Source organism: Streptomyces rishiriensis, assembly GCF_003112535.1.
In the GTDB taxonomy this organism is placed as follows: Bacteria; Actinomycetota; Actinomycetes; order Streptomycetales; family Streptomycetaceae; genus Streptomyces; species Streptomyces rishiriensis.
This window is the reverse complement of the sequence record NZ_BEWA01000016.1, coordinates 1-56,486: the sequence shown is the minus strand read 5'-3', so window position 1 is coordinate 56,486 and position 56,486 is coordinate 1. Positions and strand designations below refer to the sequence as shown.

General features: G+C 70.6%; 50 protein-coding genes and 3 pseudogenes (1 of these 53 running past the window's edge). 30 read left to right on the top strand and 23 right to left on the bottom strand.

The window, feature by feature from the left end; all coding sequences use genetic code 11:
- Positions 1-514, top strand: the 3' portion of a protein-coding gene (locus Sri02f_RS26585; RefSeq protein WP_109003848.1) for a DUF2889 domain-containing protein. 71 nt of this gene lie to the left of the window's left edge; the window shows 514 of its 585 coding nt (coding positions 72-585); the start codon falls outside the window, past its left edge; it ends in the stop codon at positions 512-514.
- A gap of 185 nt (positions 515-699) precedes the next feature.
- Here Sri02f_RS26585 and Sri02f_RS26580 read toward each other — a convergent pair whose 3' ends face one another.
- Complete coding sequence (locus Sri02f_RS26580; protein WP_109003847.1) at positions 700-1,950, bottom strand: acyl-CoA dehydrogenase family protein; 1,251 nt, start codon at positions 1,948-1,950, stop codon at positions 700-702.
- 113 nt (positions 1,951-2,063) lie between these two features.
- Here Sri02f_RS26580 and fabG point away from each other — a divergent pair, with 113 nt between their 5' ends.
- The 5 genes from fabG to Sri02f_RS26555 are packed head-to-tail and all read left to right on the top strand — an operon-like array spanning position 2,064 to position 7,545.
- Entirely contained in the window at positions 2,064-2,810 is a 747-nt protein-coding gene (gene fabG, locus Sri02f_RS26575) for a 3-oxoacyl-ACP reductase FabG (protein ID WP_109003846.1), read from the top strand.
- A 35-nt stretch (positions 2,811-2,845) separates the two neighbouring features.
- Positions 2,846-4,090 (top strand): acetyl-CoA C-acetyltransferase, encoded by a 1,245-nt coding sequence (locus Sri02f_RS26570; protein WP_109003845.1) that lies wholly within the window; start codon positions 2,846-2,848, stop codon positions 4,088-4,090.
- Positions 4,090-5,529, top strand: coding sequence for an OB-fold domain-containing protein (locus Sri02f_RS26565; RefSeq protein ID WP_109003844.1), 1,440 nt, complete (start codon positions 4,090-4,092; stop codon positions 5,527-5,529). Before Sri02f_RS26570 ends, Sri02f_RS26565 begins: the two co-directional genes overlap by 1 nt.
- Entirely contained in the window at positions 5,526-6,734 is a 1,209-nt protein-coding gene (locus Sri02f_RS26560; RefSeq protein WP_109003843.1) for an acetyl-CoA acetyltransferase, read from the top strand. Before Sri02f_RS26565 ends, Sri02f_RS26560 begins: the two co-directional genes overlap by 4 nt.
- A gap of 16 nt (positions 6,735-6,750) precedes the next feature.
- Positions 6,751-7,545 (top strand): SDR family NAD(P)-dependent oxidoreductase, encoded by a 795-nt coding sequence (locus Sri02f_RS26555; protein ID WP_109003842.1) that lies wholly within the window; start codon positions 6,751-6,753, stop codon positions 7,543-7,545.
- Positions 7,546-7,596: 51 nt separating this feature from the next.
- Here Sri02f_RS26555 and Sri02f_RS26550 read toward each other — a convergent pair whose 3' ends face one another.
- Positions 7,597-10,479 (bottom strand): branched-chain amino acid ABC transporter permease/ATP-binding protein, encoded by a 2,883-nt coding sequence (locus Sri02f_RS26550; protein WP_245970811.1) that lies wholly within the window; start codon positions 10,477-10,479, stop codon positions 7,597-7,599.
- Positions 10,480-10,504: 25 nt separating this feature from the next.
- Between Sri02f_RS26550 and Sri02f_RS26545 the strand changes: the two genes are divergently transcribed.
- From Sri02f_RS26545 to Sri02f_RS26530, 4 genes are read left to right on the top strand one after another with little or no spacing between them, the layout of a single operon-like run.
- A complete protein-coding gene (locus Sri02f_RS26545) occupies positions 10,505-11,743 on the top strand; it encodes an ABC transporter substrate-binding protein (protein WP_109004071.1) in 1,239 nt (412 codons plus the stop codon).
- 39 nt (positions 11,744-11,782) lie between these two features.
- Positions 11,783-12,496, top strand: coding sequence for an ABC transporter ATP-binding protein (locus Sri02f_RS26540; protein ID WP_109003840.1), 714 nt, complete (start codon positions 11,783-11,785; stop codon positions 12,494-12,496).
- A 10-nt stretch (positions 12,497-12,506) separates the two neighbouring features.
- A complete protein-coding gene (locus Sri02f_RS26535; protein ID WP_109003839.1) occupies positions 12,507-13,850 on the top strand; it encodes a phenylacetate--CoA ligase family protein in 1,344 nt (447 codons plus the stop codon).
- Positions 13,847-15,238, top strand: a complete 1,392-nt coding sequence (locus Sri02f_RS26530; RefSeq protein ID WP_109003838.1) for an acyl-CoA reductase — start codon at positions 13,847-13,849, stop codon at positions 15,236-15,238. The genes Sri02f_RS26535 and Sri02f_RS26530 overlap by 4 nt, the downstream gene beginning before the upstream one ends.
- A gap of 275 nt (positions 15,239-15,513) precedes the next feature.
- Here the strand turns inward: Sri02f_RS26530 and Sri02f_RS26525 are convergent, their stop codons facing one another.
- Positions 15,514-16,242: a TetR/AcrR family transcriptional regulator gene (locus Sri02f_RS26525; RefSeq protein WP_109003837.1), complete on the bottom strand. Its 729-nt coding sequence runs from the start codon at positions 16,240-16,242 to the stop codon at positions 15,514-15,516.
- A gap of 142 nt (positions 16,243-16,384) precedes the next feature.
- Here Sri02f_RS26525 and Sri02f_RS26520 point away from each other — a divergent pair, with 142 nt between their 5' ends.
- Complete coding sequence (locus tag Sri02f_RS26520; protein ID WP_109003836.1) at positions 16,385-17,338, top strand: NAD-dependent epimerase/dehydratase family protein; 954 nt, start codon at positions 16,385-16,387, stop codon at positions 17,336-17,338.
- 322 nt (positions 17,339-17,660) lie between these two features.
- Here the strand turns inward: Sri02f_RS26520 and Sri02f_RS26515 are convergent, their stop codons facing one another.
- The gene (locus Sri02f_RS26515; protein WP_109003835.1) at positions 17,661-18,071 is read right to left on the bottom strand and encodes a hypothetical protein; all 411 of its coding nucleotides are present in this window, start codon (positions 18,069-18,071) and stop codon (positions 17,661-17,663) included.
- 308 nt (positions 18,072-18,379) lie between these two features.
- Between Sri02f_RS26515 and Sri02f_RS26510 the strand changes: the two genes are divergently transcribed.
- The 3 genes and pseudogenes from Sri02f_RS26510 to Sri02f_RS43680 all read left to right on the top strand — a co-directional run.
- A complete protein-coding gene (locus Sri02f_RS26510; RefSeq protein WP_109003834.1) occupies positions 18,380-21,931 on the top strand; it encodes an ATP-binding protein in 3,552 nt (1,183 codons plus the stop codon).
- Positions 21,932-22,313: 382 nt separating this feature from the next.
- Entirely contained in the window at positions 22,314-23,252 is a 939-nt protein-coding gene (locus tag Sri02f_RS26505) for a polyphosphate kinase 2 family protein (RefSeq protein ID WP_109003833.1), read from the top strand.
- Positions 23,253-23,316: 64 nt separating this feature from the next.
- Positions 23,317-23,421, top strand: a pseudogene (locus Sri02f_RS43680) (hypothetical protein); the annotation flags it as partial.
- Between the two features lie 35 nt (positions 23,422-23,456).
- On the opposite strand, the gene Sri02f_RS26495 reads toward Sri02f_RS43680, so the two are convergent.
- The 4 genes from Sri02f_RS26495 to Sri02f_RS26480 form a co-directional block, all read right to left on the bottom strand.
- Entirely contained in the window at positions 23,457-24,512 is a 1,056-nt protein-coding gene (locus Sri02f_RS26495) for a hypothetical protein (RefSeq protein WP_245970810.1), read from the bottom strand.
- 180 nt (positions 24,513-24,692) lie between these two features.
- On the bottom strand, positions 24,693-25,745 hold the full coding sequence (locus tag Sri02f_RS26490) for a hypothetical protein (RefSeq protein ID WP_245970809.1): 1,053 nt from the start codon (positions 25,743-25,745) through the stop codon (positions 24,693-24,695).
- A gap of 34 nt (positions 25,746-25,779) precedes the next feature.
- On the bottom strand, positions 25,780-26,397 hold the full coding sequence (locus Sri02f_RS26485) for a zinc-dependent metalloprotease family protein (protein ID WP_245970808.1): 618 nt from the start codon (positions 26,395-26,397) through the stop codon (positions 25,780-25,782).
- Between the two features lie 815 nt (positions 26,398-27,212).
- Complete coding sequence (locus Sri02f_RS26480) at positions 27,213-28,232, bottom strand: sporulation protein (RefSeq protein WP_109003831.1); 1,020 nt, start codon at positions 28,230-28,232, stop codon at positions 27,213-27,215.
- A gap of 333 nt (positions 28,233-28,565) precedes the next feature.
- Here Sri02f_RS26480 and Sri02f_RS26475 point away from each other — a divergent pair, with 333 nt between their 5' ends.
- A complete protein-coding gene (locus tag Sri02f_RS26475; RefSeq protein ID WP_245970807.1) occupies positions 28,566-29,555 on the top strand; it encodes a Rieske 2Fe-2S domain-containing protein in 990 nt (329 codons plus the stop codon).
- 477 nt (positions 29,556-30,032) lie between these two features.
- Entirely contained in the window at positions 30,033-30,647 is a 615-nt protein-coding gene (locus Sri02f_RS26470; protein ID WP_109003830.1) for a hypothetical protein, read from the top strand.
- A 353-nt stretch (positions 30,648-31,000) separates the two neighbouring features.
- Here Sri02f_RS26470 and Sri02f_RS26465 read toward each other — a convergent pair whose 3' ends face one another.
- The 4 genes from Sri02f_RS26465 to Sri02f_RS26450 all read right to left on the bottom strand — a co-directional run bounded on the left by Sri02f_RS26465 (position 31,001) and on the right by Sri02f_RS26450 (position 34,314).
- Positions 31,001-31,699, bottom strand: coding sequence for an SDR family oxidoreductase (locus Sri02f_RS26465; RefSeq protein ID WP_245970839.1), 699 nt, complete (start codon positions 31,697-31,699; stop codon positions 31,001-31,003).
- Between the two features lie 18 nt (positions 31,700-31,717).
- A complete protein-coding gene (locus Sri02f_RS26460; RefSeq protein ID WP_109003828.1) occupies positions 31,718-32,605 on the bottom strand; it encodes an SCO6745 family protein in 888 nt (295 codons plus the stop codon).
- A gap of 161 nt (positions 32,606-32,766) precedes the next feature.
- On the bottom strand, positions 32,767-33,558 hold the full coding sequence (locus Sri02f_RS26455) for a maleylpyruvate isomerase family mycothiol-dependent enzyme (protein ID WP_109003827.1): 792 nt from the start codon (positions 33,556-33,558) through the stop codon (positions 32,767-32,769).
- A gap of 369 nt (positions 33,559-33,927) precedes the next feature.
- Positions 33,928-34,314, bottom strand: coding sequence for a nuclear transport factor 2 family protein (locus tag Sri02f_RS26450; protein WP_109003826.1), 387 nt, complete (start codon positions 34,312-34,314; stop codon positions 33,928-33,930).
- A 261-nt stretch (positions 34,315-34,575) separates the two neighbouring features.
- Here Sri02f_RS26450 and Sri02f_RS26440 point away from each other — a divergent pair, with 261 nt between their 5' ends.
- Both Sri02f_RS26440 and Sri02f_RS26435 read left to right on the top strand, forming a co-directional pair.
- Positions 34,576-34,773, top strand: a complete 198-nt coding sequence (locus tag Sri02f_RS26440) for a hypothetical protein (protein ID WP_245970843.1) — start codon at positions 34,576-34,578, stop codon at positions 34,771-34,773.
- Positions 34,774-34,888: 115 nt separating this feature from the next.
- The gene (locus Sri02f_RS26435) at positions 34,889-35,179 is read left to right on the top strand and encodes a DUF8636 domain-containing protein (protein ID WP_245970806.1); all 291 of its coding nucleotides are present in this window, start codon (positions 34,889-34,891) and stop codon (positions 35,177-35,179) included.
- Positions 35,180-35,335: 156 nt separating this feature from the next.
- On the opposite strand, the gene Sri02f_RS26430 is transcribed toward Sri02f_RS26435, so the two are convergent.
- Together Sri02f_RS26430 and Sri02f_RS26425 are read right to left on the bottom strand one after the other, a co-directional pair.
- Complete coding sequence (locus Sri02f_RS26430) at positions 35,336-35,815, bottom strand: MarR family winged helix-turn-helix transcriptional regulator (protein ID WP_109003825.1); 480 nt, start codon at positions 35,813-35,815, stop codon at positions 35,336-35,338.
- A gap of 37 nt (positions 35,816-35,852) precedes the next feature.
- A complete protein-coding gene (locus Sri02f_RS26425) occupies positions 35,853-36,767 on the bottom strand; it encodes an NADP-dependent oxidoreductase (RefSeq protein ID WP_109003824.1) in 915 nt (304 codons plus the stop codon).
- A 368-nt stretch (positions 36,768-37,135) separates the two neighbouring features.
- Here Sri02f_RS26425 and Sri02f_RS26420 point away from each other — a divergent pair, with 368 nt between their 5' ends.
- Both Sri02f_RS26420 and Sri02f_RS26410 read left to right on the top strand, forming a co-directional pair.
- A complete protein-coding gene (locus tag Sri02f_RS26420; RefSeq protein WP_109003823.1) occupies positions 37,136-37,531 on the top strand; it encodes a hypothetical protein in 396 nt (131 codons plus the stop codon).
- Positions 37,532-37,978: 447 nt separating this feature from the next.
- Positions 37,979-38,380 (top strand): hypothetical protein, encoded by a 402-nt coding sequence (locus tag Sri02f_RS26410; RefSeq protein ID WP_109003822.1) that lies wholly within the window; start codon positions 37,979-37,981, stop codon positions 38,378-38,380.
- Positions 38,381-38,635: 255 nt separating this feature from the next.
- Here the strand turns inward: Sri02f_RS26410 and Sri02f_RS26405 are convergent, their stop codons facing one another.
- The gene (locus Sri02f_RS26405) at positions 38,636-39,754 is read right to left on the bottom strand and encodes a fatty acid desaturase family protein (RefSeq protein WP_109003821.1); all 1,119 of its coding nucleotides are present in this window, start codon (positions 39,752-39,754) and stop codon (positions 38,636-38,638) included.
- A 7-nt stretch (positions 39,755-39,761) separates the two neighbouring features.
- On the bottom strand, positions 39,762-40,817 hold the full coding sequence (locus tag Sri02f_RS26400) for a ferredoxin reductase (RefSeq protein WP_109003820.1): 1,056 nt from the start codon (positions 40,815-40,817) through the stop codon (positions 39,762-39,764).
- 87 nt (positions 40,818-40,904) lie between these two features.
- Between Sri02f_RS26400 and Sri02f_RS26395 the strand changes: the two genes are divergently transcribed.
- Entirely contained in the window at positions 40,905-42,044 is a 1,140-nt protein-coding gene (locus Sri02f_RS26395) for a PucR-like N-terminal domain-containing protein (RefSeq protein WP_109003819.1), read from the top strand.
- Between the two features lie 182 nt (positions 42,045-42,226).
- On the opposite strand, the gene Sri02f_RS26390 is transcribed toward Sri02f_RS26395, so the two are convergent.
- Together Sri02f_RS26390 and Sri02f_RS26380 are read right to left on the bottom strand one after the other, a co-directional pair.
- Positions 42,227-42,565 carry a thioredoxin family protein gene (locus Sri02f_RS26390; RefSeq protein ID WP_109003818.1) on the bottom strand — a complete coding sequence of 113 codons (339 nt, stop codon included), beginning with the start codon at positions 42,563-42,565 and terminating at the stop codon, positions 42,227-42,229.
- A gap of 329 nt (positions 42,566-42,894) precedes the next feature.
- Entirely contained in the window at positions 42,895-43,800 is a 906-nt protein-coding gene (locus Sri02f_RS26380) for an oxidoreductase (protein ID WP_109003816.1), read from the bottom strand.
- Between the two features lie 402 nt (positions 43,801-44,202).
- Here Sri02f_RS26380 and Sri02f_RS26375 point away from each other — a divergent pair, with 402 nt between their 5' ends.
- Positions 44,203-45,045 (top strand): class I SAM-dependent methyltransferase, encoded by an 843-nt coding sequence (locus Sri02f_RS26375; protein ID WP_109003815.1) that lies wholly within the window; start codon positions 44,203-44,205, stop codon positions 45,043-45,045.
- Here the strand turns inward: Sri02f_RS26375 and Sri02f_RS43055 are convergent.
- From Sri02f_RS43055 to Sri02f_RS44140, 3 genes and pseudogenes are all read right to left on the bottom strand, one after another.
- Positions 45,025-45,453 (bottom strand): hypothetical protein, encoded by a 429-nt coding sequence (locus Sri02f_RS43055; protein WP_245970805.1) that lies wholly within the window; start codon positions 45,451-45,453, stop codon positions 45,025-45,027. The genes Sri02f_RS26375 and Sri02f_RS43055 overlap by 21 nt on opposite strands.
- The gene (locus Sri02f_RS43050; protein WP_245970804.1) at positions 45,450-45,770 is read right to left on the bottom strand and encodes a hypothetical protein; all 321 of its coding nucleotides are present in this window, start codon (positions 45,768-45,770) and stop codon (positions 45,450-45,452) included. Before Sri02f_RS43050 ends, Sri02f_RS43055 begins: the two co-directional genes overlap by 4 nt.
- 49 nt (positions 45,771-45,819) lie before the next feature.
- Positions 45,820-45,930: pseudogene (locus Sri02f_RS44140) on the bottom strand (transposase); the annotation flags it as partial.
- A gap of 212 nt (positions 45,931-46,142) precedes the next feature.
- Between Sri02f_RS44140 and Sri02f_RS26365 the strand changes: the two are divergent.
- The 7 genes from Sri02f_RS26365 (at position 46,143) to Sri02f_RS26335 (ending at position 53,537) form a co-directional block, all read left to right on the top strand.
- Complete coding sequence (locus tag Sri02f_RS26365; RefSeq protein ID WP_109003813.1) at positions 46,143-46,964, top strand: helix-turn-helix transcriptional regulator; 822 nt, start codon at positions 46,143-46,145, stop codon at positions 46,962-46,964.
- Positions 46,965-47,077: 113 nt separating this feature from the next.
- A complete protein-coding gene (locus Sri02f_RS26360; protein ID WP_109003812.1) occupies positions 47,078-48,019 on the top strand; it encodes an NADP-dependent oxidoreductase in 942 nt (313 codons plus the stop codon).
- A 341-nt stretch (positions 48,020-48,360) separates the two neighbouring features.
- Positions 48,361-48,648: a hypothetical protein gene (locus Sri02f_RS26355; protein ID WP_109003811.1), complete on the top strand. Its 288-nt coding sequence runs from the start codon at positions 48,361-48,363 to the stop codon at positions 48,646-48,648.
- 423 nt (positions 48,649-49,071) lie between these two features.
- Positions 49,072-50,157, top strand: a complete 1,086-nt coding sequence (locus Sri02f_RS26350; RefSeq protein ID WP_109003810.1) for an S-(hydroxymethyl)mycothiol dehydrogenase — start codon at positions 49,072-49,074, stop codon at positions 50,155-50,157.
- A 596-nt stretch (positions 50,158-50,753) separates the two neighbouring features.
- Positions 50,754-51,116, top strand: coding sequence for a bifunctional 3-phenylpropionate/cinnamic acid dioxygenase ferredoxin subunit (locus Sri02f_RS26345; protein ID WP_109003809.1), 363 nt, complete (start codon positions 50,754-50,756; stop codon positions 51,114-51,116).
- Positions 51,113-52,276, top strand: a complete 1,164-nt coding sequence (locus tag Sri02f_RS26340; RefSeq protein WP_109003808.1) for an NAD(P)/FAD-dependent oxidoreductase — start codon at positions 51,113-51,115, stop codon at positions 52,274-52,276. Before Sri02f_RS26345 ends, Sri02f_RS26340 begins: the two co-directional genes overlap by 4 nt.
- A gap of 130 nt (positions 52,277-52,406) precedes the next feature.
- Positions 52,407-53,537 (top strand): aromatic ring-hydroxylating oxygenase subunit alpha, encoded by a 1,131-nt coding sequence (locus Sri02f_RS26335; protein ID WP_109003807.1) that lies wholly within the window; start codon positions 52,407-52,409, stop codon positions 53,535-53,537.
- A 1-nt stretch (position 53,538) separates the two neighbouring features.
- Here the strand turns inward: Sri02f_RS26335 and Sri02f_RS26330 are convergent, their stop codons facing one another.
- Positions 53,539-54,336, bottom strand: coding sequence for an IclR family transcriptional regulator (locus Sri02f_RS26330; RefSeq protein WP_109003806.1), 798 nt, complete (start codon positions 54,334-54,336; stop codon positions 53,539-53,541).
- A 369-nt stretch (positions 54,337-54,705) separates the two neighbouring features.
- On the bottom strand, positions 54,706-55,578 hold the full coding sequence (gene purU, locus Sri02f_RS26325; protein WP_109003805.1) for a formyltetrahydrofolate deformylase: 873 nt from the start codon (positions 55,576-55,578) through the stop codon (positions 54,706-54,708).
- A 218-nt stretch (positions 55,579-55,796) separates the two neighbouring features.
- On the opposite strand from purU, the pseudogene Sri02f_RS26320 reads away from it, so the two are divergent.
- A pseudogene (locus Sri02f_RS26320) lies at positions 55,797-56,486 on the top strand (aldehyde dehydrogenase family protein); the annotation flags it as partial.

The window sequence follows — 56,486 nt, the reverse complement described above, 5'->3', positions numbered from 1 at the left end:
CGAGATCTCCGTCGAGGCGGAACTGCGCGACGAGCGCCCCTGGGAGGCGCCGTCGGGCGGGACCGTCCACCGGATGGCGCTGACCGTGCGGGTCCGCCTCGACGACATGGTGATCTCGGCCGCCCGTGCGGACATGCGGACGTTCCCGCACGCGGAGTGCCCGCGCGTCACTCCGGCCTTCGACGGCCTGGTCGGGCTCAGTGTCGGCGCCGGATACAACCGGGCGATCCAGGAGCGCTTCCGGGGCGTCTCCGGCTGTACGCACCTGTACGAGCTGACGCGCGCCCTCGGCCCGGCGGTCGTGCAGGCGGCGATCTCGGCGGGCGCGCTGCGCCGCGCGGCCGACGGCGAACCGGTGCACAACCCGCGCGCGACGGCGGGGGTGCTGAACAGCTGCCACGTCTGGGCGCCGGACGGGGTGGGCCTGCGCAAGCTCGACGCCGGCTGGCGTCCTGGCGCAGGGCCACGACCGGTCCCGGAGCTGGACACCTTCGACCGCCCCGGCCGTCCCTGACCACCCCCGACCGACCCTGACCGATCAGGCCGTCTCCGGCCGGTCGAGTTGCCCTGGGCCGCCCGCGCTGTCTCCGGCCGGTCCGGCGAACCCGGGCCGCCCAGCCGCCCCTGAGCGGCCCGGTCCTGACCGTCTCGGCCGTCCGGGCCGTCAGACCATCCGGGCCGGCAGACCGCCCATGCCGGTCAGGGCTGGGCCCTGACGGCCTCCTGGTCCGCGCTCGCGCGCGGTTCGCGGGGGAGTCCCAGGACCTTCTCCGCGAGGATGTTCCGCTGCACCTGGGACGTGCCCGCGTAGATCGTTCCGGAACGGGCGATCAGATACGTCGTCGACCAGGACGCCGAGGAGTTCGCGGCGCCGGGGTCGTCGGTGCGGTAGGTGCGCAGCGGCGGCCGCCCGACCGGCACCTGGCCGTGCAGACCCATGATGTCCATCGCCAGATCGGTGACCTCGGTGTGGTATTCGCTCCAGTACAGCTTGGCGATCGACGACTCGGGCCCCGGCTCCGCCCCCTTGAGCCAGCCGGTGAGGATCCGGTAGCCGAGGCAGCGCATGATCTCGACCTTGGACCAGCACCAGGCGATGCGCTGCCGGATGACGGGGTCCTGGTCCTTGCCGTACCGGCGGGCCAGTTCCACCAGGCGCTCCACCTCCGCCCGGAACAGGATCGGGTTGGTCGCCGCCTCCTCCCCGCGTTCGACGCCGAGCAGGCTCTGGGCGACCGTCCAGCCGTTGTCGACGCCTCCGACGACGAGATCGGCGCGGGTGCGGGCGCCGTCGAAGAAGACCTCGTTGAAGTGCAGTTGCCCGCTCATCATGCGGAACGGCCGGACCTCGACGCCGGGCTGGTCCAGCGGCACGAGGAGGAACGAGATCCCGCGGTGCCTGGACGCGTCCCGGTTCGTACGGGCCAGGACGAAGATCCAGTCACTGTGATGGGCGCCGGAGGTCCACACCTTCTGTCCGTCGATCACCCACTCGTCGCCCTCCAGGGCCGCGCGGGTCTTCAGGGAAGCCAGGTCGGATCCCGCGTCGGGCTCCGAGTACCCCTGGCACCAGGTGTCCTCGCCGCTGAGGATGCGGGGGAGGAAGCGGCTCTTCTGTTCCTCCGTGCCCCAGCGCAGCAGCGTGTTCGCCAGCATCTTCACGCCGAAGGTGTCCTGCGGCAGGCCGAACGGCACACCGGCCCGGGCGAGTTCCTCCATCAGGACGACCTGATGGAGCTTGGACAGGCCGTGGCCGCCGTAGCGCTCGGGCCAGGTGAGGGAGAGGTAGCCGCGCTCGACGAGCCGGCGGCGCCAGTCCCGGGCGAAGGCCCAGGCCGCGTCCTCGTCCAGTGCGCCGATGCCCCTCCAGCCCGGCGGCAGCGCATCAGCGAGGAACGCCCGCACCCCGGCGCGGAACGTCTCGGTCTCCGGGGGATAGCTGATGTCCACCTGGGATCTCTCCTCCTCGGCCCTGCCCGCGCAGCCGATCGCTGTATTGATTGTTTCAGCATAATAGGTTATCTATTTAACAGGAATGGTGTCGAGTCAGGGGCGGGCTGACAATGGGACTGCTGGACGGCCGGAACGCAGTGATCACCGGCGGCGCACAGGGCATCGGCTTCGAGATCGCCGGCGTCCTCGGCGCCGCGGGCGCACGCATCGTCCTCGGCGACATCGACGAGGACGCCGCGGCCCACGCCGTCGGACGCCTCGCCGGGAACGGCGTGGCCGCCGTCTCGCTGCGCTGCGACGTCACCGACGAGAACGAGGTGGCCGCCCTGGTCGCCCACTGCACCGACGCCTTCGGGCCGGTCGGCGTCATGGTCAACAACGCCGGCATCACCCGGGACGCGACCCTGAGCAAGATGCCCCTCGCCGACTTCCGCGCCGTGATCGACGTCCACCTCACCGGCGCCTGGAACGGCACTCGGTACGCCGCCGAGGCCATGCGGGCGCACGGACAGGGCGGCAGCATCGTCAACATCTCCTCCATCGCGGGCAAGGTCGGCAACTTCGGCCAGACGAACTACAGCGCCGCCAAGGCCGGACTCGTGGGCCTCACCAAGGCCTCCGCCAAGGAGCTCGCGAAGGCGGGCGTCCGCGTCAACGCCGTACAGCCCGGCCTGATCCGAACCGCCATGACCGAGGCCATGCCCCGGGCCGCCTGGGACGCCAAGCTCGCCGAGATCCCCCTGGGCCGCGCCGGCGAACCCGCCGAGGTCGCCCAGGTCGTCCTCTTCCTCGCCTCCGACATGGCGAGCTACGTCACCGGAGCCGTGGTCGAGGTGACCGGCGGCCGGTACATGTGACCTCCGCTTGCCCGCCGAGACGAAAGGCCTGCCCGATGCCCGCCCCCCTCCGTGACGCCGTGATCTGCGAACCCCTGCGTACTCCCGTCGGCGGCTACGGCGGCGTCCTGCGCGACGTGACGGCGGCCGCGCTCGCCGCCACGGTCGTGCGCGCCGTGCTGGAGCGCACCGGGATACCGCACGCCGCCGTGGACGACGTCCTGCTCGGCCAGTGCTACCCCAACGGCGAGGCGCCCGCCATCGGCCGCGTGGCCGCCCTGGACGCCGGTCTGCCCGTCGAGGTGCCGGGACTCCAGATCGACCGCCGCTGCGGCTCCGGACTCCAGGCGATCATCACGGCCGCGATGCAGGTGCAGACCGGCGCGAGCGACCTCGTCCTGGCGGGCGGCGTGGAGTCCATGAGCCAGGCCGAGTTCTACACCACCGACGTCCGCTGGGGCGTACGCGGCGCGGGCGCCACGCTGCACGACCGGCTGGCCCGCGGGCGCGTCACCTCGGGCGGCGTCCGCCATCCCGTCCCCGGGGGCATGCTGGAGACAGCCGAGAACCTGCGGCGCGCCTACGCCATCCCCCGCGAGGAGCAGGACCGACTCGCCCTGCGCTCGCACGAGAAGGCCGTCGCGGCCCAGCGGGAAGGCCGCTTCGCCGACGAGATCGTCCCCGTCACCGTACGGAGCCGCAAGGGCGAGGCGGTCGTCGACACCGACGAACACCCGCGCCCGGACTCGTCGTTGGACAAGCTCGCCGAACTCCGGCCCGTACTCGGCCGCCTGGACCCCGAGGCGACGGTCACCGCCGGCAACGCCAGCGGCCAGAACGACGGCGCGGCCGTCTGTGTCGTCACCCACCCCGAACGCGCTGCCGAACTCGGCCTGCGGCCGCTGGGCCGCCTGGTCTCCTGGGCCGTCGTCGGCGTGCCGCCCGAGACGATGGGCATCGGACCGGTGCCCGCCACGGCCAAGGCCCTGGAGCGCGCGGAGCTGAAGCTCGCCGACATGGACCTGATCGAACTCAACGAGGCCTTCGCCGCCCAGGTGCTGGCCTGCACTCGCGCATGGGCCCTGACCGAGACCGACTTCGAGCGGTTCAACGTCAACGGCTCGGGCATCTCGCTGGGCCACCCCGTCGGCGCCACCGGCGGCCGCATACTCGCCACCCTGCTGCGCGAACTGGACCGACGCCAGGCCCGCTACGGCCTGGAGACCATGTGCCTCGGCGGCGGACAAGGCCTGGCGGCCGTCTTCGAACGCACCGGCAACGAAGCTCCTGGAGGACGCTGATGCCCGGACTCATCGCCTACGGCGCCTACGTGCCGTACCACCGCCTCGCCCGAGCCGACGTCGCCGCGGCACTCGGAACCCCGCCGGCCAGGGGAACGAGGGCGGTCGCCGGCTACGACGAGGACACCACCTCCATGGCCGTCGAGGCGGCCCGCACCGCCCTGGCCCGCGACGGCCTGCGCCCCCGCGTCGGCCAGCTCTTCCTCGCCACCGCGGCGCCCGCCTATCTCGACAAGACGAACGCGACCGCGGTCCACGCCGCGCTCCGCCTCGACGAGCATGTGCTCGCCGCCGACATGGCCGGCTCCGTACGCTCCGGTCTCGGCGCGCTGGTCACCGCCGCCCGCTCCCCGATCCCGACCCTGACGGTCCTGTCCGACCTGCGCACCGGCCTGCCCGGCGGCAGCGACGAGCTCGCGGGCGGCGACGGCGCGGCGGCCTTCGTCTTCGGCGGCCACCGCAACGGAGCCCCCGTCCTCGCCGAACTCCTCGCCCACGACGCGGTCAGCGACGAGATCCTCGAACGCTGGCGGCTGCCCGGCGCCCCCGCCTCCCGCGTGTGGGAGGAGCGCTTCGCCGAGGAGATCTACGTCTCCCTCGCGGACAAGGCGCTCACCGCAGCCCTCGACCAGGCGGGCATCGACCGCGCGGCGATCGACCACCTCGTCGTCTCCGGCCTGCACGCACGCGCGTGCGCGGCGGTACGGCGAGCGGCGGGCGCCCGGCCCGAGGCGGTGACCCCGGATCTCGCCGCGGTGATCGGCAACGCCGGCGCCGCCCAGCCCGGCCTGCTCGTCGCCGACGTCCTCGACCGGGCCGCCCCCGGCGAGATCATCGCGCTCGTCGTGCTCGGCGACGGCGCCGGAGTCCTCCTGCTGCGCACCACCGAGGCGCTCCCCGCCCATCGCAGCGCCCGCCCGGTCGCCGCGCAGATCGCCGCGGGCAGTGCCCCGATGCCGTATGCCACGTACCTCTCCTGGCGCGGCCTCCTCGACCGCGAACCGCCCCGACGGCCGGATCCCGAGCCGCCCTACGCCCCGCCCGCCCACCGCCGCACCGCCTGGAAGTACGGCTTCGTCGCCTCGCGCTGCGAGAAGTGCGGCACCCGGCACCTGCCGCCGGACGGGGTGTGCGTCTCCTGCCGCAGCGTCGACACCATGGCCGACGAGCCGATGCAGCACGTGCGGGGCTCGGTCGCCACGTTCACCGTCGACCGGCTGGCCCACACCCCGAGTCCGCCGATGCTCGTCGTGGTCGTCGACTACGACGGCGGCGGCCGGTTCCGCTGCCAGCTGACCGACGCGACCGAGGCCGACGCGGCCATCGGCGCCCGGGTGGAGATGACGTTCCGGCGTACGGTGACCGCCGCCGGGGTCCACAACTACTTCTGGAAGGCCCGGCCGGTGCGCACGGGCGAGACCGAGGGGACACGCGGATGAGCTCGCACGGAATCCGGGACCGGGTCGCGATCGTCGGCATGGGCTGCACGCCCTTCGGCGAGCACTGGACCCGTTCGGCCGACGATCTGCTGGTGGACGCCGTGGGCGACGCGGTGACCTCGGCCGGCGTCACGCTCGACGACGTCGACGCGTTCTGGTTCGGCACACAGGCGTCCGGCGTGTCCGGACTGGCCCTGAGCCGGGCGCTGCGCCTGCCCCACAAGCCGGTCACCCGCGTGGAGAACATGTGCGCGACCGGCTCGGAGGCCCTGCGCAACGCCTGTTACGCCGTCGCGTCCGGCGCGTACGACATGGCGATGGCCGTCGGCGTGGAGAAGCTCAAGGACTCCGGCATGTCCGGGCTGTCCGGCACCGCCATTCCCGGCGCGGGCGACGACAGCCGGGGCGAGATCACGGCCCCGGCCAACTTCTCCCTCCTCGCCCCCGCCTACGCGGCCAAGTACGGGCTGTCCGGCGAGGAGATGAAGGACGTCATCACCCGCATCGCCTGGAAGAACCACGTCAACGGGGCCCGCAACCCCCGCGCCCAGTTCCGCAAGGAGGTCCCCCTGGAGCGCATCCGCTCGGCCCCGGTCATCGCCGGCATGCTCGGCGTGTTCGACTGCTCCGGGGTCTCCGACGGCTCGGCCGCCGCGATCGTCGTCCGCGCCGAGGACGCCTACCGGTACACCGACCGACCGGTCTTCGTGAAGGCGCTGTCCTTCGTCGCCGGCCCGGCGGACGGACTCCTCGACCCCGAGTACGACTTCACCACCTTCCCCGAGGTGGTCGCCTCCGCCCGCGAGGCCTACCGGCAGGCGGGCGTCACCGACCCGCGCGCCGAGCTCGCGCTCGCCGAGGTCCACGACTGCTTCACGCCCACGGAGCTGGTGCTGATGGAGGACCTCGGCTTCTCCGAGCGCGGCCAGGCCTGGAAGGACGTCACCAGCGGGGCGTTCGATCTGGACGGCTCGCTGCCGGTCAACCCCGACGGCGGACTGAAGGCCTTCGGCCACCCCATCGGCGCCTCGGGCCTGCGCATGATGTTCGAGGCGTGGCTGCAGCTGCGGGGCGAGGCGCCGCCGGAGCGGACGGTCACCTCGCTGGCCGAGGGGCGTTCGCTCGCCCTGACCCACAACCTCGGCGGCGGCCCCGGCGAATGCGTGTCGTTCGTCTCCGTCGTCGGCAGCCAACTGTCGGCCTGAGGAAGGCGGTTCGGCCATGGGACGGCTCCAGGACAAAATCGCGATCGTCACCGGAGCCGCCTCCGGCATCGGCGCGGCCACCGCACGCCGGGTCGCGGCGGAGGGAGCGCTCACCGTCGTCGCCGACCTGAACTCCGACGGCGCCGAGGCGGTCGCCGAGGAGTTGCGCGCCGCCGGAGGATCCGCCACGGCGGTCACGGTCGACCTGGGAGACGCCGACAGCGTACGAGCCATGGTGGCCGCCGCGGTGGACAGGTACGGCGGCCTCGACGTCCTGCACAACAACGCGGCGGCCACCCACCTCGCCGCCCGTCAGGACCTCGCCGTGGTCGAGGCCGACCCCGCGGTCTGGGACGACACGATGCGGATTAACCTGCGCGGCACGATGGTCGCCATCCAGGCCGCCGTCCCGCACCTGATCGCCCGCGGCGGCGGCTCGATCGTCAACACCTCGTCCGGCTCCGGCCTCACGGGCGACCTGCGCAATCCCGCGTACGGCGCCTCCAAGGCCGCGCTCATCAACCTCACGCAGTACGTCGCCACCCAGTACGGCAAGCAGGGCGTGCGCTGCAACGCCGTCGCACCCGGATTCATCGTCACGCCGGCGAGCTCCGGGTCGGCGCACGGGGCGATCCGGGAGGCGATGCTGCGTCACCACCTCACCCCGCGCCTCGGACGGCCGGAGGACGTCGCCGCGGCGGTCGTCTTCCTCGCCTCCGACGAGTCGGCCTTCATCACCGGGCACACGCTGCGCGTGGACGGCGGCCTGCTGTCCCACGCACCGTATGTCGCGGATCTGCGGAACGGCTGAGGAGAGGCCGGCCGGAGGCGCTTCCGTTCCGGGAAGCGCCTCCGAGCCCTTTCAGGACAGTGCCTCCGGCTCCAGGTCGCCCAGGTACGCCGCCCTCACGGCCGGGTCACGGCGCACCTCCTCCGGCGTCCCGGCGCAGATCCGGCGCCCGAAGTCCAGCACGACGACCTGGTCGCAGACGCTCATGACCATGTCGACGTCATGCTCGACGAGCAGCACCCCCATGCCCCAGTCCTTCGCGAGCCGCCGCACCAGACGGGCCAGCTCCCGCGTCTCGTCGTCGGACAGCCCCGCTGCCGGTTCGTCGAGGAGCAGCACGGACGGCGAGGCCGCCACGGCACGGGCGATGGCCAGCAGCCGCCGCTCTCCGTACGACAGATCGCCCACCGGCCGGTCCAGACTTTCCTGGAGGCCGAACTCCCTTACGGCGACGAGCACATGCGAGGGCAGCGGGCGGCTGCCGGGACGCACCAGGTCCGTGAGCCACGCCCACCGGCCGGGCCGGTCGCAGGCCGCGTACAGGTTGTCCAGCACGGTCATGTCCTCGAACAGCTCCAGCGACTGGAAGGACCGGCTCAGTCCGGCCGCCGCGCGCCGGTGCACCGGCAGCCGGGTCACCTCCCGGACGCCGAGGCGCACAGCGCCGGACGAGGCCCGGGTGAAGCCGGTGACGGCGTCTATGGCGGAGGTCTTGCCGGCGCCGTTGGGCCCGATGAGACCCACGACCCGGCCCGGCTCGACCTCCAGCGAGAGCCCGTCGACGGCCACGACACCGCCGTAGCGGACGGTCAGGTTCCGCACGTGGAGGGAGAGCGGCGCGGCGCGGGGCACGGTTGCCTCTTTCGCCGCAGCCGCCGGAGCGTTCGCGGCGGTCGAAGCCGCCGGAACCGCCGAAGCGGTCGGGGCCGCCGAGCCCGTCGGAGCCGCCGCGAGCGGGGCCCCGTTCGCGGTGCGCCGCCGCGCCATCCGGCGCCGGACGGTCTCCGCCGGCCTGCCGACCCCCTTCCCGATGCCGTCCTGGTTGCCCACCAGCGTCAGCACCAGGACGATCCCGCCGATCAGCGGCATCCACTCGCTCAGCCCGGGCAGCACCAGGTCCCCGAACCGGGCGCCCACCGTGCCCGCGGCGAAGGTCGCGCCGAACAGCGGGCCGACCAGGAAGCCGACGCCGCCGATGACCGCGAGTCCGAGCGCGGTGATGGAGTCGAAGGAGGCGAAGTCGGAGAAGACCACCGAGGTGGACCGGAAGCCGGTGAGCACCCCGGCGAGCGCGGCGATGGCCGCGGACAGACCGAACGCGTAGAGCTTGGCCGCGCGGACGTCGATGCCGAGGGAGGCCGCGGCCCGCTCGTTGGCCCGTACGGCGACGAGCCGCCGGCCGGTGCGGCTGCGCCGTACGTTGGCGACCACGAGCGCGGCGACGACGAACAGCGCGAGCACGACGGCGGCGTACCGCTGCGGATGGTCGACCCCGGAGACGTTGATCCCGAAGAGCGTCTGCCTGCCCACCGCGATGCCGTCGCTGCCCGGCGTCGTCGACAGGTCGGTGTTCTGGAAGACCATCGCCTCCAGGGTGGCGCCGAGCCCGAGCGTGATGATCGCGAGGTTGACGCCGCGGGTGCGGACCGCCGGGAGCGCGAACAGCAGCCCGATCGGAACCGTGCCCAATACGCCAGCCACGAGGGCGAGTTCGAAAGGCCACCCCCAGTCGGCCGAGGCGTGCCCCGCGATGAAGGCGCCCGTCCCGGCAAGGGCGTAGGCCGCCAGGGAGACCTGTCCCGCGTAACCGGTGACCACGACGAGCGACAGGATGATCAGCGCCAGCACCAGCGTGTTGGTGATCGCGTCGGCCCACAGCGGCGTCGACACGCTCACCAGCAGCAGCCCGGTCGCAACGGCCGCAGCCAGCGCTACGGGGCGCACCCTGCCGGAGCCCAGGGCGGGCAGCCGGTCCAGGAACGTGCCGCGCAGCGGCAGCGCCCTGCCCCGTACGACCAGCGCCAGGGCGATGAAGAGGAAGGGCACCGACGAGGCGAGGCCGGTGACGTCGGAGCCGAAGCGGGTCAGCTCGGACTGCACGATGCCGATGACGAGTCCGCCCGTCAGGGTGACGGGGAACGACGAGAACCTGCCGACCAGGGCGGCGGCCAGCGCGCTCAGCAGGAGGGTGGTCAGGCCGGTCACGGACAGACCGATGACCGGCACGATCAAGATGCCCGTCAGGCCCGCGAGAGCCGAGCCGAGCGCCCAGTTGCCGGCGGCGATCACGTCGGGGGACCAGCCGAGCGAGGCGGCGACGGCCTCGTTCTCCGCGACCGCGGTGGTGCCCAGGCCGAACAGGGTGTGCTTGTACAGGAGATGGAGGGCCACGGTCACGACGACCGCGATGCCGAGCAGCCACACACGGTCCTCGGAGAGCGTCGCCCCGGCGATCGTCAGCAGCCGGGTGGGCAGCCTGCCCGGCACCAGTTGCAGGCTGTCGCCGTAGCGTTTGACGGCGATAGCGGTGAGCACGATGAAGACCGCCAGCGTGCCGACCAGACGGGCCAGGGTGGACGCCCGGCGCAGTGGGCGCAGCACCAGCACATGCGTGAGGACGCCCAGCGCCGCGGAGGCGAGGACCGCGCACGCGGTGGCGGGCCAGTAGGGGACGCCGTAGTGGGAGGCGAGCTCCCACTGCACATAGGCGCCCGCCATCCCGATCGCGCCGTGCGCGAGGTTCAGGACACCGGAGCCCCGGTAGACCAGCACGATGCCGTGCGCGGTGAGTGCGTAAAGGGCTCCGAGCCCCAGGCCGAGCAGTGCAAAACGCAGGATGTCGTCCATCTGTGGCACCTCCAGACAGACAGAGTAATTATTTAAATAATTGTGTCCAGAGTACTTCACTAACGAATGTCCGGCCTCCATGCTGTTCGGCATCTCGACGTCGCCCATCGGGCGCGATCCTCGCGGAGGAACCATGAACGACTCACGCCGACGCAGAACTGCCGCAGCGAGCAGCCTCGCGGTGACCGCAGCCCTGCTCGCCGCAGGCTGCGGGGGAGAGGCGTCCGGCAGCGCGGCTCAGACCTCGGAGCTGAAGGGCACGCCGGTCAAGGTGATGGTCTGGAACCCGGAGGACACCCAGGGCAGCGCCCAGCCCGGGGTCCGGCTCACCGCCCAGGCCTACGAGAAGTGGATCAACGCCAACGGAGGCATCAAGGGCGGCCCGCTGAAGGTGCTCACCTGCAACGAGAAGAACGACCCGGACGAGGCCGAGAAGTGCGCCCAGCAGGCGGTCGCCGCGAAGGTCGTCGCCGTGGTGGGCTCGTACAGTCTGGCCGGCGAACGCTACATGCCCATCCTGCAGAAGGCCGGCATCCCGTACATCGGCGGCACCGGCGTCTCGGCGGCGGAGTTCTCCAACCCGCTGTCGTTCCCGGTCAACGGCGGCACCCCGGCCGTCTTCGCGGCACACGGGCAGCAGCTGGTGCAGGAGGGCTGCAAGAAGATCTCCGGCGTACGGTACGACCTCGCGGCCGCCGCCATCGTCTCGCAGTTCCTCACCCTCGGCGCGACCTCCGCCGGAGGGGCCGCGCCCAAGGACCTCAAGGTGCCGGTCACCGCCACCGACCTCGCCCCGCAGGTCGCCGCCGCCACCAAGGGCAGCGACTGCGTCAGCGTCATCCTGGGCACGCACTCGGACCTGTTCGTGAAGGCCTACGTGCAGTCCGGCGCGAAGACCAGGCTCGGCAGCGTCGTCGGCAACCTCACCCCGGAACTGGCCGCGTCCACGGGCGGCGGCGCCAGCCCGCTCGAGGGCGCCGCGATCACCGGCTACTACCCCCCGACCTCGGACGCCGTCTGGAAGGACTTCGTCGCGGCCGCCAAGGGCGCCGACATCGACACGAGCAACGGCGCGAACGAAACGACCTGGGTGGCCTTCAAGGTCCTCACCGAGGCTGCTGGGAAGCTGCCGACGATCTCGGCCGCGTCCCTGGTGCAGGAGCTGAACACCACCGCGGGCATCGACACCGGCGGTCTGACGCCGCCCCTGACCTGGCAGCCGTCGACCGCCCTGCCGATCAAGGGGCTCGACCGCATCCACAACACCACCGCCACCGAACTGACCATCCGCAACGGCAAGATCGACTGGGCGAAGGCGGGCTCGACCTTCGTCGACGTCCGCAAGGTGCTGACGGCCATGTCCGCAGGCTGACCGACCGGCGCACCGGAGTCCGAGCAAAGGAGAACGTCCGTGCACGACACCGGACCACCCCTGATCGAAGCCCGCGCCCTGTCCGCCGGATACGGCGCCCGACCCGTCGTACGCGACCTCGACCTGGAGGTCCGCCCCGGCGAGGTCGTCGCCCTGCTCGGACCCAACGGCGCCGGCAAGACCACGACGCTCCGGGTGCTCTCGGGCGACCTCACCCCGATGGGCGGTGAGGTGCGCTGGTTGGGCGACGACGGCCGCGCACCGCTGCACCGCCGGGCCCGCCAAGGCCTCGCGTACGTCGGCGAGCGGGCGGTCTTCACCCGGCTCGACACCGCGGACAACCTCCGCGTCGGCCGAGTGACGGCCCAGCAGGCCCTGGAGCTCTTCCCCGAGCTCGAGAAACGCCTCAAGACCGGCGCGGGCATGCTGTCCGGGGGCGAGCAGCAGATGCTGTCGCTGGCCCGCGCCCTGGGCCGCGCACCCCGGCTGCTCCTCGCGGACGAACTGTCCCTCGGCCTCGCCCCTCTCGTGGTCGACCGTCTCCTGCGCGCCGTACGCGAGGCGGCCGACCGCGGACTCGGCGCGCTGCTGGTCGAACAGCACGTGCGCAAGGTGCTGGACGTCGCGGACCGCGTGTACGTCCTGCGCCGCGGACGCGTCGCCATGGTCGGCACCCCGAAGGAACTGCGAGGCGACCTGGACGCGATCGAGTCGTCCTACCTCGCCGCGCAGACGACCGCCACGACCGATTGAGAGAGGCGCTGTGCCCAGCACACGCGAACAGATCCGAACCCTGGTCCTGTCCGGCGATCCCTTCGACCAACCCGCCGAAGATCTGAGGGAGTTGCAACTCGAAGCCGCCCGGGAGGCCTTCGCCGCCCACCGCGAGCGCATCCCCCTGCTGCGCACCCGGGCGCAGGAGTGCGGCGTGCACGAGATCACCGGTCTCGACGACCTCGTGCCGCTGCTGTTCTCCCACACCAGCTACAAGTCGTACCCCGTCTCCCTCATCACCTCCGGCCGGTGGGACCGGCTCCTGCGCTGGTACACGACCGTGTCCGCGGTCGAACCGGGCGACGTCGACGTGGAGGGCGTACGCGACGTCGACGAGTGGACCGACCGCATCACGGCCGCCGGACATCGCCCGTACTTCACCAGCGGCACCTCCGGAAAGGTCTCCTTCCTCAACTGCGACGCGAGCGACCTGAGTTTCCTCCGCGACATCCTGGAGCACCTCACCTGCTGGCCCGATCCGCTCTCGCCCGAGCCCACCCGCCGCGGCTACCTGCTCGCGCCGGCGAGTGGTCCGATGCGCTCCGTCGACGGCTTCCGGTGGCACGCGGAGGCCTTCGCCCGGCCCGGGGAGACCTGGCTGCTCACCGAGGATCCGATGCGGGTCTCCGAGCTGATGAGCAGCGCGCTGCTGCGTCGCCGTATGGCGGAGGGCGCGGCGACCCCGCAGGAGATCAGCTCCTTCGAGGCCGCGTCCGAGGCCCGCGAGGCGGAGATGGGCACGGCCGTCGCCCGCATCGTCGACGACATCGCCGCCCACCGCCACGAGCCCCTGCTGATCGCCGGGATGAACAACCAGCAGTTCACCCTGATCCAGGCCCTGAGGGCGCGCGGCGTGCCCGACGGGAGCCTGCACCCGGACACACTCGTCCTCAGCGGCGGCGGCAACAAGGGCCGAGTGCTGCCCGACGACTACCCGGCGCAGTTCGCCGCCTTCTACGACGGCGTGCGGCGCGTCCGCAGCTACGGCATGACGGAACTCCAGGGCTCCTGCCTCGCCTGCGAGAAGGGCGACTACCACGTGCCGCCGTGGGTGATCCCCTTGGTGCTCGACGAATCGGGCGAGACGCTCCTGAACCCCGAACACGGAGTGATGGAAGGCCGGTTCGCCTTCCTGGACGTCTCCCTCTCCGGCCGCTGGGGCGGATTGATCAGCGGCGACCGCGTCTTCGTGGACTTCTCGCCGTGCGACTGCGGCAGAGCGGGGCCGACGGTTCTGCCGGACATCAGGCGCTACGGCGAACTCGGCGGCGATGACAAGATCACCTGCGCCGCGACACTCGACTCCTATGTGCGGGGGATGATCCACGGATGAGGCCCACGACAACGGCAGTGAGCCCGGTGGCCGTCGCCCACGTCGTCCGCGGCGAGGTCGATACGGGCCCGCACACCCCGCACGACCGTCCGGACGCCGTCTTCACCGCACCGGCGCTCGACCTGGACCGCCTCGTGTGGCCGCGCACCGAACCCGGGCCCGCGTTCCACGTGCCCGTCGCGGAGATCGTCGACCTGCTGGTGGAGACCGGCGAGGCCCTCAGGGCGGACCGCGAGGGTCTGCTGGCCGAGGCCCTGGACCGCATGGTGTGGGTCAGCCCGCTCCCCGGGGAGGTGCTGGAGCGCGCCTACGCCGTGCTGTGGCGCAGCTTCCAGCGCCCCGGCCTGTACGCCCAGATCGACCACGAACTCGGCGGCGCGGACGTGCTCGACGGCTGGCGCGAGGTGCGGCTGCCCGAGGGCCGCACCGCGGCCACCCGCGCGTTCCCGCCCCGCCTGGTGCACATCATCGCCGGCAACGCCCCCGGCGTCGCCGCGATGTCCGTCGTGCGCGGAGCCCTCACCAAGGGCGTCAATCTGCTGAAGCTGCCCTCCAACGACCTTTTCACGGCGACCGCCATCCTGCGCACGATGGCCGGCGTGGCTCCCGGCCACCCGGTGGTCCGCTCCTTCTCGGCGGTGTACTGGCGCGGCGGCGACGAGGCGGTCGAGAGCGTCCTCTTCCGCCCGCAGTTCTTCGACAAGCTGGTCGCCTGGGGCGGCGAGGCCACGATCCGCGGGGCGCTGAGGTACGTCGGTCCGGGATTCGAGCTCGTCTCCTTCGATCCCAAGACGTCCATCTCCCTGATCGGCCGTGAGGCCTTCGACTCGCGGGAGTCGCTGGCACGGGCGGCCGACGCGGGCGCCGCGGATGCCACGTTCTTCAACCAGCAGGCGTGCGTGGCCAGCCGCTTCCAGTTCGTGGAGGGGACCGAGGAGGACACCGACCGCTACGCAGCGCTGCTGTGCGAACGCCTCGGAACGGCGAGGGAGTTCAGCTCTGCCGGCGGCCCGAGGATCGCCGGGGAACTGCGCGAGGAGATCGACGTCCTACGGTCGCTGGCGCCCGAGTACCGGGTGTGGGGCGGCTACGAGGGGCGAGGCCTGGTCATCCGCTCTCCGGAGCCGGTGGACTTCCACCCCGACGGAAAGATCGTCAACGTCGTCCCGGTCGCCGGACTCTCCGAAGCCGTGCGGCACGCCGGGGTGGCCACCCAGACGGCAGGCGTGTACCCCGACGCCCGCAAGGCGGAACTGCGCGACGCCCTCGCCTGCGCCGGGGTGCAGCGCGTGGTCTCCCTCGGCGGGGCGGGCGGCATGCCACCGGGCCTCTCCCACGACGGCTTCTATCCGCTGCAACGGCTCATGCGCTGGGTGAACGACGAATGAAGCTGCGCATCGCTCAGTCTGCGGCGTGCCCGCAGCGCTGGGGAAGACGGCGAAGATCGATGCGCGTCCGGCGAATCGCCCTGGCGTTCGCTTTCGGGCCGAGCGCTCCGGCGGTCCCACCTCGGGTGAGGGCCGGATACCCGGTCGACGCTCGGGGGCGCGGGCGTCTACATGCCGGTCCCGGTCCCGGTCCATGTGACGTCCGTCGTCCCGTCCCCGTCCCCGGCCACCGGTGCCACGCTCCTGGGACCGGGTGGCCGGCCCCCGTCGTCCCTTCAGGTGGCGAGGCCGAGGGCTGCGCCGAGGCGGCGGGCCTCGTGGTCGAAGAAGGCGCGGGGGTCGGCGATGATCTCGCGGCGGTGGCCGAAGAGCTCGAAGGAGAGGGCGCCGAGGAGGTAGGTCCAGCCCATCAGGCTGCTCATGACCAGGTCGGCCGGGGTGTCCGGGGGAAGTCCGGCGAGCAGCGGCGCCAGCGACTGCCGTGCGTCGTCGGGCATCGCGGGCCGGGTGTCGGAGGGGCGGTTGCCGTCCTTGCCGAGCCGGTCGGAGAAGAGGGCGCCGATCAGGTAGGGGAGCCGGGTCGCCTGCGCCACGGTGTCCTGGGGGGCGGCGTAGCCGGGTACCGGAGAACCGTAGATCAGCGCGTACTCGTGCGGATGCGCCAACGCCCAGTCCCGCACCGCGTGGCAGACGCCGACCCAGCGCTCCAGTACGTCCGCCGGCTCCGCTTCCGCCACGTCCAGTGCGGCGTAGGCGGCCTCGGCGGCGTCGCTCAGTGAGGTGTAGCCGTCCAGGATGAGCGCGGTGAGCAGGGCGTCGCGGCTCGGGAAGTAGCGGTAGAGCGCGGACGCGGAGGCCAGGCCGAGATCCCTGGCGACGGCGCGGAGCGAGAGCGCGGCGGCGCCGCTCTCGGCGAGCTGCCTGCGGGCCACCGCCTTGATCTCCGCGGTGAACTCGATCCGGGCCCGTTCCCGTGCGGTGCGGGGCTTCTGAGGGGTGGACATGCGTCCATCCTGACATGCTGCAGCAAAAGCGAGAACATCAGACGCAAACGAGAACACCGTTCTTGACAACTCACCGGCGCTGCGTCAGTCTCTCGACGTCAACCAAACGAGAACACTGTTCTCTGTCGCGTCGGAGGAAACCGTGAGCAAGCACCTGATCGTCGGCATGGGGCCCATCGGCTCGGCCACCGCCCGGCTCCTCGCCGCGCGCGACGAGGAGGTCGTTCTGGTCAGCCGCTCCGCAGCCGCGCCCGCCGCAGCCGGCCTGGCCGACCTGCCCGGCGTACGGTCCGTGCGGCTGGACGCCACCGACGCCGGAGCGCTCGGCGAGCTGGCCACGGGGGCGGCGGTGCTCTACAACTGCGCCAGTCCGGCCTACCACCGCTGGGCCACGGACTGGCCCCCGCTGGCAGCCGCCCTGCTGGTCGCCGCCGAGCGCTCCGGCGCCGTCCTGGCCACGGTCGGCAACCTCTACGGCTACGGCGCGGTCACCGCCCCGATGACCGAGGACACCCCGCTCGACCCCAACTCGGTGAAGGGACGGGTGCGCGCCCGGATGTGGGAGGACGCGCTCGCCCTGCACCGGGCCGGACGGATCCGGGCCACCGAGATCCGCAGCTCGAACTACATCGGCCCGCACGCCGAGAGCCCGCTCGGGGCCAGGGTGGTGCCGTGGCTGCTGGCCGGCCGCGGCGTCCAGGTGCTGCGCAGCGCCGACACCGCCCACAGCTGGACCTACACCGAGGACGCCGCCCGGCTGCTGGTCGCCGTGGGCGGCGAGGCACGGGCCTGGGGCCGGCCGTGGCACGTCCCCACCAACCCGCCCCGTACCCAGCGCGAGGCCGTCGCCGACCTGGCCGAGGCCGCGGGGGTCGCGCCGGTGCGGGTGGGCGAGATCCCGGCCGTCCTGCTGGCGGCGCTGGGTCTGGTCAACCCGACCGTGCGGGCTCTGCGCGAGGTCGCGTACCAGCTCGAACGGCCCTTCGTGATGGACTCAGGCGCGGCCACCGCCGCCTTCGGCCTCGATCCCACCCCCTGGACCGAGGTGCTCAGCGCCACCGCGGACTCCTACCGGACCCCGGCCGCTCACCGCTAGAGGTGGTTCGAGTGGAGATCACGCGATCGGCACGCCCCTCGGTAGGTTCCACAGCCAGACGGCATCCCACCCCTCGTGCGCAGTATCGGTGTGGGCTCAGCGGCGCCCTCAGCGGCGCCGATCCCGCCGCCCCCCCGACGCGTCCGGGCGCCACGCGGGACGCCGTGCACGACATCAGGGCCCGCCCGACGTGATGCCGGGCGAGCCCATCATGGTGCGGTGCGTCGGACAAGGGCACGCGGGCCCGCCCATCCCAGGCAGACGCGGACCGCGTAGCTGCGCGGCAGCCCAGCGGCGGGGGCGGGCGGCGTGTTCGTCAGCCCTACAGCATCACGCAGCTGTCGCCGTTTCCGACGTGGCAAATGTACAGTCGGACGTCGGCCACGTCCTGGGCGTGATCCGCAGGCTTGATTTTGTGGAAGTTGCCGTCGTTGACCCAGGCGGAACCGTTCCACTTCGAGTACTTGGTGTAGAGGCCTTCGCTCACCCCGTCGGTCGAACAGTGGTCGACGACCGCCATGTCCCAGTCGGTCTTGTAGGCCTGCTTGCCGTTGTACTGGGTGGTCTCGTACCAGTGGTAGGTGCCGGAGGCGGTTCCGCAACCGTTGGCGGTTCGGCCCGAGAAGGTTCCGCCCGAGGCGTGGGCGGCGCCGGTGAACGTGACCAGCAGGCCGGCTGCAGTGGCGGCCGTGGCCAGTAGCCGGAGCGTTCCCTTGATGGCGTCGTTTCGCATGATGGGTCCTTTTCTTCCGTGAGTGTTGCCGCTGCTTCTGTCTGTGCGTGTCCGGGGTGGCTTCTGTGGAGGCGCGGCTCCATCCCGGGTTCGCTGACTCCCCCTTGTCGTGCCCGTCGGACTCGTCGGGCTTCGTCCGTTCGCTGTGCTGCCGGACGCCTGCCGAGACGGGGCCTCCGGGGTGTCCGTCGCGTTGTTCTCTGTCGTGTACCAAGGTGCGCTCCCGGCCATCGGCGAACCTTGGACGAAGATTGAATTGGCTGGTCGAAGGCGCTGTGCCAGGGTGGTCGTGAGACTCGGGGGGCGCAGTGGGGGTTGAGTTCGCTGTCTTCGGCAGCGTCGAGGCGCGGGTGGACGGCCGAATCGTCGATCTGGGCCACGCACGGCAGCGGTGTGTGCTCGCCGTGCTGCTGGTCGACGCCAACCAGGTGGTTTCGGTGGACCAGCTCGTCGACCGCGTCTGGGCCGACCGTCTTCCGCAGCGGGCCCGGAACACGCTCTACGGCTATGTCTCCCGCCTGCGGCAGGCTCTGGCCGTCGCCGAGGGGGTGGACATCGTCCGGCGATCCGGTGGCTATGTCCTCGACGTCGAAGCGACAGCAGTGGACCTGCACCGTTTCCACGAACTTGTCGCGCGGGCCCGGGCAGCCGCGCGGAACGTGCAGGACGAGCAGGCGGCGGCCCTGTTCGGGCAGGCACTCGGCCTCTGGCGGGGACCCGCCTTCGCGGGTTTGGACACCCCTTGGATCAACGCCCTCCGCGATGCCGTGGACCGGGAGCGGGTCGCTGCCGAACTCGACCACACCGACGTTCGGCTCCGCCGCGGTCACCACAGCGGACTGCTGGGCGAGTTGTCCGCCCGGATCGAGAGGCACCCACTGGACGAAAGGCTGGCCGGCCAGTTCATCCTTGCCCTGTACCGCAGCGGCCGCCCCGCCGACGCCCTCGGCCAGTACCGGCGGATACGGCTGCTGCTGGCCGAAGAACTCGGCTGTGATCCCAGCGCCCCGTTGCGACGACTGCACCAGCAGATCCTCACCACCGACCCCGCACTGAACGTCCCGCCCGCCGGGCGCGCCACGGGCTCCGCACCCGCCGTCGTGCCGCGCCTGTTACCCGCGCCCCACCCGGTCCCCACGGCACGGTTCGACGGCGTCCTGCCCGGTCCGCAGACACCGCAGCGCCGCAGGACGGGGAACCGCCTGATCGGCCGGACAGCGGAGCTGGCGGTTCTCGACGGGGCGATCGAGGATGCCCTGGCCGGTGTGCCGGGGGTGGTCGAGGTGGTCGGGGAACCGGGTATCGGCAAGACGCGGCTGCTGGGCGCACTGGATGAGCGGGCGAGCCGGCGCGGTTTCGTGTCCCTGGCCGGCCGCAGTGTGGAGTTCGACCGGGCTCCGTACGGTGCGTTCGTGGACGCCCTGGACGACCACCTCGCCACCCTGGACTCCCGAAGGCTCCGGCAGGATGGCTCACCGTCCAGCGCGTTGGCCCTGCTGAGCACCGTCTTCCCCGCGCTCGGTGATCGTCTCCCGGCCGGGCCCGATCCGGTGACGGTCGAACGGTACTGGTTCCACCGCGCGGTGCGGACGCTGCTGGAGGCGCTGAGCGCCGACGGCGGGCTCGTGCTCAGCCTGGACGACCTGCAGTGGACCGACGACGGTACAGCCGAGCTGATCGACCATCTGGTACGGCACCCGCCGAGGACACCACTGCTGCTCGCTCTCGCCTACCGGCCCCGGCAGGCCCCGCCGCGACTGGCCGCAGCGCTGGCCCGGGCGGGAACGGAGCAAAGAGTGGCCAGGGTCGAGCTGGGGCCGCTGTCCCCAGCCGAGGGAGCGGAGCTGTGCGGGGCCAGGACGGATCACTGGCGTTTCCAACGGCTGTACGAGGCCAGTGGCGGCAACCCCTTCTACCTCGAGGCGCTGAACCGGAGCGTCGGCAACGCAAGCCCGTCGGCGGTCCCGGCCCCTGTCGCCGGCGATCTGCCACCGTCGGTGCGCGCCGCGCTGCTGGAAGAGCTGGGAGGTCTGTCGGCCGCTGCGAGGGTCTGCACACAGGCGGCCGCGGTGCTCGGCGACTCCTTCGAAGCCGACATGGTGGCAGTCGTCGCCCAGACCGGTGAGACGCAGGCCCTTGCCGCTCTGGACGAGGCCGCGGAGCGGGACCTCGTACGCCAGATCGGCTCCACGCGTCAGTTCCACTTCCGCCATCCGCTGGTGCGGGCAGCGGTGTACCAGGGAGCGGGCGGCGGTTGGCGGATCCAGGCGCATACCCGGGCCGCGGCCGGCCTGGCGCGGCGCGGCGCACCGCTGACCGCCCAGGCGTCGCATGTTCAGCGTTCGGCGCGCGTAGGAGACGAACACGCCGTCGACGTACTTGTACGGGCCGCCCGTCAGGTGATGACGATCGCACCGGCCACCGCCGCGCACTGGACACATGAAGCCTTGCGGTTGCTGGGTACACAGAGTCGACTACGGCCCGAACTGTGGATCCAGCAGGCCAATGCGCTGGTCATGGCGGGACGGCTGCTGGAAAGCCGCGACGTCCTGCGCACGGCCGCCTCTCTCCTGCCCGCGCCGGCCCGGGGCCAGCGGGCCCGCGTGACTGCCCTACGAGCCACCATGGAGTGGGCGCTTGGCCGGTACGAAGAGGCCACGGCCCTGCTGCTCAGGGAGTTGGCCGACCACGAGGGCCGGTTGACGCCCGAGACCGCCGCGTTGGAGCTGGGGGTCGCGGTGGTCGCGCTCCGTACGAACGACTTCTCCACCGCCGTCGACTGGGGCGAACGCGCGTTGCGCTCCTCGGAACGCATCGGCGACCCGCCGCGGGCCACCGCGGTCCGCGCTCTGCTGGCCCTGGCGCATACCTTCGCCGGCGACGCCCGGGCGACCGACTACCTCGACCTGGTGGTGGAAACCCTCGACGGCACCGACGACCAGCAGCTGGCCGGGCAGATGGACACCCTCGTCATGACGGGCTGGACGGAGGTGCTCCACGAACGGTACGACGCCGCACTGTGTCATCTCGACAGAGGCCTGGAAGTGTCACGCCGCACCGGCCAGAGCCTCGTGCTCGCGGATCTGTTCGCCGCCTCCGCATACGCCTACATGTGGCTCGGGCGGCTGGACGAGGCGGAGACGTATGCCGACGACGCGCTGGAGGCGGCCTCACTCGTGGGCAGCAGCGAGCCGCGCTCACTGGCCGAGGTGGTGAGCGCGGCGGTCGTGATGTGGCGGGGAGACTTCGCCGAGGCACTGAAGATCTGTGAGGAGTCGCTGTCGCCGGACGGCCCCGCACTGGGCGCGCACCGGTCGGCGATGGTCGGGATGCTCGGGCAGACGCTGCTGCTCAACGGCGATCCGGAGGGCTGTGTCGGCAAGGTGCTCGAAGCGGGCGGCGGCCCGCACCTGTTCGGGTTCGAAGCCCCGGTCCGCCCCATGTGGTTCCGGCTGCTGTCCGTCGCCCAACTGGCTCTGGGCGACGTGGCGGCTGCCGAAGGGTGGGCGGACCGCGCTGCCGCTGCCGCAGCCTCTGAGGGGCCGTCCGGTCGGCGCGGTTTCGCTTTGCTCGCCCGCGCCGAGGTGCAACTCGCCCGGCAGGATCCGGCAGCGGGCCCCACCGCGTGTGAGGCTGCTGCCGAGTTTCGCGCGGCTCGCATGCTCCTCAACGAGGGCATGGCCCGGCTGACGGCCGGTACCGCGCTGTCTGCCTTCGGCCGCCCGACCGAAGGACTCGCCCAGTTGAAACAAGCCAAATCCCTGTCCGTCACCTGCGGAGCCCGCGCCCTGTCCGACCTCGCCGATCAGGAACACCACCGAATCGCCGTCCAACTCCCGCCTGCGACGACCGGTGCCTGAGGTTCCCACGCCATGTACAGGTGCGTCACAACTTGTAGCCGCAGCACTCGGGACCAGGCTGTCCACCCCGAGCGCGATCCGCGCTGCCGGGGGAGGGAGAGGGATGGCCGAGGATCTGCCCGCTCTCGTCGTCGCGCCCTGATCCCGCCCCGACCGAGGCGCTCACCGTCGCCGCCCGCGGTGGCGACCTGTGCTCTCCCCGGCGGGCGTTCCGGAGGGAGCGGCCGGAGAATGTGGGTGGTGACTCGTTTGGGGCCGAGGGGTCTTGAGCCATGGGGTCGGTGCCCCTGGAGGACGAACTCGTCGACGTGCGGGACATGGTGGGACGTCGCAGAGCAGATCCGTCCAGGACTGTCGTGATCCGAAGAGAAAGGGGTCGGTCATGGCGCTCAGCACAGCCGAACGCATCGCACGGCTCATCGAACCTCTGCGCGTGAAACCAGGCTCCAGTGTCGACCTGGCCCGCGACTTCGACCCCCGCCACAAGGCGCACCTGAAGAAGAAGCACAGCGCCGAACTGCTCGCCGCCGGGGTCGGCCTGCTCTCCGACTACCAGCAGCGGCTGGCCGCGCAGGACACGTACGGCGTGCTGCTGTGTCTTCAGGCGCTGGACGCGGGCGGCAAGGACGGCACGATCCGGCACGTGATGAGCGGGGTGAACCCGCAGGGTGTGAAGGTCAGCAGCTTCAAGGTGCCTTCCGCCGAGGAGCTCGACCACGACTACCTGTGGCGCTACGCGGCCCGGTTGCCCGCCCGCGGTGACATCGCGATCTTCAACCGCTCGCACTACGAGGAGGTCCTCGTCGTACGGGTCCACACCGAGGTGCTCGCCCGGCAGCGGCTGCCCGGCGACGTACGGACGGCGAAGATCTGGGAGCGCCGGTACCGGGAGATCAACGACTGGGAGCGCTACCTGACCGACAACGGGTTCCAGGTCGTGAATGTGTTCCTCAACCTCTCCAAGGAGGAGCAGCGGATCCGCTTCATGAAGCGGCTCGACCTGCCGGAGAAGAACTGGAAGTTCTCCGCCGCCGACGTCCGCGAACGCCGCCACTGGGACGAGTACCAGGCCGCGTTCTCCGAGATGCTCTCCGCGACCAGCACCACCTGGGCGCCCTGGTACGTGGTACCGGCGGATCGCAAGTGGTTCGCGCGCATCTGCACGGCGGCCGTACTCGCCCACACACTGATCGCCATCGACCCCCAATACCCCGCGGTCTCGGACAAGGCGCGCAAGGACCTGCTCGCCGCCAGGCGGGAGCTGGAGGCCGAGGCGCCGGAAGGGGCCCCGGCGGACCCGTACGCCGCCCGGCACCGGTAGGCCAAGGGCCAGGACCATGAGGCAGGCGGCGCGCTCGGACTGATGCGGGCGATCCGCGCAGGACGTCGCGGCGGCCCTCGGAGTCGATCCGGCGGTCGGGCTCCCGGCGGCGAAGGCAGCTGAGCTGCCGGCCGCGCACGGTCCGAACCCGCTGCCCGAGGAACAGTGACGACTGCCGAAGTCGTCGCCTGTCGGCATCCGTCGTCAGTCGTCGGTCGGGCGCAGGAACCCCACATCGATCCCGCACGCACGCTCTATCGCGACGACCGAGGCCGCGCGGGCGGTGTCGTCCGGCTTGCCGGCGCCGGTTCCGGCACCGAGTGAGGTCGCGTAGCTGCGCAGGACGGAGGCGTCCGCCGGCTTCGACGCCATTGCGGCGAGGTCGGTGAGGACGGAGGCCAGCTCGTCAGGTGTGTGACGGCCGCTCTCGGACGTCGCGAGCGGCGACGCCACGGAGCAGAAGGTGTCCGTGGGCTCCATCGCGCGGGCGGGCCGGGTGGCTCGGGGATCGGGCTCGGCGCTCCGCAGGACCTTCTGGACGTCGTCGGCGGTCTTCCCGGCGGTCCGCAGGGCCACGGGCGCCTCCTCGCCGGGCACGCGCTGCCGCTCCAGTGCCGAACGGTAGGCGTCGACGGTGACGTCGTGGCCTGCGAACTCGCCCGAGCCGACGCGCCCGTGGTCGTAGGGCAGGGCGGCGCCCGACCCCAGCTGCGCCCACACACCGTCCTCGTACCGGGCGAACGAGATCACGTAGGTGTGGCCGACCTCCAGCCGCGCCGCGTCCTGAGAGGCCACGCGCTCTCGGACGCCGTCGTGCAGCTGCCATCCGTCGACGGTGACCGACACGACGCCGGGCAGGGCCGCCGCCGCGGGCCGCGCCCACAGGCGGTCGGTGACGCGCAGATCGACCGTGCGCGGCACGTAGGTCCCGGCGCCGGCTGCCTCGTCCTGCGTCTCCGGGTCGGGCCGCTCGTGCTCCGCCAGTACGCGCACGACCGCGACCTGGTCGCCGTAGGACACCCAGTCGGTCGCGGTGCGGGAGGGGATGCCCTCCTTCGTCCCGGGCAGGCTGACTCGTCCCGTGCCGCCTTGTCCGGAGCCGCGCTGCTCGGCGGCGGCCCGGCCGGCGCCGGTCCGGTCGTCGACGGTCCGGTCGTCGACGGTCCGGTCGTCGTGCGTCGACGACACCAGGGCGGCGGAACCGGCGAGGGCCGCGGCGAGCACGGCCCCCGTGACCTTCGTGTGGGTGGTCAGGGTCACGAGAATCCCCCTTGTTCGGCTCAACGGTCTTGATGGCGGCGCCCTTTCGCGCCGCCGCGACTATGACGCCGCGGGAACCCTGTTCGTTCATGCGGCTGCGGTGGATCCGAACGCCCGGACCCACCGCAGCCGCCGCCGTGCCCACCCCGCCGTGGTCACCGGGTTCTCACCGTGCCCGTGTCACTCCGCGTCCTCGACGTCGTTCGGCAGGAGGTCGACGTCGATGGAGCAGGCGCGTTCGACACGGACCGTCGCGGCCCCACGGCTGGTCCACGCCGCCGGGTCCGCACTCGCGTTGAGCTGCCCGGCGTACGCGATCAGGAGGGCCTTGTCGCCGAAGTTGTCCGTGAGCCCGGCGAGGTCCGAGACGACGTCGGAGAGCTCGCCACGGGTGTAGGTGCTCCCGGCATCGGTGGCGAGCGGGGCCGCCACCTTGCAGAACGTGTCGGCGGCCGCCGCTGCCGCCGCCGCGGCCTTGGCGACCCACTTGGCCCGGGCGGCCGCGTCCAGGTTGTAGTTCGCGGCGGCAGTGGCGTCCGGCGTCGCGCTCGTCAGGAAGGTCTTGACGCTGGACGCGGCGCTGGTGCTGGCCCGGTAGGCCAGAGGCTCTTCCGCGCCTGTGACCAGCTTCGCCCGCATCTTGGCGCGGTAGGCGGCCGCGGTCACCGTGGAACCCTCGTACTCGCCCTGTCCCACCTCGCCGCTGTCGTACGGCAGGATGGCGCCGGTGCCGATCGTCGCCCACTCGCCGTCGGCGTAGTGCGCGAACGAGACCAGGTAGTCGTGTCCGACCTCCAGCCGGGAGGCTTCGGCGGAGCCCACCCGCGTCTTGGCGTCGCCCTTGAACGACCAGCCGTCGGCGACGATCGTCAGGGTGGCGGGCAGCGCGGTTGCGCCGGAACGCGACCACACACGCTCCTTGACCTGCAGGTCGACCGTCCGGGACAGGTAACCTTCGCCGGCCGCGATCTCCTCGCTGTCCGCCTCGCCCTCGTGCTCGGCCGTCACGTGGACGACGGCCGCCTGGTCGCCGTAGGACACCCAGTCGGTGGCGGTGGCGGACGGGATGCCGTCCTTCGACTCGGCGATGATCAGGTCGCCGCGTCCGGCGGAGGCTGACGCGGCGTCGCCGTGCGAGGCGCCGCCGAACGGCCCGAGCAGGGCCGCGCCGGTCAGGGACGCGGCCACGGCGGCGCCGAGCACGGTCCCGGTGATTTTCCCTCTTGTGGACATTGCCACGGAATTCCCCCTGCGTTCCTGGTCGGTCTCAGTAAGTCGCGTTGATGTTCTCTTTGTTGTTCGCGCCGAGCCGGTAGACGTCGTTGTAGGACATGCAGCCCAGGCGGTCGTCGTACAGACCGAGGGCGGGACTCGCGTTGGGCCCGTGCGTCAGGCCGACCGCGTGGCCGGTCTCATGGCAGGCGTCCGACTTGTTCACGGAGCCGATTCCGGTGTGGTCCTTGTTGAAGGCGACGTAGTGCTGATCGCACTTGCGGGACGTGACCGCGTCGTCGCACCAGGTGATGCCGATCTTCCCGCGCGCCAGCGTCTTGGCCTTGTACACGATGTCCGTCTCGGAGTCGCCCCTGTACGTGCCCGACGACTCGATCTTCACCACCAGGTCGGTCGGACCGTAGTAGTCCTTCACGGCCCGGGAAATGGTGTTCTTCTCCGCGGAGCTCAGGCTGCCTTCGCGGTAGACCGTCAGCGTCCTGTTGTCGGTCTGGCAGAACGTGTCGCCCATGTCGCCGTCCCGGCAGGTGGGGCTGTAGTTGCCGGTCGGGTACATGTTGTCCGTCAACGCCGCCTGGACGACGGTGGTCCCCGCGACGAGAGCGGCGCTCGCAGCGCCTATGACGAAGATCGTCCTCCGTTTGATCGCCACGCCTGTGTTCCCCCTTTGACGGCCCGCCGCCTGTGCGGTTCCTCGGTGGTTCCCGGTGAACGCGGGGCGGATGAGGCGATCTAAGGGGAGTGATCACCTGTCAGGAATGGATCAGGTGTCCATTGGCGGGATGCGATCCCTGTACGTCCGGATGTGGATGTGCGGTGAAAGAGAAGTGAAGTGGCAGTGAAAGGGTGAGACCGAAAGTGAAAGGAAGGCGAAAGAAAAGCGAAGGCAGAAGGGACGGACACCCGGTGAAGACAGGAGGGCTCGCCGGGCGAATTCCGGCCGCTTCAACCTCGCTCGGAATCCGGTTCGCGCAGCGCCTGCTGCGCCGGCGGCGACCCCGTCGAACAGTGCCCCCGGCGACCCCCGTCGACCGGTCCGGCGGCGCGACGGTCCCGGCGCCGGCCGGGAGCCGCGCTGTGCCGGGCAGGTCTCCCGCTGGACGGAACCGTGGAGGACGGTCGCCCACAGCCAGCCGCCGAGGAAGGTGCTGAAGGCGACCGTCCCGCTGTGAAGCGAGTGAGCCGCGCCGTGGTCGGCGGCACGGCTCACGACGCGAGGTCGGAGGTCGGCTCGGCGGGGGGTGCCGTCGAAACGGCGGCGCAGGTCGTGGGCGTCGAAGTTGTGCGGCACCTCGTCGACCGCGATGAGCGGCCGGGCCACGCGCTCCCGCTCGGACGCGTCGATGGCACCGACTGCATCCGCGCCGAGCGCGCGCATCGCCGGGCCGGCGTGTCTCCCGGCCTCCCGATCATGTACAGGTGTGCAGAAGCCGGTGAGTGGCGGTCATGCCGCCTCAGACTTCCGCCTCAGTCTTCTCCCTCGTCCTCGTCCTCGTCTTCGTCGTCGAAGAAGTCGCCGACCTCGTCGACGACTTCGGCCGCGACGATGCCGCCGACGACACCGACCGCCAGGCCCGCGGCGCCGGCCGCGACGGCGGTGCCCATGCCCGACCCGGAGCGGTGGTGCGTGCCGTGATGGTCGTCGTGGCTGTGGTGGGCGTCGTGGCCGTGGTCCGCGTACGGGTCCCCGTGGCCGTAGGAGGCGTGCGCACCGTAGGAGGCGCGGCGTTCCACGAGCTGCCGGATCCAGCCGTCGACCAGCGTGTTCCAGTCCTCGGCGGCACCGTGGGGGACGGTGAAGCGGGTGAGCGCGTCATGGCCGGCCGTGAACATGCCGCCGCGCTTGTCGGCCTCCAGCACGACCTCCAGCCCGCCGGGGTGGGCGAGGAAGGTGACCTCCAGCTCGTTGAGTCGGTGCGCGTACGGCGGGGCGGGAGTGAGCTCGATCTCCTGGTAGAAAGGCAGTTGCTGGCCGGTGCCGCCGATGTGGCCGAGTTCCAGGTCGGCGGACCTGAACGCGAACCCCAACTGCCCCAGAGCCTCCAGGATCGCCTCCTGGGCGGGCAGCGGACCGATCGCGAGCGGATCCAGGTCGCCCTTGTCCTTCGCCCCGGCGACCGCCAGCTCGGTGCGGACGCCGAGCACGATGCCCAGCGGCTGCCCGTGCAGTTCGGTGACCGGGCTCTCCCACGGCAGGCTGATGCGGAACGGGACGCTGCGGTACTCGCCCTCGCCCAGGCGGAAGCCGCCGCCGACGGTGAACCTCTCGAAGACGACGTCGCCTTCGTTCTCCCCGTCCTCGTGCTCCGCTTCGACGCGGGCGACGAGTTCGAGGGTGATGAGGTCGATGTCGAAGTCGGCGTTGCCGCCCTTGAGGTGGACCTGTCCCGACAGGGCGCCACCGGGAAGGGCTGGGCCGAGGTCGAGGACCGTGTCCACCGTGGGCCCGCCCACACCGAGCGAGCCGAGCAGCCGTTTGAACACCATCGGGGCGTTCACTCCTTTACGTGCGTGTCACTTGTGGTGCCGGGCGGGGTGCGGCGCCGCACCCTGGGGAACGATGCCGGCCGCCGGCCCACTTCTACATTGCTGTAGAAGCATAGAGGTGGGGCGGCCCGGCACGGCCGCGCAACGGCGCGCTGGGGGCAAACGGCTGAAAAGGGCCCCCGGATGGCAGGAGCAGCCTGCTTGACGAGGGCGCTTGGTGCCCTCTTCGCGAGGGGCCCACCGTTCCCTGACCAGGCCTGTTGCGGACGTCCCGTGTCTGCCTGAGGGCCCTCGGGGCGACGAGGGGAATGATCGGACGGCTAGCATCTGCGCATGCCTTTACGTCGCAGTCATGACAACTTGGCCGCCCTGCCGCGCGATCCCCGGGCCGACCAGTATCCGATGCCGACCGTGCCCTACGGCTGGTACGCGGTGCTGCGCAGCCGTGAACTGCGACCGGGCAAGGTGGTCAGCCTGCACTACTTCGGGCGGGCGCTCATCGCCTTCCGGGGAGCCGACGGCCGGGCAGCCGTACGGGACGCGCACTGCCCGCACTACGGCGCTCATCTCGGCGCGGGCGGCAAGGTCGTGGACGGCACGGTGGAGTGCCCCTTCCACGGGTGGCGGTTCGGCCCCGACGGCCGGTGCGTGGAGGCCCCGTTCGCGGTGCACACCCCCAAGGTCTCCCTCGGCGGGTTCCCCGTCCGCGAGCACAGCGGGCTCGTCTTCGTGCACGCCGGGCCGGGCGAGCCGTCGTGGGAGGTGCCGGAGATCCCCGAGGCGGGGGCGAAGGAGTTCGCCGCGCCCATCGACGACACCTGCCGGGCACGCGTCCACATTCAGGAGATGCGCGAGAACATCGTCGACGAGTCCCATTTCCACTTCATCCACGGCCAGAGCGAACCCCCGGTCCAGGACTGGCGGACGGACGGTCCGTTCGCCGAGGCCCGCGGCCGCATCTCCCGCCGCGTCCTCGGCCGGGTCGTCGACAACACCTTCGACGCGTTCATGTACGGGCCCGGCGTCATGGTGGTGCGTACCCACGGTCCCGTCCTGTCCGTGACCGCCATCGCCCTCAGCACGCCTGTCGACGACCGCACCAGCGAACTGCGGATGCTGTACTACATCCGCAAACCGGCCCGGCTGCCGTTTCTGACGCCCCTCGCCAAAGTGGTCTTCCGCAGGGAGGCTTTGGGGGAGGTGCGCGAGGAGGTCGGGATCTGGGACCACAAGGTCCACCAGGCGCGCCCCGTCCTGCTGCCGCACGAGAAGGGCATCAAGGCGCTGCGCCGCTGGTACGCCCAGTTCTACCCGGCCGACTGACGGATCGGCGCGACGGATCGGCCCGTTCCGTACCACCAGCATCAAGGGACTGCCTCACTACTGGTGCCGCAGACCCGCCGGCTGGGTCCCCCATGACCACTGTCGACGACAGGGCGGAGACGGGCGGCTGACGAGTGATGCCGGCCGCGTCCGAGGACCGACCGACACGGCGCGAGTGGTCCACGCGTCCCGGAACGGCATCCCAGGGGCTCCTGTTTCCCCAGGTCAACAGGGGTGGGATGGTCCCGCCGTCCCGACTGCGGCGGCAACTGTTGGCGGGGACCCCCGGTCTCCTGGAGTCTGTGGATGTCGCACCGGCCGAGACGGCACGACCGCCGGGCCGGTGGACGGAACAACCACCCTGCGCCTGTTCACCGGCACACCTCTGTGCCCGGGTCGTGTTCGGCGCCTCGCACCACGCGCCGTCCCGCGACGCAGGGATCACCCGCGTTCGGATTCAGAGAAGGAAGTCACCCCATGAACAGCAGCACTCCCGCCCGCCGTCGTCCGGGCCGCAGCGTGGCCGTCGCCGCCGGCCTCGTCCTGGCTCTCGGGCTCGGTGCGGCGGCGCAGGCCTCAGCCGCCGAAGCGCGGACCGCCAACGCCGGGGCCAGGACCTCGTCCCCGTCCATCGCGCTCTCGGACTCGGACGCGTCGCTGTCCGGCCGACAGATGATCCGGGTGCTGAAGTCCCTGCTGCCCAAGGGCGGGAAGATCTACGACCAGCAGAGCCAGGACGGCTACGGCGCGCTGGTCTGGGACGACGGCCACGGAAAGAGCATGATCGGGGTGAACGCCCAGGACAACATGGGCGACGTCCTCGAAGGACGTATGGGCTGCGACGGCGAGTACATCGAATGCCAGGCCCTGACCCTGGCCGACGGCACCCAGGTGAAGCGGGCCAAGCGGGCATCGGAGAAGGGCGGCTCCGCCGTGGTGTGGCTGGTCGACACCCTCCACCCCGACGGCCGCCGGGTCATCGTGCAGGAAGTGAACTCCTACGCCGAGAGCGGCCCGGTGACGCGACCGCAGCCCCCGCTCACGCTCGACCGCCTGCAGGCCATCGCCCTCGACTCCCGGTGGGCCGGCTGACCGGATCGCTGCCCGGACGCACCGCTCGCATGACGTCATCGGATGAACGGATGACGACCCACTTCATGCAGCAGCTCCGCGGGATCCACCGTGCCCCGGTTCGCCGGCCGTCGCCCGGGCTTCGAGGAGCCTTCGACCGAAGCCCGGGTGTTCGAAGTCGGGCCCAGGCAGACCTCGGTCCGCCTCACCGTGTTCGGGCGGTCGCTGCGGTCCACGGCGGCACAAGCGTGCGGTCGGCCGGATGTCCGGCCGACCGCACGCCAGGATTCCGCCACTGTCAGGATGTGGGCGACGTCAGGGCAAATGTCCCCGTTGCGCCTTCGGCATGTTGCCTTTCTCGGCGTCGCGTCGGCTCAGCTGACGGAGAAGTCCGCAGCGTGGTCCGCAGCCCACACATCGAACCCCGAAGCCGGGCGGCCCAGGATCCCTTCGAGGGTGTCCGTCGCGGGCGAATTCCCTGCAGCGGCGTCATCGAGAAACTGCAAGACGGCTTCCGCCTCGACCGGTTGCATGAACCGAGCGAACCGCGCCAGAGCAGCCTCGCGCGTGAGCCCGTCGACCGCTATGTCCCGGCCGGTGGCATCGGCGATGGCGTGGGCCTGGTCGCGCTGGGAGATTCGTGCCGGGCGGTCAGGAGACCGGTGGCGTCGTCGTTGCCGAGCAGCGCTGCGACGGCAACCGCAGCGATGTCGCGTTCCCGAAGTCTTGATCGGAGATGCCCAACCGAGCGCGTTCGTCGCGAGCACCAGGGGCCGGATCGGCACCACCATCAGATCCGATGCCGCCCGAAACGCCTCCTCCACCTCCCGGTGCTCTTCGGTTATCGCGTTCCCGCGTGACGAGGGGTGGATCACGCTGCCGGACGACATCAAAACGATCCGCTCAACACCAGCGGTGCGGGCAGCTGCGATCACACCGTGCACGCCCTCGTGGTGGGCGTACAGAAACACCTGTCCGACTCCGTCGAATGCGGGCAAGAGACTCTTCGGGTCGGTCAGATCCGCAGCGAACAACTGGGAAAGCGCCGGACAAGTTCGAGCCCTGTTCGGCACCGGACGTTGCACGACAAGCTAAGCGCTTTCCGCGCTCAGGCGGCCGACTGCCCACGGTAGGAGCTCCTTGGCCACCGCAAGGCTGAACGGCCTGACCAATGAGCTCAGTTCGGCGCAGCATGTAGGGCCGAGCGTGAGGTAGGGGAGGGCGGCCAGTCTGTCGGTGGTGTGCTCGATCTCCGCCCTGCGCCGCGCACCGTCCTCGGACAGCGCCAAGTGCGGCCCGTCGTCGAGCCACCCACGCTCACGCAGGTTCTGCGCCGCCTCGCCCCACTGATGCGGCGTCCATGCCCGCGAACCGCGCAGCACCTCTGCGTCGACGTCGCCCGCGGCGGCATGCGTGACGAGAGACTCGATCCCGCTCAGTCCGGCGGTCAGCAGTGCCCCCACGTGACCGTCGCCACGAAACTCCCTCAGGAGAGTCTGCGCATGCCAGAGCACGAGGTGGGGTGCGCTCGGCCACGGCAGTGCGGCGTGCGCGGCGAACAGGGGGCGGCCCTGCGGGTGACCCACCGTCACTTCAGCCGCGGCTCGGGCGAGTTCCGCCGCACGCGCCATCTCCGGTGAGGACACCTCCGCGCCGAGGATGCGGCGGAGCGTGGCATCGATCCCTGTGAGCCGGGCAGCGGCGAACCGCTGCGGCGTGGCGACATCCCACGCCGCGGGTATGGCCCGGCGCACCAGTTGCGGATTGAAGTTGTAGAACGTGGCGATCACCAGGTCCGCCGAAGCCGCGCCGAGCGCGGCCGAGCGGGACGCGAAGTACCCCGTCCTGGCGTCCACGCCCAACTCGTCGTACTGGGCGGCGGCTTCGGGCGAGAAGTAGACGGCCCCGTGGTAGGGCTCGAGAGTTCTCCAGGTCTCGCGCGCGAGGGCGAGGTTGTCGCGGTCCGTGTCATGCGTCATCAGCGGCTCTCCGTCCTGTGGCGGATGAAACGGTGGTGTTCATCGAGCACACGACGGTGCATCGGACGCGTCGACTGTACCGTCCAGTCGGTACGTTACCGGAGAGCGGCTCCGGCGACTACTGCCCAGCAAGCAGCCGATCGACCGGACGTCACCCAGCTCTAGAACGCGGAGTTGGCGAACCAGCGAGTCAGCAGGTCCTTGTCGCCGTCCTGTGTGAAGACCGCCGCACTGTGGTGCAATCGGCCGTAGACGAGCAGCAACAGATCGGCCGCGGTTCCATGAACGGTCGCGTCGGCGGCTTCGGCATCACCGGCGTTCGCGTCGAGCCCGAAGCCGTCGGACCGCAGGCGGACGAACCAGGATCCCTCACCGTCGGTCGCGTTGAAACGGATGGTCTGGTCGGGGCCGCGCAGTTTGGCGACGTTGGGCGCGAAGGGAGTGGCGAACGGGAGATTGACGAGGAACTCGTCGATCCCGTCGACCGCCAGCGGCCGGTCGACGGTGGCCGGGCGGCCCAGGGCCAGTTCGGCGTCGACCCGATGCAACAGGGTCTCGAACAGCATCCGGCGTGCCCAGAAGCGGGCGTGCTGATCGACGCCCCATGCCCACATGGGCAGGTCCGGGTCGGTTGCCGCGAAGGCCTGCGCGGCCACGGTCGCACTGTCGGCCAGCCAGTCGGGGTAATCCTCCTGCCGCTCCGGGAGCCGCAGGTCCACGTCCCGCGTGCGCGGCGGCTCCTGGACGCGCGCGTGCAGAAGCCCCGAGAACCAACGCTGGACGCTCCCGGTGTGCTTGACCAGGTCCGCCAGTGTCCAACCGGGGCAGCTCGGCACGGCGGTCGTCAGGTCGGCGTCCTTGAGGCCGGCGACGAACCGGGCGGTCTCCGCCGCGACCGCGGCGCGGTGGTCGACCGGAGCGGGTCCATATGTGACGTGATCCGACGAGTTCATTGTGGGAGCCTTTCTCTGGGGGACTTGGGGTGACGGCGGGTCCGGCGCAGTCAGGCGGTTGACTTGTCGCGCTCCAGGCACTCAGCGGCAGGATGATCCGGCCGCCCCCGACCGCACGCCCCTCGACGACCGAGGGATCATCGGACATCGACACCAACAGTACGGCTGGTGAGAACGCCGGGTTTCACCCGTTGGGTGCGCAGGTTCGGTGAGGTCGAGGGTTCTCCGGACGAGGGCAGTGCCGGGTGGCGGCCGCAGCGCTGAGAGAGCGGCCGCCAATCCGGATCGTCACAGGTCCCAGTCCTCCGACTGTGCTGTTCAGCACTGGGAACGAACGATCGCCGTCCGATCGCCGTCCGAGACTTGCAGTTACACGCCGGCAGGCGGGAGGGGCGTGGCCTGGTGGTAGTACATCTGCCAGGTCGCGTCGGCGCCCTGCTTGCGCCAGAGCGAACTGCGCCGTGCCCGGCTTCCATCCAGCGTGGTTTCGTAGGTGAGGTGCACCAGCCCGGGGGCCAGGAGGACACCGGTGAACTTGGAGGCCTCGTAGCGCGGGCCGCTCTCTGCCGCACCATCCATCTCGGGCAGCGCGGCGAGCATCTCGTCATACGTCCACCGTCGCCCCGAAGCGCCGACCTCGATGAAGTCCGGGTCCAGTAGCTGAAGGGCAAGCGAGCGTGACCTGCGAACGCTTGGGTCCATGAGACGCAGCTCGCCTTCGATGGCTTCGCGCACCTCATCTGGTTGTTGGCTCATGAAGGCATTTTGCCCTCGACGGCCCGCTGCAGGCGCCGCCCGCGGGCGGAGTGGCGGTGCGGGTGCGGGGCCGGGGGCGAATCCGGTATGTGCGTCGCTGTCGTAGGAACAGATGGAGTCGGTCGCCTATGGGTTCTGGCTGCACAAGGTGTCCAGCTCGGCGCTCGAGGCCGAGCACCACCCCGTCGAGCACGGCTGGGTGCGTGCGGTGCGCAGGCTGTCCTGCCGCTGAAGCGGGAGATCGAGGCGTTCTCCTATGCGGTGCGCTCGTACTTCCCCGCCATCACCCTCGCCGGAGTCGAGAACGCCTTCCTGCTCTCGGGAGCCGTCGTCGTCCTGGCCGTGACCGCCGTGCTCACCCTCGCACGCGTCGGCGCGTGGCAGACCGGTCACGAGCGTTTTGCCACTGCTGGCACGGCAAGCGTCGCGGCGCTGGACGAGGGTTCGGCCGTGACCTGACACAACAGGGCCCCGGGCCGACCGAGGATTCCGGCCGACCCGATGCCCCCCGGGCCTCACGTCAGGGCCCTTCACCGTCGGGATCAGCGCGGCCGGCAGCGCGATGCACACCGTCATGACGCTGAAGAAACACGAAGATGCCGATGCCGATGCGTGGGATCGTTCACGGCCGACTCGCGGCGTGCTTACGGGCGTCGGGGGAGGGGAAGTGATGGTCCCCATGACGAGCGTGATGCAGAACTACGGCCTCCTGTGGACCGACCCGGACGGCACCCCACAGGCGTCCGCCGGCAGGTACGACAAGCGGTCCGCGAAGCACCGCCGCACCGAACTGAAAGCCGTGGGCTGTACCCGCGTCGAGATTGTGCCGGTCAGGCCTGGAGAAGTTCCTGAGCCGGTTTCCTGAGCCGGTCTCCTGAGCGAGGCGGAACAGCCAGAACAGGTAGGGCAGGCGGAACAGGTGGGGCCGGACGGCCCCGGCGAGGACTCGCGCTGCGACGGTCGTGCCACCGTCGGCTGTGCGCGAGTCCGTCCTGCGGCGATCAGCGGGGACGGCTCCTGACTACCCGGCGGGTGTCTGCCGGCCGTGGCCCCTGACGGATTTCTCGATGGTGTGCGCACACATGGTGAACATGTCGACCTGGTCGGGGGTCAGATCGCGCACGGAAATCTGTTCCAGGGTCCGCCACATGTCGGCGATGGGTTCCTGCAGGGCGCGGCCGGCGTCGGTGAGGCTGACCACCATGACCCGCCGGTCGTGGGGGGCGGGCTCCCGGGTGAGCAGTCCGGCTTCCTGCATGCGGCGCAGTGATTTGGAGACGGTGGAGTGGTCGAGGCCCGCACGCTCCAGCAGTTCTCCCTGTGTCTGGCCGTCGCGGTCGAAGAGCTGCATCAGCAGCAGTTCCTGTCCCGGGTGCAGGTTCAGGGCGCGCAACATGGCGGCGGCGTGGCCGCGGTGGGCGCGGGCGAGTTGGAAGACGGCATAGCTCAGACGCCCGTCGCGCGCCGCGTGGGGCAGTTCCGAAGCGGTGATGTCGGACATTATTTACTCCCTGGCCTGAAGAGTTGAAGGCGACCGGTCAGTCGACGGTGAGGACGATCTTGCCGCGGTTGTGGCCGGCATCGCTGGCTTGCTGTGCCTTGGCGGCTTCAGTCAGCGGGTAGGTGGCGCTGATCGTGGTCACCAGTGTGCCGTCGGCGACCTGTCGGGCCAGTTCGGTCAGCCGCGCGGCGGAGCGGCGCTGCGGGCCCTCGGCGAAGACGACGCCGAGCTCGCGGGCGCGGAAGTCGGCGGTGGTGACGATCCGGTCGGTGCCGCCGCGCAGGGTGATGGAGTCCTCCAGTGCACCCTTGCCCGCGGCGTCGAAGACGGCGTCCACCCCTTGGGGGGCGAGCTCGCGGACCCGCTGGACCAGGTTGTCCCCGTAGACCAGCGCGGTCGCGCCGAGCGAGGTGACGTACTCCTGGTTGGCGGCTCCGGCCGTGCCGATGACGCGGGCCCCGCGTGCGACGGCGAGCTGGACGGCGATGGTGCCGAGCGCGCCGGACGCTCCATGGATCAGCAGCGTCTCACCCGAGGTGACGCCGAGCAGGTCCAGCACGCGTTCGGCGCCATCACTCGCCACGGGCAGAGCGGCGGCGTGGGTCCAGTCCAGGCCGGCCGGCTTCGGCGCGAGGACGGCCGCGGATGCCAGAGCGTACTGGGCGTAGGAGCCGGTGTCCGACCAGCCCAGGACCTCGTCCCCCGTCTTCAGGTGGTCGACGCCCTCGCCGACGGCGTCGACCACGCCGGCGATCTCCCCGCCGGGGACGGCGGGCAGCGTGGTGGGGAAGACGGCCTCCATGACACCGGAGCGGATCTTGCCGTCCACCGGATTGACGCCGACAGCCTGTACACGCACACGGACCTGGCCGAAGCCGGGCTGAGGAACGTCGATCTCCGCCTCGTGCAGAACCTCGGTACCGCCGAACGTGTCGAAAACGATGGCCTTCATCACGATGGTCTCCTCAGGAAGAATGCTGCGCCGACCACTTCTGTGGCTAGCCACATAAAAGTATCACCGAATATGTGGCTAGCCAAGTAATGGCTCCAGGGGATCTCGCGGTCCGGTGGCCCGATGGCCCGGCGCACGGACACCTGCGCCGACCGGCCTCCTTCGGCGGGCCCCGGGCCGCACTCGCCGGGTTCGGCAGACCGGCTCGGCTTCTGTCTGCCCGTCGCAGGGTGTGCGGGCAACGGTCGACGAGGAGCTTCGACCGTGCGGGACCGGAGGCCGGGGTGGGATGATCCTGTCCTCGCCGGTACGCACGCCTGACAGGACCCCGCCTACCGGCTCGCACTGACGAGGAATGCGAAGGACCGATGATGCTGAACGTGGGCCAACGGGTGCGGCTGGCGGCGGACCTCCGGTTGGCCGGGTCGGTGATCCCGGCCGAGGAGCCCCCGGAGGAAACGGGTGCCTTCGTCGCCTCGGTGGCCCTGGCGGCAGGCGTCGAAGGCACTGTCGAGCGGGTGGACGAGCATCACCGGCAGCAGAGCCACGAGGTCCGCGAGTACCTGCGCCTCAAGTCGCTCCTCGACGACTTCGGCCATCAGATGCCGCCGGGGAGCAGAAGGCAACTGGAGGAGCAGGTGAGGGCTTTGGAAGAGCAGTGGGCCGCCTATCAGCGGCGCATGCTCCGCGTCACGGTGCGCGTCCGGCTCGACAACGGATTCGTCCTCGACGACGTCCCCGAGGAGGCTTTCGCCTCTGCCTGACCAGGATCAGCACGCGACGCCGTCCCGCTGGGGGAGTCGTATGCACTGACGAACCGCGAAGTCTCAAGGTGGCCGACGCCACCGGGGGTCTCTCCTCCGGTCTCGTCGCCTCCGCCGCCAGCTGGAGCAGAACACCGTGAAGGCCACCGGCATCACCGACCGGGCGTGGCCGCATACCGGGATCACCGGGGAGTGTCTGCCGCAGGAACTCGGCTTCGGTCGGGCGTGACCTGGATCTCGGCGTGAATCCGCTGACCGCCCGTCGCGGCGCCGAGCACGGCTCCGGCGTCGGCACCCAATGCTGGGTTGTGGAGCGCGCGCCACCCATCTGCCCTGGTTCCGCCGCCTGCGGATCCGCTGGGAGATCCGCGACGGCATCCATGAAGCCTTCCTCACCCTCGGCTCCGCGCTGATCTGCTGGAGGAGGCTCCGCCGACTACGGGCAGCATGAGGTGGCAGTGCGGGGATTCAGGGTCCAGCGGCCCCTTCCGCCAGATCCTTGATCGCGGCGAGGGGGTATTCGGCAACGTCCTCGCCGCGGTCCTCGCCGCCATCAACTTCCTGAACTGGCTCGACACCCAGCACCTGAGTCTCTCCCAGCTCCAGCAGCGGCATCCGGACACCTGGGCGATCGGCCGGCCAACCCTGCGCTCCCGTTCCATCCCCTTCCTCCGCTGGAGCACTGCACGACGCCTCTGCCCGCCCGATCTGGTCATCGAGCACTCAGCCGCCCGACTCCCGGGCCACTTCCGGGCCGAGGACGAGCACCGAAAAGAGCTGCTGCGCTGCTTCAGTGACACCCCGTTGCCCCTGGAGGTCCGCGTCGCGGCTGCTCTCGTCCGCCTCTAGGCCTGTCCGACGGTACGGGGCCGATTCATGGACCGCTCGTCCGACGCCGGGCCGACGGCCGGAGCGCCCCCCCACCTTGCCGCACGCGTCGGCATGGACCGCTGGGGCCGACCGGTCGGCCTGCGTACGGCTGGGCCTAATGCCATCTCGGGAAGGGGCCCCGTCCCGCTATGGCATGGCATGGCATGGCTGAAGTCTTCCGAACCCCGCCAGCCGACTCTGACAGCGTTCGACCTGCGTCTGACGCCCCCGGAATCAGGCGGCGATGAGCTCCTGCTCGCGGTCCGGCGTGGTGACCTCGGGCTTCTTGTTCGGCAGCGAGAGCCGGACGACCTTGTGCCAGGCGGAGAACACCTGCTTGGGCAGCGGGCCGGTAACGTACTGCAGCTCGTACTTCTCGAACAGCGCGCGCACCTTCACCGCGACCTCGGCGTACCGGTTGCTCGGCAGGTCCGGGAACAGGTGGTGCTCGATCTGGTGCGAGAGGTTGCCGGTCATGAAGTGCATGGCCTTGCTGCCGCTGATGTTCGCCGAGCCCATCATCTGGCGCAGGTACCACTGACCGCGCGTCTCGCCCCTGATCGACCGGCGCTCGAAGACCTGCACGCCCTCGGGGAAGTGCCCGCACATGATCACCGAGTGGGTCCAGATGTTGCGGACCAGGTTCGCGGTGAACGTGGCGGCGAGGGTGGTGAGGAACGACGGGCCCGACAGCAGCGGGTGGATCACGTAGTCCTTGAGCACCTGCTTGCGGATCTTGCGGCCCACGGCCCTGGCCCGCGCGCGGAACTCCGGGTTCTTGCGGCGGCGCTTGTTCAGGTTCTTGCCGAGCTCCAGGTCGTACGCTGCGATGCCGTACTCGAAGAAGCAGGCGTTGAGGAAGTTCCACAGCGGCTGGCCGAGGTGGAACGGGTGCCACTTCTGGTCCTCGTCGACGCGCATGATGCCGTAGCCGAGGTCGTTGTCCTTGCCGATCACGTTGGTGTACGTGTGGTGCAGCTCGTTGTGCGAGTGTTTCCACTGCTCGGCAGGCGAGACGTGATCCCAGTCCCAGGTGGTGGAGTGGATCTTCGGGTCCCGCATCCAGTCCCACTGGCCGTGCAGGATGTTGTGGCCGATCTCCATGTTGTCCATGATCTTCGCCACGGACAGCCCAGCGGTGCCGATCAGCCACGCGGGCGGGAAGAACGAGAACAGCAGCACGCCCCTGCTGACCAGCTCGAGCTTGCGCTGCGCCGAGATGACCTTGCGGATGTAGGCGGCGTCCTTCTCGCCGCGGCCGGCGATCACCTCGTCGCGGATCGCGTCCAGCTCGCGGCCGAGCTCCTCGATCTGCTCCGCGGTCAGGTGGGCGGTGGGGTCGATGGCGGTCAAGATGCTCCTACCGTTCGATGTCGCAGGGGCCCGCAGCGGCGGACACGCAGGTCTGGATGAGGACGCCCGGCTCGGCCTCGGTGATCTCGCCGGTGCGCAGGTCGCGGACGGCGCCCGCCTTGAGCGGCGTGACGCAACCGAAGCAGATCCCCATGCGGCACCCGGACGGCATGAGCACGCCAGCCTCCTCGCCGACGTCCAGCAACGGCGTGGCGCCGTCCGCGTCGACGGTCTTGCCGGTGGCGCTGAAGGTGACCTCGCCACCGTCGCCGGCGACGACGATGCTGGGGCGGAAGCGTTCGGTATGCAGGCGCGCTTCGACGCCGTGCTCGGTCCAGTGCTCTTCGGCGGCGTCGAGCAGACCCGCGGGCCCGCAAGCCCAGGTCTCGCGCTCGGCCCAGTCGGGCACGAGTTCGTCGAGACGGGCGATGTCGAGCATGCCGTCCGTGTCGGTGTGCACCTCGGTGAGCCGCAGCTTCTTGTCCGCGACCAGGCCGTGCAGTTCGTTGCGGAAGATCACGTCCTGCGGCTGTGGAGCGCAGTGGACCATGACGGCGTCGTCGAACTCGATGTCGCGCAGCATGCCCATGACGGGCGTGATGCCGCTGCCGGCCGTCAGGTACAGCACCTTGGCGGGCTTGGCCTGCGGCAGCACGAAGTCGCCGGTCGGCTGGTCGAGCTGGATCAGCGTGCCCGGTTTCGCCCGGCGGACCAGGTGGTTGCTGACCTTGCCGTCCGGGATCGCCTTCACGGTGATCGTGACGCGGCCGTCCCTGCGGTTCGTCGGCGAGGTGAGGGAGTAGGCACGCCACAGGCGCACCCCGTCGACGTCGACCCCGACCCGCACGTACTGACCGGCTGTGTGGCCCCGCCAGCCCCGTCCCGGCCTGATCACGACGGTCGCGGCGTCGGCCGTCTCTGGGTGCACGGCCTCGATGCGCCCACGCAGGTCAGCGCCCGCACGCAGCGGACTGACCAGGTCGAGGTAGTCCGACGGCAGCAGCGGCGTCGTGACCATCTCCAGCAGTTTCCACGCCCTGCTGCGGAGGGCTGCACTCGTCATGACTCCAGCTTGCTGTGCCTCAGGGCGTAAAGTCCTGACCGAAGGACGTAAATCTGGTCGGCTGAATTGTTCGCAGGGAACAAAAACGTGAGCCATGCAATCAGGAGGGTCAGCGAACTGGCCCTCGATGAGACGACGGTCACAGCACTCCGGGCCGCGCTGAAGACCACCGCCGACGAAGTCGTCCAGGCGATCATCGACGAGGTCCCTCCCTACGCCAACGCCCTGTCGGGTCACATGGGCGGCACCATCCGCCGAGCCGTCCGCACCGCCCTGGGGCACTACCTGGACCTCGCGAGCGGGAACGCCACAGGCGGCGACGCGGGTGACGCGGCCTACGAGCTGGGCCGCGGCGAGGTGCGCGACGGCCGTTCGATGGACGCCCTGCTCAGCGCCTACCGCGTCGGCGCGCGCGTGGCCTGGCGATGCCTGGCAGCGGGTGCCGTACCCGCAGGCCTGCCCGCCGCCGAGGTCGCCAAGTTCGCCGAGCTGACCTTCGCCTACATCGACGAGCTCTCCGCCGCGAGCGCCGCGGGCCACGCCGACGAACTGGCCGCCAGGGGCAGGGCCCACGAGCGCCACCTGGAACACCTGGCCCGCGACCTCCTCGCCGGCGCGAGCCCGGACGTGCTGCTGGCCTCCGCTCAACGGGCCGGATGGCAGCCTCCGGTTTCGCTGACCGCGGTCCTGCTGCCCGCCGTCCAGGCCCGGCCCGCCTACCGCGCGCTCGACCCGAGCACCCTCGTCCTCGACGATCTGCCGGATGCCACCGGTGTGCTGCTCGTCCCCGATGCCGACCGATCACATCTCCTGCGGCGGCTGACCGACCGCACCGCCGTGGTCGGCCCGGCGCGGCCATGGACCCGTGCGTCCGCCTCGTACGCACGAGCCGCACGCGCGCGCTCCCTCTCCTCCGATATCCGTGACACCGAGGACCACCTGCCCGAGCTGGTGCTGAGCGCCGACGTGGAGGCGTTCGCAGACCTGCGTGCCCGAGCCCTCGCACCGTTGCGGACCTTGCCTGTCGCGACCGCGGAGCGGCTGGAGGAGACGTTGCGGGCGTGGCTGCTGCACCAGGGGAGACGGGACGAGGTGGCGGCGGCCTTGTTCGTCCATCCCCAGACAGTCCGGTACCGGATGTCGCAGCTGCGGGAGCTGTTTCCGGATCTCGCCTCGCCACACCGGGTCCTTGAGCTGACACTGGCGGTCGGTCTCCGGGCCGGCTGACGTGTACTTCGACCGTGGGCGCTGTCTCAGAGGAGTGCGGTGGCGGGTACGGCTCGACCGGATCCGGTGACGACGGGCCAAGCGGACGGTAGCCGTAGACCGAGCCCCCAGGTGTCTCAGGCCGCGCAGCTCCCATAGACCAGACGTGACGGGCGTCGCGGGCCGCGTGCCGCAGCGGCTGCTCAGAGGTGGGCGTCCAGGAACTTCCGTACCTCGGCGACGGTCACAGGCCCCGCGCCGTGCGCCACCGCCTCTCCCTCCCGGAGCAGGACGTACGACGGCGCTCCGGTGATCCCGAAGCGCTCGGTCGCGGCCGGACAACGCGTGATGTCGGTGCGGACGGCCGTCAGACGGCCCGTGTATTCGTCGGCGATTCCCCCGACGACGAGGTCCATCGCCTGGCAGGGCTCGATTGCCTTGGGCCATGTTCCGGTGAAGTATGCGAGGACCGGAACTCGGCTCATCCCGAGGATGAAATCGAACTCCGCGTCCTCACGGGGTCGGTGCACCCGCTTCGCCATGGACACTCCTGACCTCACGTTCCGTCATTCCATCCCCATCATCTCTCGCGCGGTCTGCTGGGCCGGAGCTGGCCACACTGAAGACGGCGGCCGAGAACCACCGGCAGGCCCCCGATCTCGTCCGCGTCGACGGAGACCAGGGCCCTGAACCCGTCCTTCTCCAGACTTTGATGTGTCTCATGAGACATCATCTCGCGTCTGGGCCCCCAGAAAAGATCAAGCATGCAGGGGTGATGGCGATTCCTGAAAACGACCAGGGGCACTCCTCGCCCCACTCGGTTCGGTTCTCAACGGAGTGGGGACGTTCACTGAACATCGCGAGCAGAGTCTCAGTCGGTGCCCTCGTCCGGCTTGGCGAGGAGAGCCAATTCCTCTTCGGCCAGGCGCAGACTTCCGGCGGCGATGTTCTCCGCGAGGTGCGCCGGGTTCCTGGTGCCGGGAATGGCCAGCAGGTGCGGACCGCGGTGGAGGGTCCAGGCGAGCCTTACCTGGGCCGGCGTCGCATGGTGGGCGTCGGCGACGGAGAGGACCCGCGCATCGTGCTCACGGCCTGCGGCCGCCTCGCGCCGCAGGCCGGAGACCGCGAAGAACGGGACGAAGGCGATGCCCTGTTCCCCGCACAGGTCCACCAGCCCCCTCTCGTCGGCACGGCGCCAGTCCAGGCCGTAGGAGTTCTGTACGCAGACCACGGGCGCGATCTTCTGGGCCTCGACCACGTGCTCAGGCAGGACAGCGGAGAGCCCGAGGTGCCGGACCAGGCCGGCCTCGCGTAGCTCGGCGAGGGCGCCGAAGTGCTCGGCGATCGAGGCCGTGCGAGGGCCGCCGGCGCGGAGGTTCACCACGTCCAGGCAGTCCCGGCCGAGCTGGCGCAGGTTCTCCTCGACCTGGCCACGCAACTGGTCGGGGCGAACGGTGTCGAGCCACTCGCCGGAGGGATCGCGTCCCGGGCCGACCTTGGTCACCACGACCACATCGCCGGACCAGGACGAGAGGGCGCGGTTGATGAGCTCGTTCGCGGACCGCAGTGGTGAGAAGTAGAAGGCGGCCGTGTCGATGTGGTTGACCCCCTGCTCGAACGCGCTGTGCAGCAGGCCGATGGCGTCATCGCGGTCGATCGGCGGGCCGTCGGAGTTGCCCATCATGCCGTTGCCCGTCAGCCGCATCGCGCCGTAGCCGATGCGATTCACCTCCAGGTCCCCGAGCTTCCAGGTCCCTGCTGCCGCTGCTGCGCTCACCGTGCTCCTTCATCCGTCGGTTCGTCAGGTCCTGGAGTATGGGGCCGTCACGGTGTGCTGCGACAGGTCGTCGGGCTGGGCGAAACGTCACGTCCCTGTCGGGAACTAACGATCGCTACAGAGCCGTTGTGCCTGGTAAGAGAGCGTCGGTCGGGGCGAGCTTTCAGACCTTGTGCCTCTTTCCTGCTGAGGCAGAGGCCGATGGTGGCTGCGTCCAGCACGGCCGGACAATGCGATCACCACCCCGCCGGTCGGTTGGGACTCAGACGGGTGAGACGGAACGCGACCTGCCCGCGAGCAGCGAGTGGGGAAACGAGGCGAGCAGGTTCGTCCCGTGTCCGAGTACAGGGTGGGCATTTTCAAATAGCCCTATCAGGGGCCGCTCGTGTCAGGATGCTGGGCATGTCTGGGCGCGCGCTGAGTTTCGGAGTGGTGGCGGAAGCATACGAACGGTTCCGGCCGGGGTATCCCGTGGAGCTGTTCGACATGGTCGTGGCTTATGCGGGCCGCCCGGTTCGGACCGCCCTTGAGATCGGTGCTGGGACAGGCAAGGCAACCCGCCTGTTCGCTCAACGAGGGGTCATGGTCACCGCGACCGATCCTGACGGGGCCATGCTCGCCGAACTGCGCAAGCACGTGCCGACGAACGTCAGAACGGTGCAAGCCGCGTTCGAGGACTTGCGACCGGTTGAACGGTATGGACTGGTCTATGCGGCAGCCGCGCTGCATTGGACGAACCCGGAGGGCCGGTGGTCGCGCGTGGCCGCGCTGCTGGAACCGGGTGGCGTATTCGCCTCATGCGGCGGGCCATTTCGACTGGCTGATCCGGATGTGGAGGAAGTTGTCCGCGCGGCGCGAGCACCATTCTTGGAGAGTGACGAGATTCCGTCGCCTGACGGGACGCCTCCGGATCATGAGATGCAGTGGCCGGGTACGGAGCTGCAACAGTCTGAGTGGTTCACCGGCGTTCAGCAGTCCGTGATCGAACGGCGCGTGACGATGAGCGCTCCCGACTACGTTGGTCATCTCTCCACCATCTCGGCTTATCTCGTCTTGCCGACCGCGGAGCGAGAGCAGGTATTCAGCCAGATCATGCAGGTACTGCCGGACAGTGTCGAGATGGCCGCCGACATCACCGTCCATCTCGCGCGTCGGCGCCACCAGGATGGATCACGTCACCTCACCATGCCAGCCCGCCGGCCCCAGGCTGGTTCCGAGCCACTTTCACTCGCGTGTGGCGTGTGATCGGTCGAGCGGGATGACGACGGCTGAGCGTTGGGCGATCTGCTCGCGGAGGGCAGTGTTCTCCGCGAGCAGGGCCGCGATGACCGTGGCGGCGGCGTCGACTTCGTCCTGGAGTCGTTGTCGCTCGTGTCGGTTGTCTCGCAGTTGGCGGCGGAGGCGGGCGATCTCCGCGGCCTGGGCCTGGTCGTGTTTGCTTGCCGCGCTCTGGCTGACGTGGTTATCCCAGTCGACGAGCACTGCGGTTGCGCGGTTCATCGTGGCCCGGCTGACGCCCGCCTCCCGCCAGAGGTTCTGCTTGGTGAGCTTGCCGTCGGTGCGGACGGGCCGACCAGTGAAGAGCCGTTCCATGGCCTCTCGAAGGGCCTTCTCGGCCGTGGCGGAGAGACCGGGCCGGGTGGGGACGGTCATGCTTCTCCCGCCTTGGTGAGCGCGATCTCGACGTCGCGGATCTGCTGGTCGATCAGGGCTTTGCGGTTCGCCGGGAGTGCGGGGAGGCTCCGCAGTTTGGTCAGGGAGGCATGCTCGGCCTGCCAGATAGGCAGGTGCTCTGGGGCGATGATGCTGTAGCCGCAGCGTGCGGGCTGGCAGCGGTCGATGAGTGGCCCTCGGTGTCCTGGGGGCACGGTGGCGTCTTCGAGGCACTTCGCGCCGACGGGATTGTTCTCGTCCAGGGTGCAGTGGTTGAGCTTTCCGAACCGGATCGATAGGTGCGTGCGTTTGAGCACGCTCGCCGGTGTCCGCCTCGGCTCGGCGGACCCAGCCGCGCAGGGCCTCCTTGTGGATGCCCAGGTCCTTGGCGACAGGCACGATCGGGCGACCGGTGGTGCGGACCTCGCGGACGGCCCGCTCGCGCAGCTCGTCCGGGTATTTACGTGGTGCTGGCACTGCTCGTGGTTCTCCTGCGGGCCGGGATCATAAGCCTGGCTTCAGGGACTCCACGAAACCGGGGTCAGCTCAGAGGTGAATCAGCGTGTCCAGGAGCCGGGCGACGGAGACGAGCTCGTCAGCCAGGGACAACTTGTCCGCGGTGAGAACTGCCCTTCATCCGGTTCCCGGTTCACGTCAAGATTGTCCTGTCGAACAGAGGAGACCGGACGATGGATCGGGCGTTGCTGGCGGATTTTCTCCGAGCGCGTCGTGAGGCGCTGCAGCCGGAGGATGTCGGGCTTCCCCGCGGGCAGCGGCGCCGCACCGGCGGGCTGCGGCGCGAGGAGGTGGCGGTGCTGGCCGGGATGTCGGCCGACTACTACAGCCGAATCGAGCAGCAGCGAGGTCCGGCGCCGTCGGAGCGGATGCTCGTCGCGCTCGCCCGGGCGCTGCGTCTCAACCAGAGCGAGCGTGACCACCTCTTCATCCTGGGCGGGATCCCGGCGCCGCGGCGGATCCTGCGGGACGACTACATCGGCCCCACGATGATGAGGATCGTCGCGGGCCTCTCGGACGTGCCCGCGATCGTGCTGTCACGGCTCGGCGAGGCGTTGCTGCAGACGCGCCCGGCGGTCGCCCTGCTCGGTGACTACACCCAGTACTCGGGCATGTCCCGTTACCTGGTCTACCGCTGGTTCACCGGTGATCCGCGGGTGCGTGGCCTGTACCCCGTCGAGGACCATCCGATACGGGGCAGGGTCTTCGCCGCGGAGATCCGGGACGCCTACACGGCGGATCCCACAGGGAGGGCCGGTGAGATTGTCGCGGCGCTGCTGGAGGTCAGTTCCGAGTTCGCGAACATCTGGCGGTTGCACGAGGTGGGAGTGACCCATCATCACGACCTCAAGCGCTACCTGCACCCCGAGTTGGGGGAGCTGGAGCTGTACGCCGAGATGCTGTTGGATCCGGAGCAGTGCCAGACGCTGCTGGTGTTCACCGCCGTGCCTGGTTCCCCGAGCCACGGCAAGCTCCGGCTCCTGGCCGCCGTCTAAAACCTGCCGTCCCTCACACGCCTGAAGGCACTGTCTCGAAGCCGAGACGTGCCCAGGTCTCACGATGCTTCACATGCGCATCATCTTCTCTGCCATGAAAGGCGGCATTTGTCATGAAAGCAGTGCGTTTCCATGAGTACGGCACTCCGGACGTCTTGCGTTACGAGGACGTGGAACGACCGGTCCCCGCGGCCGGGGAGGTCCGGATCCGGGTGGCCGCGACGTCGTTCAACCCGGTCGACGGCAACATCCGCGCGGGCTTCATGCAGGGCCCCATCCCGGTGGCCCTGCCGCACACCCCCGGCATCGACGTCGCGGGCACGGTCGACGCGCTGGGCGAGGGCGCGGACACGGTCAGGGCGGGTGACCAGGTTGTCGGCTTCCTGCCGATGACCGGCGCCGGCGCGGCGGCGGAGTACGTGCTCGCACCGGCCGGCCTGCTGACGGCGGCTCCCGCGAGCATCCCGCTGGCCGATGCGGGCGGGCTGCCGCTGGTCGGGCTCACCGCCTGGCAGGCCCTCTTCGACCATGCCAAGCTGACCGCCGGCCAGCGGGTGCTGATCAACGGTGCGGGCGGCGCGGTCGGCGGCTACGCCGTCCAGCTGGCCAAGCACGCCGGCGCACACGTGATCGCCACGGCCGGGCCGCGCAGCAGTGAACGCGTCAGAACGGCGGGCGCCGATGAGGTGTTCGGCCACGGGGTCCCCGAGCTGTCCGCGCTGGTCGACGTCGTGCTCAACCTCGCGCCGGTCGATCCGATGCAATTGGCCGCGCTGACCTCCGTGATCCGCGACGGCGGCATCGTGGTGAACACGACGGTGTGGATGCCCGCGCCCTCCGACGAGGAACGCGGTGTCCGCGGCGTCAACCTGTTCGTCAACAGCGACGCCGCGCAGCTGGCAAGGCTGGTGACGCTGGTGGACTCCGGAGCGCTGCACGTCGACATCGCTCGACGGGTGCCGCTGGCCGAGCTGCCGGCGTTGCACACGGAGGCCGCAGAAGGCGCGCTCTCCGGCAAGGTCCTCGTCCTTCCCCCCACCGCCTCTCTCACCTAAGGCCTGTTCGTTCGGATCACCTCGCAGACGCGGGGGCCGGCACGCGCGTCTGCGGCGTTGTCGTCGGTTGCCGACGCTCCGCGTCGACGCCCTCCTCCGCCTTGCCGCTGCACGCACCAGCCCCCGCTCACCGGCATCGACAGGCCCCGCCGATGCCCGGCGACCTGATCCAAACGACGGACCCCGGGCGACCCTCTCCGGCACGGCGATCGCGTCGCGCCGCCCCACAAGCGGTCGAGTCATCGCGGGGGCTGCGCTCTGCCCGGCGCAGACCCGGCAGCTGCACGGGGCTGTGACTTCCACCCGTGGCGGATCTCCGCGCCGCCAAAGGACACATCCGCTTGGACGTCGACGTCGACGTCGACGCCTTGTTCGGCGTGACGTCGCCTCCCCGCTCATTCATGACGGTGGCAGAGACAGAAGCCCAGGTGAAAGCGGTGATCGGTACCGTCACCCGCAGGGGGCACACGCCCGGCATTCCTCGCACCAGTGGCAATCACGGCGCCTGGCCACTGCCCGGCGTACGCCGTCGGCACACCGGCGTGGCGCCGGCCGTGCTGGGCAGCCGGGGCGCGATGCCACGGCTCGTGGGGCGCGTGCGCCTGCTCGACCGCCCACGGGAGGCATGACCCTGCCCCACCAGGCCCGGGACAGCATGGAGGGCGGGCGGGAAGGCAACGCTGAGCTTCCGACGAAGCAGCCGGTCCGGTTGCCGGCCGTCGCCCGGGTCGGCGCCATGAGTGCAGGACCGGCACCGCGATGTCCTGGCCGAGGCCGCCCACCAGCCGACGCCCGCCGCCCGGCGCCAGGGCCACCGCATGCACGAGTCGGTTCCCCGACCCGCACAGTTTCGCGTCGGACACCACTGTCGGCGATGTGTCACCGGGACGGCACCGGGAGGGGCGCCGGGCGCCTGCGACGAAGTGTGCATCGGGCTGTCGACGGATCCTTGACCCAGGGTCGGCGCTCCACCATGCTGTGTTGCGTTACGCGCGATGAGTATCGCAATAAGAAACGTTGAACTCAGCTCTCGAACCAGCCGAGGAGTGGCCATGGCTCACCAGGTCCGTGCTGTCGTCGCGCGGGGCAAAGGTGCCCCTGTCAGCCTGGAAACGATCGTCGTACCGGACCCGGGCCCGGGTGAGGCGCTGGTGAAGGTCGAGGCCTGCGGGGTCTGTCACACCGACCTGCACTATCGGGAGGGCGGCATCAACGACGACTTCCCCTTCCTGCTCGGCCATGAGGCGGCGGGTGTGGTGGAGTCCGTGGGCGAAGGGGTCGCCGATGTCGCCCCGGGTGACTTCGTGATCCTCAACTGGCGTGCGGTGTGCGGCAGTTGCCGGGCCTGTCGGCGCGGGCGCCCCTGGTACTGTTTCCATACCCACAACGCCACCCAGAAGATGGCCTTGCTCGACGGCACCGAGCTGTCTCCAGCGCTGGGCATCGGCGCGTTCGCGGAGAAGACGCTGGTCGCCGCCGGTCAGTGCACCAAGGTGGACCGCGCCGCGTCGGCGGCGGTCGCCGGTCTGCTGGGCTGCGGGGTGATGGCCGGCATCGGCGCCGCGATCAACACAGGGAACGTCGGCCGCGGCGACTCGGTCGCCGTCATCGGCTGCGGGGGAGTCGGCACCGCGGCGGTCGTCGGATCCGCACTCGCGGGCGCGGCGAAGATCATCGCGGTGGACATCGACGACCTCAAGCTGGAGACCGCCCGGAAGCTGGGCGCGACCCACTCCGTCAACTCCCGCGCGACGGACCCGGTCGAGGCGATCCGTGAGCTGACGGGCGGCTTCGGCGCCGACGTCGTCATCGAGGCGGTCGGCCGCCCGGAGACGTACGAGCAGGCCTTCTACGCCCGTGACCTGGCGGGCACGGTCGTCCTGGTGGGCGTCCCCACCCCGGAGATGAAGCTCGAACTCCCCCTCCTCGACGTCTTCGGCCGTGGCGGCGCCCTGAAGTCCTCCTGGTACGGCGACTGCCTGCCCTCCCGCGACTTCCCCATGCTCATTGACCTCTACCTCCAGAACCGCCTGAACCTGGACGCCTTCGTGACGGAGACTGTCCAGCTCGACGAGGTGGAGAAGGCCTTCGCGCGCATGCGTCAGGGCGACGTCCTGCGTTCCGTCGTGCTCCTGTGACGGCCGAGGGCCGAGGGCTGAGGGCCGAGGGCTGAGGGCCGAGAGCTGAGGGCTGAGGGCTGAAGGCTGAGGGCTGACGCCTGGCGGGCTGCGCTCGACGGGTGACGCCCCGGTCGGCCGCGGTCGCGCAGAGAGGGGGGTGCGCCGTGGTCGCGACCTCTCCTGCGGTCGGCTCGCCGACCGCGTCGGATGGCCGGAGTCGCTGACTCCGCGTCGGCCTCGCGACCTCCACGGCCGGCGCGGAGCCGTAGGGCTTCGGCAGGCCGGGGGAGGCCTTCGCGGTCCGCCTCCCGAGCCGTGCGAGGCGGGCGGACCCGTCGCCCGGCGGGGTCGTGGCATCGCTGATGCGGCCACGGCCCCGCCGGGCTTTCGCGTCCCCCTCCGGGCTCATGCGTCTGCCCGCGCGCCACGCGCCGCGCGGTTGCCGCGAGGGTGACGAGACAGGCTTTCGTTGTTCTATGTGAGGTGAGTTTTGTACACCGCAACGTTCTGGGCGCCTCAGAGGGGGCCTCGAATGCCTTGACAAGGGTTCTGGGCGACTCCAGACTGATGTTGCGCTTACTGCAAACCGTTTCGTTATACGCACCCGAGGTGCCATGATGATTCCCGCGTGCCGTCTCGCGGACCTCCCGCGAGGCGAGGCCCTCCGGCTCGACGTCGACCCGCCGGTCTCGGTGTTCCATACCGACGACGGCGAGGTCTTCGCCATCGACGACACCTGCACCCACCAGGACGCCTCGCTAGCAGACGGCTGGCTGGAGGGCTGCGAGGTGGAATGCCCGCTGCATGCCTCCAAGTTCGACCTGCGCACCGGCGCAGTCGACTCCCCGCCGGCGAAGCTGCCGGTCCGGACGCACGAGGTCGTCGTCGACAACGACATGATCTACGTCCGGCTCTCCACCGAGGCGCCCAACCTGCCGCCCTGCATCTCCGCCCGGCTCGCCGGGGGTCCCGCGTGAGAACCGTCGCCGTGGTCGGCGCCTCCCTGGCCGGCCTGTCGGCGGCGCGCTCGCTGCGCAAGCAGGGCTTCGACGGACGCCTGGTCGTCATCGGGGACGAGCTGCACCGCCCCTACGACAGGCCCCCGCTGTCCAAGGAGTTCCTGAGCGGCACCCTCGGCGAGGCCGAACTAGCCCTGGAGACGGAGGGCGAGGACCTGGCGGCGGAGTGGCTGCTCGGCGCCCGCGCCACCGGCCTCGACCACACCGCACGAACCGTCCGTCTCGCCGACGGGCGCGAGGTGCGCGCCGACGGCTTCGTCATCGCCACCGGTGCCGTGGCGCGCACCCTGCCCGGCTCCGCGGGCCTCGCCGGGGTGCACACCCTGCGCACCCTGGACGACGCCCGCGCCCTGCGGGACGAACTGGCCCGCGGCGGACGCCTGGTGGTGATCGGCGGCGGTTTCATCGGAGCCGAGGTCGCCTCCACCGCCCACACCCTCGGGCTCGACGTGACCGTCGTGGAAGCGGCCCCGACTCCGCTCGCCGGGCCGCTCGGCGCGGCCATGGGCGCCGTCGTCTCCGGCCTCCACGCCGACCACGGTGTGCGGCTGTTGTGCGGCGTGGGAGTCAAGGGCCTCAGCGGGGGGCACCGGGTCGACGCCGTCCTGCTGGACGACGGCCGAAGCATCCCCGCCGACATCGTCGTCGTCGGCATCGGCGCCTCCCCCTGCGTCGGGTGGCTGGAGGGATCCGGCATCGCCCTCGACAACGGCGTGAAGTGCGGTGCGGACGGCCGTACCAGCCTGGCCGGCCTGGTCGCGGTCGGCGACTGCGCCAACTGGTACGACCCCCGGGCCGGCCACCACCGCCGCGTGGAACACTGGACCGGCGCGCGCGAGCGCCCGGATGCCGCCGTCGCCACCCTGCTGGCGGGGGGTGCGGTCGAGCCCGTCGTACCGAGGCCGCCGTACTTCTGGTCGGACCAGTACGGCGTCCGCATCCAGTTCGCCGGCCACGCGGCCGAGGCCGACACCATCACCGTCGAGGCGGGCGCGGCGGACGACCGCGACGTCCTCGCCGTCTACCGGCGCGACGGCCGGCCGGTCGCCGTGCTCGGGATGAACCAGCCGCGGCTGTTCATGCGGGCCCGTAAGCAACTGGCCGCCACCACGGCTTGACGGCACCCCGGCGTCACCCCATGCTGCGGTTGCCCACAGCACGCAGCGTTGCTCCATGCACAACGCCGTCCGGAGCCGTTCCTCCCGGCGTCCGAATGACCCCTCCGCGACGTTTCCCGAGGAGTGCCCCGTGACCTCGACCAGCCTGCCCGACAGCCTGATCGCCACCCTTCCCGGCTCCTCCTACACCGATCCGGCGGTCTTCGCCCAGGAGCAGGAGCGCATCTTCGAGACCATGTGGTTCTGCGTCGCCCGGGCCTCCGAGCTGGCGAAGCCCGGTGCCTTCCGCACCGTCGACGTGGGCCGCGAGAGCATCCTCGTCACCCGGGCCCGGGACGACTCGATCCGCGCGTACTTCAACGTCTGCCGGCACCGCGGGGCCAAGCTCTGCACCGAGGAGTCCGGCGAGGTCAAGCGGGCCTTCCAGTGTCCGTACCACGCCTGGACCTATGACCTGAACGGCAAGCTGGTCGCGGCGCCCAACCTCACCAAGATGCCCGACGTCGGCCGCACCGAGTACGGCCTGGTGAGCGTCGCCGTACGCGTATGGCTCGGCTATGTGTGGGTCTGCCTGGCGGAGAACCCGCCGTCCTTCGAGGAGGACGTCATCGGCGAGGTCGTCGCCCGGCTCGGCGACGTCGAGTCGATCGAGCGGTACGGCGTCGACGGCCTTTCCGTCGGTCGTCGGATCACGTATGACGTGAAGGCGAACTGGAAGCTCATCGTCGAGAACTTCATGGAGTGCTATCACTGCGCCACGATCCATCCCGAACTGACCGAGGTGCTGCCGGAGTTCGCGGACGGGTATGCCGCCCAGTACTACGTGGGCCACGGCGCGGAGTTCGGCGAGGAGGTGCAGGGGTTCACGGTCGACGGCTCCGAGGGCCTGGACCGCATCCCGGGAGTGTCCGAGGACCAGGACCGCCGTTACTACGCGATCACCGTCCGGCCGCAGGTGTTCGTCAACCTGGTCCCCGACCACGTGATCTTCCACCGGATGTACCCGGTGGCCGTGGACCGCACGATCGTCGAGTGCGACTGGCTGTATCTGCCGCACGTCGTCGAGAGCGGCAAGGACGTCAGCCGGTCGGTCGAGCTCTTCGACCGGGTCAACCGCCAGGACTTCGAGGCCTGCGAGCGCACGCAGCCCGGCATGAGCTCCCGGCTGTACGCCAAGGGCGGTGTGCTGGTGCCCAGCGAGCACCACATCGGCGCCTTCCACGACTGGGTGAACGAGCGCCTCGGCACTCCTCAGGGGTGAGTCAGCCCAGATGGCCCATGCGGTGGCTGATCTCGGCGGCGCCCTTGACCAGTACCGGGGACAGCTCGTGCAGCCGCTCTTCCGTGAGCCGGTAGGAGGGGCCGGAGGCGCTCAGCGCGGCGATGACCCGGCCGTCCCGGTCGCGGACCGGCGCGGCCATGGCGTGCAGGCCGACCTCCAATTCCTCCAAGGCGAAGGCGTAACCCCGCTCCCGGGCGGTGACGAGGTGCTTCTCCAGCTTCGCCTTCCCGGTGATGGTGCGCTGGGTGACCTTCTTCATGCCCACGGCGGACAGCAGCTCGGTGCGCTCCTTCGCCGCAAGGTGGGCCAGCAGGATCTTGCCGCTCGACGTGGCGTGCAGCGGGGTGAGCTCGCCCACCCAGTTGTGTGCGGTGACGGCTCCCGGGCCGCGGACCTCGTAGAGGTTGATCGCGTAGTGCTCCTGCATGACGGCGATGTTGACCGTCTCGCCGATCTCCTCGGCGAGACGTTCGCACACGGGACGGCCCTGCTGGGTGATGTCGATGCGCCCGGTGACCGCGCCGGCCAGGCGTACGATGCCGAACCCGAGCCGGTACTTGCCGCGCTCGCCGGCCTGTTCGACGAGGCCGCGCGCCTCCAGGGCGCCGAGCAGCCGGAACGCGGTAGACTTGTGAACGTCGATCTCGGCCGCCACCTCGCTGACACCGGCTTCGCCGCGCTGCGCGAGGATCTCCAGGACGCTGATGGCGCGGTCCACGGACTGCACCCCGCCCGTGGGTGGACTCGACGATTCCGCGTCCAGGCTGTAGTTGCTCATAGTGCAACTATATGCGCAGTAAACAACATGATTGCAACGTGCCGCCCCGAAGCGAAGTTGCACAAGTTGCGCTGTTCGCAACCTGATGCGTATGGCGCGGCCAAGGTGAGTGTGCATCCGTCGTGGTTCCTGCGCTTCGCCGCGGCCGGCGGCTACGCGCCGGAGAAGCTGCTCGCCCGCACGCGCGACGCCGTCGCCGACCCCGGTTCTATGTCAATCAGACGCCGAGACGGAGCGATGGTGGCGGTCCCCGCTGGACCGGCTGGGGGGCTGACCGCACTACTCCTGCGTCCGTCGCCGGACGCCGGACGTCGGACGTCGGACAGGCTTTCGGGCCCGTCCGGCGTTCGTATACGGATGTCGTACCGCTCAGCGGAAGACGACCGTGCGGTTGCCCTCGACCATCACACGGTTCTCGCTGTGCCACTTCACCGCGTGCGCGAGCACCTGGGCCTCCACGTCCCGGCCGACCGTGACCAGCTCGCCGGGGTCCAGCGAGTGGTCCACCCGGACCACGTCCTGCTCGATGATCTGGCCCTCGTCGAGGTCGGACGTCACATAGTGCGCCGTCGCCCCGACGAGCTTCACGCCGCGGTCGTAAGCCTGGTCGTAGGGGCGGGCGCCCTTGAAGCTGGGCAGGAAAGAGTGGTGGATGTTGATGGCGCGGCCGTTCAGCTGCTTGCACAGGTCATCGGAGAGGATCTGCATGTAGCGGGCGAGCACCACCAGGTCGATGTCCAGGTCACGGACCAGTTCGAGCAGCCGCGCCTCGGCCTCCGGCTTGGTGTCCCGGGTCACCGGGACGTGGTGGAACGGGACGTTGTACGTCTCCGCGAGCTTCTCGAACTCCCGGTGGTTGGAGACGATGGCGGGGATCTCGATGTTGAGCGCGCCCGCCCGTCGGCGGAAGAGCAGGTCGTTCAGGCAGTGCCCGAACTTGGACACCATGATCAGGGTCCGGGTCGGTGTGGAGGCGTCGCTGAGGGACCACGAGATGCCGTAGGCCTGGGCGACGGGGCCGAAGCGGTACCGAAGGCCCTCCAGATCGACGGTGGGGTCGGAGACGTCGAAGTGGACCCGCATGAAGAACCGGCCCTGAAGTCGGTCGTCGAACTGCTGGCTTTCCAGGATGTTGCCGGAGTTCCTGACGAGGAAGCCGCTCACGGCGTGAACCAGTCCCGCACTGTCGGGGCAGGAAAGCGTCAGGACGAACTCACGACCCGGTTGCGGTCGAGGGGACATGGGCGGCCTCCGTCGGTGCACATTGCACAACAAGGTGAGCGATACGCAACATGGTCGGCTCGGTGTCGCCTGCGGTCAAGAGTGGGCGATGAAGTGGCCGCATGTCCGAATCGTCATCCCTCGGCATCTTGACGTCCGTCTGGCCAGCCGACAGGGTGTTCCATCACAAGCAATCGGGTGCACGATGCGCAACGCATTTCGTTCGAAGGGCTCGGCGCGTGGCAGACCTGTATGGGGACGGTGAGTGGCGGGACCCGGTGGCCGGTGGTCTCCGGGAGGTCCGGTGTCCCGCCGGCAGCGCTCACGTGGCGACCGTCTCGGAGGCGACGCGTGCCGACACCGAGGCCGCCGTCTTCGCCGCCCGCCGAGCGTTCGACGAAGGTCCTTGGGCGGGGACTCCCGAGCGGGAGCGCGGCGCGCTGCTGCTGCGCACCGTCGGCTTCATCGAGCGCGACACCAGGACCTTCGCACGGGCGGAGTCGCTGGACACCGGCAAACGGCTGGTGGAGAGCGAGTACGACGTCGCCGACGTCGTCTCCTGTCTGCGCTCCTACGGTGGGATCGGGGGCGTTGATCTCCGCGCGGCACCGGGACAGGGCCGAGGCGTATGTCGCGGCGGGTCTGGCCGAGGGCGCGGTGCTGCGCTGCGGCGGCGAGCGCCCCGCCGAGCCCGCCCTGGCGGGTGGTCACTTCTACCCGCCGACCGTGCTGGACGAGTGCCGGCAGGACATGCGGGTGGTGCATGAGGAGTCCTTCGGGTCGGTGCTCACCGTGGAGCGCTTCTCCGGTGAGGACGGCGCCGTGCGCATCGCCGACGACACCGAGTACGGACTGGCTGGGGCGGTGTGGACGCAGGACGCCGGCAAGGCGCAGCGGGTGACCGGCGGCTGCGGCACGGCACGGTGTGG

Coding starts and splice junctions, on each gene's coding strand:
- fabG (WP_109003846.1), top strand. CDS start 2,064: ATGGGACTGCTGGACGGCCGGAACGCAGTGATCACCGGCGGCGCACAG.
- Sri02f_RS26570 (WP_109003845.1), top strand. CDS start 2,846: ATGCCCGCCCCCCTCCGTGACGCCGTGATCTGCGAACCCCTGCGTACT.
- Sri02f_RS26565 (WP_109003844.1), top strand. CDS start 4,090: ATGCCCGGACTCATCGCCTACGGCGCCTACGTGCCGTACCACCGCCTC.
- Sri02f_RS26560 (WP_109003843.1), top strand. CDS start 5,526: ATGAGCTCGCACGGAATCCGGGACCGGGTCGCGATCGTCGGCATGGGC.
- Sri02f_RS26555 (WP_109003842.1), top strand. CDS start 6,751: ATGGGACGGCTCCAGGACAAAATCGCGATCGTCACCGGAGCCGCCTCC.
- Sri02f_RS26550 (WP_245970811.1), bottom strand. CDS start 10,479: ATGGGCGACGTCGAGATGCCGAACAGCATGGAGGCCGGACATTCGTTA.
- Sri02f_RS26545 (WP_109004071.1), top strand. CDS start 10,505: ATGAACGACTCACGCCGACGCAGAACTGCCGCAGCGAGCAGCCTCGCG.
- Sri02f_RS26530 (WP_109003838.1), top strand. CDS start 13,847: ATGAGGCCCACGACAACGGCAGTGAGCCCGGTGGCCGTCGCCCACGTC.
- Sri02f_RS26525 (WP_109003837.1), bottom strand. CDS start 16,242: ATGTCCACCCCTCAGAAGCCCCGCACCGCACGGGAACGGGCCCGGATC.
- Sri02f_RS26515 (WP_109003835.1), bottom strand. CDS start 18,071: ATGCGAAACGACGCCATCAAGGGAACGCTCCGGCTACTGGCCACGGCC.
- Sri02f_RS26505 (WP_109003833.1), top strand. CDS start 22,314: ATGGCGCTCAGCACAGCCGAACGCATCGCACGGCTCATCGAACCTCTG.
- Sri02f_RS26490 (WP_245970809.1), bottom strand. CDS start 25,745: ATGTCCACAAGAGGGAAAATCACCGGGACCGTGCTCGGCGCCGCCGTG.
- Sri02f_RS26480 (WP_109003831.1), bottom strand. CDS start 28,232: ATGGTGTTCAAACGGCTGCTCGGCTCGCTCGGTGTGGGCGGGCCCACG.
- Sri02f_RS26475 (WP_245970807.1), top strand. CDS start 28,566: ATGCCTTTACGTCGCAGTCATGACAACTTGGCCGCCCTGCCGCGCGAT.
- Sri02f_RS26470 (WP_109003830.1), top strand. CDS start 30,033: ATGAACAGCAGCACTCCCGCCCGCCGTCGTCCGGGCCGCAGCGTGGCC.
- Sri02f_RS26460 (WP_109003828.1), bottom strand. CDS start 32,605: ATGACGCATGACACGGACCGCGACAACCTCGCCCTCGCGCGCGAGACC.
- Sri02f_RS26455 (WP_109003827.1), bottom strand. CDS start 33,558: ATGAACTCGTCGGATCACGTCACATATGGACCCGCTCCGGTCGACCAC.
- Sri02f_RS26450 (WP_109003826.1), bottom strand. CDS start 34,314: ATGAGCCAACAACCAGATGAGGTGCGCGAAGCCATCGAAGGCGAGCTG.
- Sri02f_RS26435 (WP_245970806.1), top strand. CDS start 34,889: ATGACGCTGAAGAAACACGAAGATGCCGATGCCGATGCGTGGGATCGT.
- Sri02f_RS26430 (WP_109003825.1), bottom strand. CDS start 35,815: ATGTCCGACATCACCGCTTCGGAACTGCCCCACGCGGCGCGCGACGGG.
- Sri02f_RS26425 (WP_109003824.1), bottom strand. CDS start 36,767: ATGAAGGCCATCGTTTTCGACACGTTCGGCGGTACCGAGGTTCTGCAC.
- Sri02f_RS26420 (WP_109003823.1), top strand. CDS start 37,136: ATGATGCTGAACGTGGGCCAACGGGTGCGGCTGGCGGCGGACCTCCGG.
- Sri02f_RS26410 (WP_109003822.1), top strand. CDS start 37,979: ATGAGGTGGCAGTGCGGGGATTCAGGGTCCAGCGGCCCCTTCCGCCAG.
- Sri02f_RS26400 (WP_109003820.1), bottom strand. CDS start 40,817: ATGACGAGTGCAGCCCTCCGCAGCAGGGCGTGGAAACTGCTGGAGATG.
- Sri02f_RS26390 (WP_109003818.1), bottom strand. CDS start 42,565: ATGGCGAAGCGGGTGCACCGACCCCGTGAGGACGCGGAGTTCGATTTC.
- Sri02f_RS26375 (WP_109003815.1), top strand. CDS start 44,203: ATGTCTGGGCGCGCGCTGAGTTTCGGAGTGGTGGCGGAAGCATACGAA.
- Sri02f_RS43055 (WP_245970805.1), bottom strand. CDS start 45,453: ATGACCGTCCCCACCCGGCCCGGTCTCTCCGCCACGGCCGAGAAGGCC.
- Sri02f_RS26365 (WP_109003813.1), top strand. CDS start 46,143: ATGGATCGGGCGTTGCTGGCGGATTTTCTCCGAGCGCGTCGTGAGGCG.
- Sri02f_RS26360 (WP_109003812.1), top strand. CDS start 47,078: ATGAAAGCAGTGCGTTTCCATGAGTACGGCACTCCGGACGTCTTGCGT.
- Sri02f_RS26350 (WP_109003810.1), top strand. CDS start 49,072: ATGGCTCACCAGGTCCGTGCTGTCGTCGCGCGGGGCAAAGGTGCCCCT.
- Sri02f_RS26345 (WP_109003809.1), top strand. CDS start 50,754: ATGATGATTCCCGCGTGCCGTCTCGCGGACCTCCCGCGAGGCGAGGCC.
- Sri02f_RS26330 (WP_109003806.1), bottom strand. CDS start 54,336: ATGAGCAACTACAGCCTGGACGCGGAATCGTCGAGTCCACCCACGGGC.
- purU (WP_109003805.1), bottom strand. CDS start 55,578: ATGTCCCCTCGACCGCAACCGGGTCGTGAGTTCGTCCTGACGCTTTCC.